Source organism: Variovorax boronicumulans (assembly GCF_030812215.1).
In the GTDB taxonomy this organism is placed as follows: domain Bacteria; phylum Pseudomonadota; class Gammaproteobacteria; order Burkholderiales; family Burkholderiaceae_C; genus Variovorax; species Variovorax boronicumulans_C.
Genome location: NZ_JAUSSG010000008.1, coordinates 227,736 through 284,777, shown reverse-complemented (window position 1 = coordinate 284,777; position 57,042 = coordinate 227,736). Strand labels below are relative to the sequence as shown.

The window sequence follows — 57,042 nt, the reverse complement described above, 5'->3', positions numbered from 1 at the left end:
GGCGGGATCGTGATGGCCCCGACGCCCAGCGCCAGCAGCGACAGGTACGCCTCGCGCGACCGGATGCTCGCCACCAGGAGGCGCGTGCGGGGCGAAGGCCGCTGCGCGACCAGCGCCTGCATCTGCGCGATGAGCCCCAATCCGTCGACACCCGCGTCCTCGAGCCGCCCGAGATACGGCGCCGCATAGGCCGCGCCCAGTTGCGCGGCGAAGTGCGCCTGCTCGGGGGCGTACACGGCCGTCCACGTCACGGGCACGCCTTGCGCGATGAGCCGCGCGCCGGCATCGAGGCCCTGGCGCGTGGCGGGAATCTTGACGACCAGCTGGCCGCGGTCGAAGTGCGAGAGCAGTGCTTTCGCGTCTTCGAGCATGCCGTCGACCTCGCTCGAATACACCTGCGCCTGCACCTGCCGCGCCCCAAAGTCGAGGCAGCGCTTGAGCAGGCCGGGCACCTCGCCGCGGCCGACACCCGCGCGTTTCAGCAGCGTCGGGTTGGTCGTCACACCGTGGACAACCGGGTGCGGCAGGCAGGTTTTCAACTCTGCCAGGTCGGCGCTGTCGAGGTAGAGATGGAAGTCTTCGTTCATGGGTTGCGTGCTGCAAGGAAAACCGATCTTCTCACCGAGCCGGGCGGATTTCACCGCACCAAAGTGAGAGGTCCCGATACTTTCTTATCCGCCCTCATTTCAGCTCATGACGTTGCCGCCATCGACGTTCAGCGTCTGCGCCGTGATGTAGCGTGCCTCGTCGCTGGCGAGGAACACCGCGGCGCCCGCGATGTCGCCCGGCACGCCCATGCGCCCGAGCGGCACCTCGAGCCCCACGCGACGCTTCTTCTCGCCAGGCGGCAGCCCTTCGGCCCTGGCGAACAGGCTGTCGACGTGGTCCCACATCGGCGTGTCGACCACGCCCGGCGCGATGCCGTTGACGCGGATGCCGTGCGGCGCCATCGCGAGCGCGGCGCTCTGCGTGTAGCTGATGACAGCCGCCTTGGTCGCGCAGTAATGCGACACCAGCGCCTCGCCGCGGCGCCCGGCCTGCGAGGCCATGTTGATGACCGACGCGCCCTCTGTGCCGGCCTCCACCATGTGGCGCAGCACGGCCTGCATCACGAAGAACATGCCCTTCACGTTGACCGCGAAGAGCTTGTCGAACGAGGCTTCATCGCTCTCCAGCAGCGGTGCGAGATCGAACACTGCGGCGTTGTTGAAAAGCGTGTGGACGGGGCCGAAGGCGGCAAGCGCCTCTGCCAGCAGGCGCTGGATGTCTTGCGTGCGCGTAACGTCGGCCGCGATGTAGACAAGGCTGCCGGGATGGCGCTGCTGCACCGCGCGCACCGCGTCCGGCGCACCGGCCGCACGGTCGACCACGCTGCAGCGCGCACCCTCGGCGATGCAGGCCTCGGCCACCGCAAGACCGATGCCGCCGCCCGCACCGGTCAGCAGCACATGGCGGTCTTGCAGGCGGCCGCTCATTTCACGTCGCCTTCGACAAAACGCACGACCCGTGCGCTGGCCTTGCGTACCGCCTCGACCAGCCGCGCATCGCCCGCGAGGTCGCCCCACAGGCCCGCGTCGGCGCACAGCGCGGCGACCGGATCGGCCGCATCGCAGATCGCGTGCGCCACCGCCTCGTCCATGCTTTGGTCCTGGTAGGCATAGGGCAGCGCGCCGCGATGCCAGCGCTGCAGGAAGGCGAGGAACAGCGCCGGCAGCATCGCCACGCTGTCGATGCCCTGCCCCGCGGCCAGGCGCTCGCGCACGGTCGGCGCGATGAAGCCCGGGATCTTGGAGAAACCGTCCGCCGCCACGCGCTGGTTGGTGTCGCGGATCGCGGGGTTGCCGAAGCGGTCGAGCACCACGTCGCGGTAGGCCGCGAGGTCGATGGGGCTCGGGCTCAGGCAGGGGATGACGTCGTCGGTCACGTAGTCGTAGGCCATCTTGCGGACGGCGGCATCGTGCGTGCCTTCGTGGATGAATTCGAGGCCGATCAGCGTGCCCGCCCAGGCGATGCAACTGTGCGTCGCGTTGAGGATGCGGATCTTGGCCTCTTCATACGGCTGCACCGACGCGACCAGTTCCACGCCCACGCGCCCCCAGTCGGGCCGGCCGGCGATGAAGTTGTCCTCGATGACCCACTGGATGAAGCTCTCGCCCGTGATCGGCGCGGCGTCGTCGCGGCCGGTGGCGGCCAGCACGCGCGCGCGCAGCTCGGGCGGCGGCCGTGGCGTGATGCGGTCGACCATCGCGTTCGGGCAGCGGGTGTTGGCGCCGGTCCAAGCCAGCAGGTCGGCATCGCCCGTGCGCTCGATGAACTGCAAGAGCCCGCCGTGGAAGCGGTCGCCGTTGTGGCGCAGGTTGTCGCAGTTCAGCAGCGTGACCGGGCCCGAGCCCGCCGCCTTGCGCGCACGCAGGATCGCGCACACCGCGCCGTAGATCGTCTCCCCCGCCTCGCCGCGCCGCGCGCGTTCGATGTCGGCGGCGAGGTCCGCGAACGACAGGTCGAGCCTGTTGTCCTTCGCGTCGAGGTAGTAGCCCGCCTCGGTCACGGTGAACGAGACGATGCGCGTCGACGGCGCCGCGCCGCGCGCGATCACCGCGGCGAGCGAGGGCTCATAAGGCAGCACCTCGCGGATCGCCTCGATCCGCTCGTAGCGGTACTCGCCCGCGGGCGACACCGTCTCCAGCGTGTAGCGCCCGCCCTGCGCCCGCAGGGCAGCGACGACCTCGGCCATGTCGGGCCGGATGTTGGCGCCCGACAGCGACCAGCGGGTGTCGCCCGCCTCGATCAGCCGCTGCAGGTAGACGGCCTGGTGGGCGCGGTGGAACGAACCCAGGCCCAGGTGAAGCACCGTGAACTCAGAGAGAACCGGTGGTGTTTGCGCAATAGACGCTGCTGCGAGAGTCACGGGGAAATGTCCGTCAAAGAAAAATCAGGCGGAGACCGAACGGCCTTCGCGGTTGAAGAGATGCAGGACGCCGGGGTCGAGCTCGACCGCCACGTCGTCGCCCGCCTGCAGGGGCGTGCGGTCGTTCTGCCGTGCGATGAGCGGCACGCCGCCGACATCGACGTGGATCAGCGTGTCGGCACCGAGTGCTTCGATCAGCTCCACGCGCCCCAGCACGTCCGACACCGGCGCGCCCTGCTTCGGATGCACGCGCAGGCCTTCGGGCCGCACGCCGAGGAAGCCGTCGTTCGGCAGGCGTCCGCCGGTGGCCGCCGAGAAACTCGGGATCGCGCTCGCCGCCACCATGTTCATCGACGGCATGCCGATGAACTGCGCGACGAACTGGTTGGCTGGGCGGTCGTACAGCTCCAGGGGCGTGCCGACCTGCTCGATCAGCCCGTCTTTCAGCACCACCACGCGGTCGGCCAGCGTCATGGCCTCGACCTGGTCGTGCGTCACGTAGATCGTGGTCGCGCCGAGCGCGCGGTGCAGCTTGTGGATCTCCACGCGGGTGTTGCCGCGCAGCGCCGCGTCGAGGTTCGACAGCGGCTCGTCGAAGAGGAACACCTTCGGCGCACGCACGATCGCGCGTCCGATGGCCACGCGCTGGCGCTGGCCGCCCGACAAATCTTTCGGCGTGCGGTCCAGGTACTGCGTGAGGTTCAGCGTCTTCGCTGCGTACTCGACCTTGGTCCTGATCTCGTCCTTCGACACGCCCGCGAGCTTCAGCGCGAAGGACATGTTGTCGTACACGCTCATGTGCGGATACAGCGCATAGCTCTGGAACACCATCGCCAGGTCGCGCTTGCCCGAAGGCGTCCAGGTGATGTCCTTGCCGTCGAGCAGCAGGTTGCCGCTGGTGATCGGCTCCAGGCCCGCAATCAGGCGCAGCAGCGTCGACTTGCCGCAGCCCGAAGGCCCGACGAAGACGATGAACTCGCCCTTCTGGATTTCGAGGTCGACGCCCTTGATGATGTTGACGTCACCAAAGCTCTTCTTGATGTTCTTGAGTTCGAGGTATGCCATGAGATGTCTCCCTTTCTTTACTTGACGGCGCCGAAGGTCAGGCCTTGCACCAACTGCTTTTGGCTGAACCAGCCGAACACGACGATGGGCGCAATCGCCATCAGCGAGGCGGCCGACAACTTGGCCCAGAACAGGCCCTCGGGGCTGGAGTACGAGGCGATCAGCGTCGCCAGCGTGCCGGCCTTGGCGGAGGTGAGGTTCAGCGCCCAGAAAGCCTCGTTCCAGCTCAGCACCAGGCACAGCAGACCGGTCGATGCGAGCCCGCCGACCGACAGCGGCATCACGACATGGCGGAACTCGGTCCACAGGCTCGCGCCATCCATGCGCGCGGCTTCCAGGATTTCGTTCGGAATGTCCTTGTAGGCGCTGTAGAGCATCCACACCATGATCGGCAGGTTCGACAGCGTGAACACGATGGTGAGCGCGGTGAGCGAATCCAGCATGCCCGCGGTCTGCGCGAGCACGTAGATCGGCACCAGCGCACCGACGGCCGGCATCATCTTGGTGGAGAGCATCCACATGAGGATGTCGCGCGTCTTCTTCGTGCGGAAGAACGCCATCGAGTACGCGGCGGGTGCCGCGATCAGCAGGCCGAGGATCGTCGAGCCCAGGCTGGTGATGAGCGAGTTGCGCGCATACAGCAGGTAGTCGCTGCGGCGCTGCACTTCGCCGAAGTTGTCGAGCGTGGGCTCGAAGATGAAAAGCGGCGGCACATGGATCGCCTGCAGCTCCGTCTTGAAGGCCGTGAGAAACAGCCAGCCGAGCGGAAAGAACAGGAGCAGCGCCACGGCCCACGCACCGACGGTGCGCAGCAGCTGGGGAAGGAAGTTGCTGGGTTGCATGGTCGTTCCTTCAGTCCAGGTTCTTGCCGATGATGCGAATGAGGAACACCGCCACGATGTTGGCCAGCACCACCGCGAACAGCGCACCGGCGGAGGCCACGCCCACGTCGAAATTCATCAGCGACTGCTTGAAGATCAGGTAGGTCATGTTCGTGCTCTCGTTGCCCGGGCCGCCATTGGTGGTGATGGCGATCTCGGCGAACACGCTGAGCAGGAAGATCATCTCGATCATGATCACCACGGCCATCGGGCGGCCCAGGTGCGGAATGGTGAGATAGAAGAAGCGCTGGAACGAACTCGCGCCGTCCATGCGCGCGGCCTCCATCTGTTCGCGGTCGAGCGACTGCAGCGAGGTGATGAAGATGAGGCATGCGAAGGGCAGCCACTGCCAGGCCACCATGATGATCACCGAGAGCAAGGGCACGTCGGTGAGCCAGTCCACGGGCTGCGCGCCGAAGAAGCGCCACACGTCGGCCAGGATGCCGTAGATGGGGTTCATCATCATGTGCTTCCACAGCAGCGCGTTGACTGCCGGCATGACGAAGAACGGCGAGATCAGCAGCACCCGCACGATGCCGCGACCCGGGAACGGTTCGTTCACCAGCAGCGCGAGCAGCACGCCGAACACCACCGTGATGACGATCACGCTGCCGATCAGCAGCAGCGTGTTCCAGGTGGCGGGCCAGAAGTCCGGATCGGTGACGAAGTAGTGAAAGTTCTCGATGCCCGCGAACGTGCGTTCGCCGGGCTGCATGAGGTTGTAGTTCACGAAGGAGAAATACAACGTCATCAGGAGCGGCACGATCATCCAGAGGAAGAGCGTGAGCACTGCGGGCGCCATGAGGGCCCGGGGCAGGAGTCTTTTCATTGTGTGTTCCTCTCTGGCTGCTGGCCGTTGCCCCCTCTCCCGCGGGCGGGGAGGGTTGGGGCGGGGGCATGCGGCGGCGATCGTGGACGCGCCGCGCCCTCACCCTGGCCCTCTCCCCGGGGGGAGAGGGAAACAGGCACTCTTTTACTTGTACTGGCCCGACTTCTTGATCTCGCGCTCGGCCAGCGTCTGCGAGGTCTTCAGCGCCTGGTCGACCGTGACCTTGCCCGACAGCGCCGCGCTCATCTGCTGGCCCACGCCGGTGCCGATGGCCTGGAACTCGGGAATGGCCGCGTACTGCACGCCGACGTACGGCGACTTGGGCAGCGTGCTGTCGCTCAGGTTGGCACTGTCGATGGCCTTCTTCTCTGCGGCGGCGAACTTGGCCACCTTCTGGAACTCGGGGTTCGCATAGGTCGACTTGCGCGTGCCGGTGGGCACGGTGCCCCAGCCGTGCTCCTTGGCCACGAGGTTGACGTACTCCTTGGAGGTCGCCCACTTCACGAAGGTCTGCGCGGCGGCGCCCTTGGTCGAACTGGCGGGAATCGCCAGGTTCCAGGTCCACAGCCAGTTGGCGCCCTTGGGCGTCACGGCGACGGGTGCCTGTGCGAAGGCCACCTTGTCGGCCACCTTCGACTGCTTCGGATCGCTGATGAACGAGGCCGCGATGGTCGCGTCCACCCACATGCCGCACTTGCCTTCGTTGAACAGCGCCAGGTTCTCGTTGAAGCTGTTGGCCGAGGCGCCCGGCGGGCCGTAGGCCTTCATCAGGTCGACGTAGAAGTTGATCGCGTCCTTCCAGGGCTTGGTGTCGATCTGCGGCTTCCACTGCATGTCGAACCACTGGCCGCCGTTGGTGTTGACCAGCGTCGTGAGGAAGGCCATGTTGTCGCCCCAGCCCGGCTTGCCGCGCAGGCACATGCCGTAGACGCCCGCCTTCGGGTCGTGGATCTTGCCGGCCAGCTCCTTCACCTGGTTCCAGGTGGGCTGCTCGGGCATCTTGAAGCCGACCTTGTCGGCCAGGTCCTTGCGGTACATGAGCATCGAGCTCTCGCCGTAGAAGGGCGCTGCGTAGAGCTTGCCTTCGTACGACAGGCCGGCGCGAATGGCGGGCAGCAGGTCGTCCGCGTCATAGGCGGCGTCGGTGGCGATGGGCTGCAGCCAGCCCTTCTTCGACCAGATCGGCGCTTCGTACAGGCCGATGGTCATCACGTCGAACTGGCCGCCCTTGGTGGCGATGTCGGTGGTCACGCGCTGGCGCAGCGTGCCTTCTTCCAGCGTGACCCACTTGAGCTTGATGTCGGGGTTGGCTTTCTCGAAGAAGGGGGTGAGCTTCTGCATCTCGATCATGTGGCCGTTGTTCACGGTCGCGATCACGAGTTCGGTGGCGGCCTGGGACACGAGCCCCGTGCCGAGAAGTGCGAGGACGAGGCCGGCTTTCAGAAATCGCTTCATGTTGTCTCCTAGAGGTGAGCGACGCCCTCTTGGTGTCGGGTCGCCGTGGGGAGGATTCTGGAGAAACTCAATTGCAGTTTTGGTACTTCGTCGGTTACCTCCAGTACTTTCATGCACTGGTTGGCTAGTGAAATCCCTAGTTAACGCAATACAGCATGGAAAACAGCAGCCCAAAGGCTTCAGGCGCCGCCGCCGAGCAGCTGGCGCCGAAACTGCGCGGCCGCCGGCGAGAGCGCCCGGTCCTCGCGGGTGATGAGGCAGATGGGCGGCACCCGCACCGGCAGTTCCACCGGCACGGTGCGCAGCACACCCAGCCGGGCGTAATGGTCGGCCTGCGAGGCCGGCATCACGGCCGCCATGTCGGAGTTCTCCAGCAGCGCCGTGATGGCGATGGGCGATGCCGTTTCGATGATGTCCAGCCGCGCCTGGATGCCCGCCTCCCGCATCGCCGCCTCGAAGCGCCCACGCTGCGGCGAGCCCGGCGGCTGCAGCACCCACGACCAGCCTGCCATCTCGGCCAGCGTGACCGGGGTGGTGCGCTCGAGCACCGGGTGCGCCGCGCGCACCACCGCCACCTGCGATTCGCCCAGCAGCGGCACGCTCGCGTACTTCGCCTCGTCGTGGCTGTCGGTGAGCCGGCCCAGCACGAGATCGACGTCGCCCTGCTCCAGCTGCGCCTGCATCACGTCGCTGGTCTCGACCACCACCGACACCGCGACCTGCGGATGGCGGCGGTGGTATTCCACCAGCGCCGGTGCCAGCAGCTCGGCCACCGCGCCGGGCACGCTGCCCACGCGCAGCGCGCCGCGGAGGCCCGAGCGCAGCGCCATCATTTCCTCGCGCGCGGTGCCGAAGTCGCTGAGCACGCGGCGGGCGTAGCGGATCAAGATCTCGCCGTAGGGCGTGGGCTCCATGCCGCGCGCGAGGCGCTCGAAGAGCTTTTCGCCGAGCGAATCTTCCAGTTGCTGCAGCAGCTTGGTGGCGGCGGGCTGGCTGATGTTCATGGCTTCGGCCGCGCGCCCGAGGTGGCGGTGGGCGTCGAGCCGGGCCAAAAGCAGCAACTGGCGCGGCCGCACATGGAGCATCAGCGAGGCATCGGTCAGGCCCGGGGTCGCATCGGTCATGCACAAAAGTATATGGACCTTCGGACTTTTACGATTGGATTGCACAGGTGAAGCTCCGTAGGCTCGGGCCAAACAAAACAGGAGACAACCCGATGAGCCTTTCCTTCCTCGCCCGCGCGGCGAGCCTTGCCGCATTGGCGCTGGCCGCAACGGCGGCCGGTGCGCAAGCGACCTACCCGGACAAGCCGCTGCGCATCATGGTCGGCGCCTCGCCCGGCGGCGGCACCGACATCCTCGCGCGTGTGCTGGCCGACAAGTTCGCTCCAGTGCTGAAGCAACCCGTGACGGTGGAGAACCGCCCCGGCGCCTCCAACACCATCGCCGGCGAACTCACCGCGCGCGCGCCGGCCGACGGCGCCACGCTCCTGCTGGCCACCAACACCGCGCAGGCGGTGGCGCCGCACATCCTCAAGCTCAAGTACGACCCGCTGAAGGACCTGACGCCCATCGGCCTTGTAGCGGTGATGCCCAACGTGCTGGTGGTGCCGGCCAACTCGCCCTACAAATCGGTGAAGGACCTCGTGGCAGCGATGGCCGCGAAGCCCGGCGGCTTCAAGTACGCGTCGTCGGGCATCGGCAGCACGCAGCACGTGGGCGGCGAGGCCTTCAACCTGGCCACGGGCATGAAGTCGATCCATGTACCCTACAAGGGCAGCTCGCAGGCGCACATCGACATCATCTCGGGCGAGGTCGACATGATGTTCGACAGCACCTCCTCGGCCATGGGCCAGATCAAGGCCGGCAAGTTCCGCGCGCTGGCGGTGAGCGCGCCGCAGCGCTCGCCCGAGCTGCCCGACGTGCCCACGCTCGCCGAACAGGGCATCAAGGGCGCCGACGTGTCCACCTGGTACGGCCTCTACGTGACGGCCGGCACGCCCCGCCCCGCGGTCGACAAGCTGAACGCCGAACTCGTGCGCACGCTCAAGCTGGCCGACGTGCAGGCGCGCATCAAGGCCCTGGGCGGCGAGCCCGGCACGCTGACCGGCGACCCGTTCGCGGCGATGAACAAGCAGGAGTTCGATCACTACGGCCAGCTCGTGCGCGACGCCAACATCAAGGCCGAATGAGGCCGCCCTCCACCCCACTCACTTCAACCTCCGAACCCATGTCCATGTCTACGCCAACGAAAACCCCGAGCGTGATCTCCGCCAAGCCCCGCATCGTCGTGCTGCTGGGCGACCCCAGCGGCGTCGGCCCCGAAATGGCCGTGAAGCTGCTCGCGCGCCAGCGCAACCTGGACGCCGCGCGCGTGCTGCTCATCGCCGACCCGGTCGTGCTGGCCGAGGGCGAGCGCGTGGCGGGCGTGAAGCTGGCCCCGCTGCAGGTCGACAGCCTGGACGAACTGCGCTTCGAGGACGGCCGGCCCAGCCTGTACCTGCGCGACTGGATGGAGGGCGAGGCCCCGGTGCTCGGCGAGTCGAACGAGCGCTCGGGCCGGGCCTCGTTCGAGGCGCTCGAATACGCGACCGTGGTGGTGCGGCGCGGGCAGGCCGACGCGATTCTTTTCGCGCCGCTCAACAAGCATTCGCTGCGCCTGGGCGGCCTCACGCATGAAGACGAACTGCGCTACATGCAGGAGCGTTTCGCGGTCGCGGGCTTTGTCTGCGAGTTCAACCTCACCGGGCCGCTCTGGACCTCGCGCGTGACCTCGCACATTCCGCTGAAAGACGTGGCGAGCCACATCACGGTCGAGGGCGTGGGCGACGCGGTGAAGATCATTGCGCAGGCGCTGCGCCGCGCGGGCGTGGCACAGCCGCGCATCGCGGTGACGGGACTCAACCCGCACGCGGGCGACGGCGGCTCCATCGGCATGGAAGAGATCGAGATCATCGCGCCGGCCATCGAGAAGCTGCGCGCCGAAGGCTACGACGCACGCGGCCCGTTCTCGCCCGACACGGTGTTCATCGGCGCGCGTCGCGGCGACGTGGATGCGGTGGTGTCGATGTACCACGACCAGGGACAGATCGCGATGAAGCTCATGGGCTTCGAGCAGGGCGTGACCCTGCACGGCGGGCTGCCCGTGCCCGTGGCCACATCGGCCAGCGGCAGCGCCTTCGACATTGCCGGCAAGGGCATCGCGCAGATCGAAGGGCTTCAGCAAGCCTTCGACCTGTGCGTGCGGATGGCCAGCGGCGGTGCGCCCCTGAAGGCGCGCGCCGAGACCGCTACGGCCTGACGAGGTTCCTCAGGAGCTCAGGCGCTTGAGCAGGCCAGCCGTCGAGGCATCGAGCCCCGTGACGTCGCCCGAGGCGAGGCGCGGCTCGATGTCCTTCGCGAGCACCTTGCCCAGCTCCACGCCCCACTGGTCGAAGCTGTTGATGCCCCACAACGCACCGCTGGTGAACACGCGGTGCTCGTACAGCGCAAGGAAGGCGCCGAGCGCTTCGGGCGTGAGCTTCTCGAACACGAAGAAGGTGCTCGGCCGGTTGCCCGGAAAGTTCTTGTGGCCGCCCTCGTCGAGCTTGCCCACCATCAGCGCCTGCGCCTGCGCGAGCGCGTTGGCCAGGAGCTTGGGGTGGTGGCCTTCGAGGTCGTGCGCCGCATCGCGGACCGCCACGAATTCGAGCGGGATCACGTCCGTGCCCTGGTGCAGCATCTGGAAGTAAGCGTGCTGGCCGTTGGTGCCGGGCTCGCCCCAGAGCACCGGCGAGGTGCCGAACGCCACGGGCTTGCCGCTCGCATCGACCTGCTTGCCGTTGCTCTCCATCTCGAGCTGCTGCAGGTACGCCGGCACGCGCTTCAAGGCGCTGTGGTACGGCGCGATGCTGCGGCTCGTGAACTTGTGGAAGTTGCGGTACCAGACGTCGAGCAGGCCCAGCCGCACCGGCAGGTTCTGCGCGAGCGGCGCGGTGCGGAAGTGCTCGTCCATCGCATGCGCGCCCGCGAGCAGCCGGCGAAAGCCGTCCGCGCCGATGGCCAGCGCGATCGGCAGGCCGATGGCCGACCACAGCGAGTAGCGGCCGCCCACCCAGTCCCAGAAACCGAAGGTGGTGTCGATGCCGAACTTCTTCGCCGCTTCGACATTCGTCGTGAGCGCGGCGAAGTGGCCGGCGATGTCGTTGCCGCCCGACTGTTCGTACCAGCGCTTGGCCGAAAGCGCGTTGGTCATCGTCTCGGCCGTGGTGAAGGTCTTGGAGGCGATCAGGAACAGCGTGTGCTCCGGCGCCAGGCCCTTCAGCACGCCGGCGAGCTCGTGGCCATCGACGTTCGAGACGAAGTGAAAGCGCTTGCCCGGTGCCGCAAACTCCGCGAGCGCCAGCACCGCCATCTGCGGGCCGAGGTCGGAGCCGCCGATGCCGATGTTGACCACGTCGGTGATCGTGTGGTCGCCGCGCACCTTCTCGGCATAGGCCAGCATCGCGGCCAGCGTTTCGTGCACCTCGCGCAGCTTGTCGGCCGTCTTGCCGACCTTGGCGTCCGCAGGCGCGCGCAGCAGCGTGTGCAGCACCGCACGGTCTTCGGTGTTGTTGATGTGCTCGCCGGCGAACATCGCGTCGCGGTGCGCCTCGAGGCCGCATTCGCGGGCCAGGGTGAGCAGCAGCTCTTCGGTGCGCGCGTCGATCAGGTTCTTGGACAGGTCGGCGAACACATACGGCGCCTCCTGGCTGAAGCGCTCGAAGCGGCCCGCGTCGTCCACGAAGGCATGGCGCACGTCGAACTGGCGGCCGGCCGTCTCGAAATACGACTGCAGTTGCGCCCAGGCCGGCGCACGGTCGCAGCGTTGGGTCACGTGGGTCACGGCCATGTTTACTTGCCGCTTTCCTGCATCAGCTTCTCGAGCTTCACCGCATCGGCCGCGAAGGCGCGGATGCCCTCGGCGAGCTTCTCGGTGGCCATCGCGTCTTCGTTCAGCGCGAAGCGGAAGCCGGCTTCGTCGTAGCTCACCTTCTTGGCGTCGCCCTTGGCAGCGGCCTTGGCATCGAGCGCGTGTTCCAGCGGCTCGTTGCTCGCAGCCAATTCGGCCAGCAGCTCGGGGCTGATGGTCAGCAGGTCGCAGCCCGCGAGCGCCTGGATCTGCCCCACATTGCGGAAGCTCGCGCCCATGACTTCGGTCTTGATGCCGTGCTGCTTGTAGTAGTTGAAGATTTCGCGCACCGACTTCACGCCCGGATCGTTGGCGCCCGCGCTCGCGGCTTCGTCCCACTTGGCGCCGGCCGACTTCTTGTACCAGTCGTAGATGCGGCCCACGAAGGGCGAGATGAGCTGCACGCCCGCTGCGCCGCAGGCCACGGCCTGCGCGAACGAGAACAGCAGCGTGAGGTTGGTGCGGATGCCCTTCTGCTCGAGCAGCCGCGCGGCTTCGATGCCTTCCCAGGTGGAAGCGACCTTGATCAGCAGGCGCTTTTCGGTGTCGATGCCTTCGGCCTTGTAGAGCGCCACGATGCGCTCGCCGCGGGCCACGGTGGCGGCGGTGTCGAACGAGAGGCGCGCATCGACTTCGGTGGAGACGCGGCCCGGAATGATCTGGAGGATTTCGGTACCGAAGTTGACCAGCAGGCGGTCGATGACCTCGTCGAGCGGCTTGCCAGCGTGCTTCTTCACGGTCTGGTCGAGCAGGGGACGGTATTCGGGTTTCTGAACGGCCTTGAGGATCAGCGACGGGTTGGTGGTCGCGTCCTGCGGCTTGGAAATGCTGAGTTGCTTGAAGTCACCGGTGTCGGCAACGACGGTGGTCCATTGGCGGAGGGCATCGAGTTGGTTCATGAAATCATTATCCAGTGCGGGTTGTGACAAGTCCTGCACGCAGTTGCGCGGCGGCCGATGTTTTCATGCGCACCGTAGCACGGGTTTTCGCGGGGTTCCATCGGCCTTCTGCCCACAGGGTTGTCGGCCGCCCTGCCCTACAGGGGCTGTGGTCCGTGGCTGACGGCATGCGGCCACCGGCCAGGGCTACCCTGAGCGTTGCGAGCGATTTACGCCGAACGTCTTACCTTCAGGAGCCCCCATGTCCCCTCGCCAACGACGCCCCGCTGCAGATCCCGCCAGCCGCCCCTTCGACGACCGCCGCACCAGCCAGGCGATCGGCGCGATGGCCACGGCCTTCGTCGTGGGCGGCGTCGCGACCTGGCTTGCCCTGGGTGCGGCACGCACCGCCCGCGCGCAAGTGGCCGGCCCGGCCGACGGCGCGCCGCTGATGCGCGCGCCGCTGCAGGTGGTGGCGCCGGTCGACCTGCAACGCTACGCCGGCATCTGGCACGAACAGGCCCGCCTGCCCAACCGCTTTCAGAAGACATGCTCGGGCCCCGTGACCGCCGAATACACGCCGCAGCCCGGCGGCACGGTGCAGGTGGTCAACCGCTGCGTGCAGGCCGACGGCAATTTCAACGAGGCCATCGGCTCGGCGCGCGTGGTGCCCGTGGCCGGCCAGCCCGGTGCGGGCCGCCTGGAAGTGCGCTTTGCGCCCGCGTGGCTCGGCTGGTTGCCGATGGTGTGGGGCGACTACTGGATCCTGAAGCTGGACCGCGACTACCAGGTGGCGCTGGTCGGCACGCCCGACCGCGAATACCTCTGGGTGCTGTCGCGCGCGCCGCGCCTGGACGACGCGACGCTGCAGGTCGAGCTGGACTACGCGCGCAGCCTGGGCTTCGACGCCGACAAGGTCGTGCTCACCGGCAGGTAGCGCGAGAGCTGCGCCGGCAGCATGTCCGGCGCGGTGCAGTGGATGGCCTGCCAGCCGAAGGCGCGTGCCGCCTCGACGTTGGCGGCGGAGTCGTCGATGAACACGGTCTCCGCCGGATCGAGCGCATAACGCACCGCCAGCACTTCGAAGATTTCACGATCCGGTTTGATGAACTTCACATCGCCCGAGAACACACCACCGTCGAAGCGCCGCATGAACGCGTGCCGCCGCTCGACCGCGCGCGCATACGGTGCGGGCATGTTCGACAGGTAATAGAGCCGCAGCGGCTGCCCGGCTTCGCGATGGGCGAACAGTTGCTCGAGCATGTCGACGGTGACCTCGATGGCTTCGAGGCGCTCGCCCAGGTTGCCGAGCATCGCGTGAAGCGGTTCCGCCGGCAGCGACAGCCGCGCCGCCATGCGGACGATGGCGTCATCCAGCGTGCGGGTGCCGCAATCGAAGCTGGTCCAGTCGTCGTGATGGAAAAGCGCCCGGCCCAGTGCTGCCGCGGCGGCTTCAGTGGGCGCGTGTTGCGCGAGATGGGCCTGCACCAGCCGTGTGGGCTCCCATGCGAGCAGCACGGCGCCGAGATCGAAAACCACATTCATGGCGCCATTGTTTCATGTGCCGGACACCACGCTCACGCCATGGGCGCGCAGCGACAGGGTGGTCTGCGCGCCCGCCGCCAGGGGTTGCGCAAGGTCGGTCGAGACCACGAAGACCGGCCCCAGCGTGGTGTCGAAACCGTATTCGTAGAAGCTGCCGAGGTAGGCCGCCTTTCGCAAGGTGGCAGGCAATCCATCGGCCGCACCGATTTCCCACGCCTCGGGCCGCACCGCCACCTTCACCGTGCCGGGCGCGACCGCATGGCGCGGCTGCAGGCGCAGCGGGCCGAGCGTGACGCTGCCGTCGGCCGCTGCCACGCCGGGGAACACCATCGCCTCACCCATGAAGCCCGCGACGAACTCGCTCTCGGGCCGGCCATAGAGCTGCTCGGGCGTGCCGCGCTGGGCGATCACGCCGTGGTCCATCACGATGATCTGGTCGCTCACGGCCAGCGCCTCGCTCTGGTCGTGCGTGACGTAGGCGACGGTGAGCTTCAGGCGCTGCTGCAGTGCCCGGATTTCCTCGCGCATCTCGCGGCGCAGGCGCGCATCCAGGTTGGAGAGCGGCTCGTCGAACAGCAGCACCGCGGGTTCGAGCACCAGCGCACGCGCGAGCGCCACACGCTGCTGCTGCCCGCCGGAGAGTTCGCTGGGCAGCCGCTCGTCGAAGCCGACCAGGCCCACGCCCTTGAGCGCTTCACGCGCCCGCGAGGTGGCCTCGTCCTTCTTCACCCCGCTCATGCGCAGGCCATAGCCCACGTTCTCGATCACGTTCATGTGCGGGAACAGCGCGTAGCTCTGGAACATCATGCTCACGTTGCGCTCGGCCGGGCCGAGCGTCGTCACATCGCGCCCCCCCATGAAGATCGAACCGGAGGTCGGCGATTCGAGCCCCGCGATCATGCGCAGCGTGGTCGTCTTGCCGCAGCCCGAGGGGCCGAGGATGGTCGTGAGCGTGCCCACGGGCACCTCGAAGCTGATGCCCTTGACGGCCATCGGCCCGTTCCTGTCGGTGCCGTAGCGCTTGGTGACGTTGCGGAATTCGATGCCGTTCATTCAGTAGTCTCCGTGCTTTGCACTTCGATATTCGCCTTGGGAGCGGCCCGGCGGCTCATGCGGAGAGGCTTTCCATTTTGTGATGCCCTTGGTGCTTTGGCGTGGCCCCACGTCTGCCCAGCTTGCGCTCCCCGACCACGAACTGCACCAGCGCGATCGCCAGCGACATCAGGATCATGAGCACCGTGCAGTACGCCAGCGCAATGCCGTAGTCGCCATTGCCGACGCGGCCGATGATGTACGTGGTGGCGAGCTCGTTCTCGGCCGTGACCAGGAAGATCACCGCACTCACCGTCGTCATTGCGCGCACGAAGCTGTAGACCAGCGCGGCCACGAGCGCGGGCTTGAGCAGCGGCAGCACCACCTTGAAGAGCGTCTGCGAGGTCGAGGCGCGCAGCATCAGCGAGGCTTCGTCGAGCGAACGGTCGAGTTGCTTGAAGGCCGCCGTGCCGGCCCGCACGCCCACCGGCAAATTGCGGAACATGAAGCACAGCACGATGATGAGCCCGGTGCCCGTGAGCTCCAGCGGCGGCACGTTGAAGGCCAGGATGTAGCTCACGCCGAGCACCGTGCCCGGAATCGCAAAGGCCAGCAGCGCACCGAACTCGAAGACGCCCTGCCCCTTGAACTCGTTGCGCGCCAGCAGCCAGGCGATCAACAAGCCCAGCGCCGCGGTGATCGGTGCCGAGATGCCCGCGAGCTTGAGCGTGGTGATGAGCGAGTTCCATGCCGTGCCCGCCCACACCAGCCCGAACTGGCCCCACTCCAGCGCGAACGCGTTCTTGAAATGGTTGAGCGTGAAGCTGTAGTCGCGCCCCCAGGTCTGCACGAAGCCGCCCGCGAAGGCAAAGAGGTAGACCACCGCGGTGAATGCGATCCACGGCAGTGCGATGCAGTAGATGGTGCGGCGCACGCCATCGGGCAGCGCCATCGCGATGCCCGCGTCGCCCTTGCCGCTCACGGTCGTGTAGTTCTGCTTGCCCAGGAGCCCGCGCTGCAGCGCGAACACGCCGAGCGCGAACAGCGTGAGCACCCAGGCGAGCGAGGCGGCGCGGCCCTGGTCGTACTGCGCGCCGACGATGGCGAAGAAGATGTCGGTCGACAGCACCGAGAACTGCCCGCCCACCACCACCGGGTTGCCGAAGTCGGCAATGCTCTCGATGAAGCCGACCAGGAAGGCGTTGGCCAGCCCGGGCTTCAGGAGCGGCAGCGTGATCGTGAAGAAGGTGCGGCGCCGGTCGGCGCGCAGCATCTGCGCGGCCTCTTCCAGGCTGGGCGCAATGCCCTGCACCACGCCGCGCATGATCATGAAGGCGATGGGCGTGAAGGCGAACAGCTGCGCCACCAGCACGCCCGGCATGCCGTAGAACCAGCGCGTCGGCTCGATGCCGAACACGTTCTCCAGCACCTGGTTGACGATGCCCGCGCGGCCGAACAGCAGGATGAGCCCGAGCCCCACCACGAAGGGCGGCGTGATGATCGGCAGCAGCGCCAGCACCCGCAGCGCGCCCTGCCCGCGCTTGCTGCCGCGCTCGGCCATCAGCGCCATCAGCGTGCCGAGGAAGGTGGTGCCGGCCGCCGTGAGCAAGGCCAGCACCAGCGTGTTCCACGCCACGCCGCAGCGCACCCCGCCCGCGAGGCATCCCAGGCCCCAGATGCGCTCGGTGAACACGCGTGCGACGAAGGCGGTGATCGACCACTGCCCGTCCTCGTTGAAGAACGCGCCCGACAGCGCCTTGCTCACCGGGTAGGCGATGAACAGCGCCATCAGCACGCCACAGCCGATGACCGCGGCCGCCACGAACAGGTCGCCCTTGAAGAGGCCGAGCCGCGCAATGCCGAAGGCCGCCAGCATCACGAGGGCGGTGAGCGCCACGAAGCCGCCCGCGCCGATGCCGAACTGGTTGATCGCCAGCTCGCCGAATTGCGTGTTGAGCGCCGCGACGCTCCAGCCGCGCGCGCCGATGGTGAAGCCCGCGACGGCGAGACCGATGGCCCCGCTCGCGCCGCCAGCCAGCAACCAGCGCCCCTGGCCTCGACCCGGCGGCAGCCACGCGCCGACCGCGCACATCACAAGGCCCGCCAGCCCGATGAAGAGCCAGCTTCGCCCCTGCGTCGCGGCCTGCATCAGGCCGTTGGCACCCTCCGCCTGGCCGAAGACCTGCGGAACGGCTTCGTACCAAGTGGCGTCCTGGATCGCGTACCAAGGCAGCAGCAGATAGGCGGCGATGCCCAGCGCGACCCACGCCCAGATCCAGCGCTGCGAGCGCCGGGCCGCCGCCACGGACGCCGGGTTGACCGGCGCGCCGCCGATGGAACGTGCTTCCACTTAACGGGGCAGCGAGTTGACGTCCTTTTCCCAGCGCGCGATCAGGCGCCGGCGTTCGGCGCTCGCGCCGTACTTGGCGTAGTCGTAGTTGATGAACTTGATCTTCTTGAAGTCGGGGATGCGCGGATCGAGCTTGGCGCCCGCGTTGCTCGGCAGCTGGAACTGCTTGTTGGCGGCGCCCAGTTCCTGCGCGGCGGGCGTGAGCGCCCATTCGTAGAACTTCTTGGCGGCATCCAGGTTGCGCGCGCCCTTGATGATGCTCATGGAGCCGATCTCGGCGCCGGTGCCGTCGCTCGGCGTGATGGTCTCGACCGGGAAGCCCTGCATCTTCTCGCCCGGGCCGTCGTGCACGAAGCTGATCGAGATCGCGGTTTCGCCGCGCGCCACCGCCTTGATCGGGCCGGTGCCCGAGCGGGTGTACTGGCCGACGTTCTTGTGGAGCGCCTTGAGATAGTCGAAGGCCTTGTCCTCGCCCATGAGCTGCACCAGCGTGGCGATCATGGTGTAGGCCGTGCCGCTCGATGCGGGGTTGGCCACCTGGATGTCGCCCTTGTACTCGGGCTTGAGCAGGTCGGCCCAGGTCTTGGGCACGGCGAGCTTCTTCTTGGCGAGCAGCTCGGGGTTGTAGCCGAAGCCCAGCGGGCCCGAATAGATGCCCACGGTCTTGTAGCCCGACTGCTTGGCCTGCTGCTGGGCCCAGGGGTGCAACTGGGCGAGCGTGGGCGACTTGTATTCGAGCGTGAGGCCCTGCTCGGCCGCCTGCAGGTGCGGGTCGCCCGTGCCGCCGAACCACACGTCGGTCTTGGGGTTGTCCTTCTCGGCGATCAGCTGGGCCAGCGCCTCGCCCGAGCCCTTCAGGGCCATGTTGATACGCACGCCGGTGGTGCGGGCGTAGACGGTGGAGATCACGTTGCACCATTCGGCCTGGACCGAGCAGATCACGTTCACGGTCTGTGCGGATGCGGCGGCCGACAGGCCCGCGAGCGCGGCTGCGCAAAAAAGCTTCTTCATCTGGTATTTCCCTGCCTCATGCATAAAAAAAGGCCTTGCGGCCTGGCCACAGCGTAGCTTTAGTACAGGTCCCGGGAATCGGTACAAGTACCATCGCGACTGGCGTTCCACCAAGCCCGGACGCCTTCCAGGCACTCAGACAAAGGAAAGTTTTTCATGAGCTTCGATCTCGTTCTGTTCGGCGGTACTGGCGATCTCGCGTGGCGCAAACTCATGCCCGCGCTGTTCCAGGCCTTCCGGCACGGCAGCCTCCCGCAGGACGGACGCATCGTCGGCGTGGCGCGGGACGACCTGTCGGACGACCAGTACCGCGAGCTGATCCAGTCGCGCTTCAGTGCGGTCGAAGGCGCCAAGCGCCCCTCCCCGGAAGAATTCAAGAAGTTCGCGTCGATGCTGCACTACCTGCGCATGGACCTGTCCAAGCCCGACGACTACGCCCGGCTGTCCGACCTGCTCAAGCAGCGCGACGCGTCCACGGTGGTGATGTATGTCGCCACGGCGCCCGCCCTCTTCACCCAGGTGGTCGAGCAGATCGCAGCCGCCGGCCTCAACGGCCCCAGGACCCGCATCGTGCTCGAGAAGCCTCTCGGCCACGACCTCGCCTCGAACCGCGCGATCAATGCGGCGGTGGGCAAGGTGCTGGAAGAAAAGCAGGTCTTTCGCATCGACCATTACCTCGGCAAGCCCTCGGTGCAGAACCTGTTCGCGATGCGCTTCGGCAATGCGCTCTTCGAGCCCATCTGGCGCCGCGAGCACATCGCCAACATCCAGATCACCATCGCCGAAGACCTGGGCGTGGAGAAGCGCGGCGCCTTCTACGACCAGACGGGCGCGCTGCGCGACATGGTGCAGAACCACGCGCTGCAGCTCCTGTGCGCGATCGGCATGGAACCGCCGATCAACTCGCACGCCGACGCCATCCGCGACGAAAAACTCAAGGTGCTGCGCGCCCTCAAGCCCTGGACGCCCGAGAGCCTGAGCCTGCATGCGATCCGCGGCCAGTACACCGCCGGCACCGCCTACGGCGAACGCGTGCAGGGCTACCGCGACGAGCCCGGCGTCGACCCCGACAGCCGCACCGAGACCTTCGTGGCGCTGCGCACCGAAATCGCCAACTGGCGCTGGGCCGGCGTGCCGTTCTACATCCGCACCGGCAAGCGCCTGGCCTCGCGCGATGCGCGCATCGAGGTCAACTTCCGTCCGACGCCGCATGCGATCTACCGAGCGCCCGCGGGCAACGTCAACAAGCTGGTGATCAACCTGCAGCCCAAGGACGGCCTGGAGCTGCACATGCTCGCGCAGGCGCAGGACAACCGGCAGCGCAACGGCCACCAGAGCGCCGCCGCGCAGCTGGCGCCGGTGCAGCTCGACCTGGACTTCGACAAGCGCTTCGGCGCCGAGCGCGTGGGCGCCTACGAGCGCCTGCTGCTCGACGTGATCGACGGGCGCCTGAACCTGTTCGTGCGCAGCGACGAACAGGAAGAGGCATGGCGCTGGGTCGAGCCCCTGATCGACAGCTGGGCATCGGACGGCGGCCCGCGCCCCTATGCGGCCGGCACCTGGGGCCCGAGCGCATCGAGCGCGATGATTGCGCGCGACGGCTTCTCGTGGGGCGAAGAGCAATAACTCAGCGTCTGAAGGCGCGAAGGAACCGTCGCGAGCGCCCCGAGGTCGCGTCGAGGACCGGAGCCGTACTAACGTACGGCGAGGACCGCAGATGCGAGATCGGGGTGCGCAGCAGGTTCATTCGTGCCTTCAGCCGAACTGCACGCAGCGCATGCTGAGCGTGCCGGACTGGAATCCCTCGTAGATCGTCTTCGCGCGCTCGCCCTGCCCGGCGGCGCCCAGGGCGTAGAGGAACGGGTAGTAGTGATCGGGCGTCGCGACTGCGGTCGATGCGCCCTCCAGCTTTTCATAGCCGATCAGCGCGCGGTCATCGCGGCCCGCGAGCGCCGATCTCACCGCATCGTCGAATGACTGCGCCCACGGGCGGCTCGCCTTCGGCCCGTCGACCGTTCCCCGATCGGTGGCACGCAGGTTGTGCACCACGTTGCCGCTGCCCATCACGAGCACGCCCTTGTCGCGCAACGCGCCCAGATCGCGCCCCACCGCGTAATGGAAGGCAGCCGGCTTGTCGTAGTCGATGCTGAGCTGGAAGACAGGAACGTCTGCCTTCGGATAAAGGTGCTTGAGCACCGACCACGTGCCATGGTCGAGCCCCCATTGGTCGGTGGCGATCACCGGCGACTGCTTCACGACGCCGACGGTTTCGCGCGCCAGCGCCGGGTGGCCCGGCGCGGGGTAGTCGACGTCGAACAGCGCCTGAGGGAAGCCGCCGAAGTCGTGGATGGTCTTCGGCTTCGCCTGCACGCCGACGCCGGTGGCGCCGCGGCTCAGCCAGTGCGCCGACACGCTGAGGATGGCCGTCGGCGGCGGCAGCTCCCGGCCCCATGCGGAGAGGCGCCGCGTGAAGGCGTTGTCGGCGATGGCGTTCATCGGCGTGCCGTGGCCGATGAAGATGACGGGCATCCGGCGTGAAGGCGCGCCGGGGGCTGCGTGCGACAGTCCCGCGAGGGAGGCCAGAGCAACCGTCGCGCCAACCGCCGACCCCATGAGAAAGCCGCGGCGCCCGGGTGCACGCGTCATCGGCTCGGGCCGGATGGAGAGGATCGTCTTGCTTGCCATGGTCTTTTAGAAGTCTGCCGCGGCACTTTGCAGCAGCGGCGACATCCAGGCTGTGCGTTTACGCACACGCTCAGGAAGTACCGCCCGGCTCGAAGCTGTAGATGCGCTCGCCCAGCGGAGCCAGGAAGTCACGCAGCAAGGGCTCTGCCATCAGCCCGCGGACGTAGCCCGGCGCGAGACGCGCGTTCTGTGCGTACACATCGAGTACACGCAGGCATTCGCCGCGCAGCATGGTGGCGACATGCGGGTCGTCGCGGCCTTCGCAGGCGGTGGCGATGTCGCGCAGCAAGGCGGTGGCGTCCGATGCGTCGGGCGCCCATTCGTGCCCATAGAGCCGCGCGAGCCGCTGCGCGGCGCTCGATGGCAGATCGGGAAACACCAAGGGAAGCAGGCGTTCGCGCACGCGGGCCAACGCGATCACGGTCGCAGCCGTCGGAGCGGATGGCGCGTGGATCTTCGGGGGCGCCATCAATTCGGCGTTCAGGTTGGCCAGCAAGGCACCGTCGCGCACCAGTTCCAGCAGCAGCCCCATCCACGCGAACTCGCCGAGCGTGGCGTCGAATCCGAAGCCGCGCTGCCGGATGCGTGGCAATGCCAGCATCAGGCTGCCCATCGCCATGGGCTGCTGGTCGGACGGCATGTGGACCAGCATTCCGGCCAGGATCTGCGCGTGCATCTCCGGCAGACGGCCGGTCGGATTGCGGGCGCCGACAGCGCCGACGGCCGGCGATGCACGCAGGAAAGCGGATTGCACCTGCAGGCGGCCCGGTTCGCTCGGCGTCGCCAGCGACCAGAGGGCCAACGCGTCGCCCTCTGCCAGCGAGAGCCCCCATTGCGCCGCAGCCGCCCACCCCATCGGCGTGGAAGCCTGCAGCAGCAACAGCCCGGAAAGGCGCGGATCGGCCTGCATCCGCTCGCGGATCAGCGCCACCGTGCCGTCGGTCGATGCGTCGTCCACCACGATGATCCGGTGCGGGGCCAGGGTCTGTGCCGCTATCGAGGCCAGTGCCTCGACCACGTCGGCATCGTCGTTCCGTGTGACCATCAGCACCGACACTGCAGCCCTCGAGCCGGACGCCACGGCCTGACTGCCGATCAGGCGCTGGCGGGTCGCTGCGAGATAGCGGCGCAGCGCCCCTGCCAGCAGGGCCTGCTGCGGCGGCAGGCGCATCAGCGCCAGGGGTCCGGCCCTTTCGAGCGCGCGCCGCCGCGGGGCATCGGCCACCAAGGTACGCACCCGCTCCACGAGCTCGTCTTTCGTGCAGCCTTCCACCGCATCGCGCAGCGCCGCGGGTATCTCGGAATGGGGGTACAGCTCGGACACCACCGCCTTGCGATTGCGCAGCAGGATGGACAGGCGCGGCACTTCCGCTGTGGCGGTGCGGTCGGCCTTGCGCATGTTCAGGCCGACCTTCGCACGCGGCAGCAGCGCATCGCGCTGCGCGGGTGTCCAGGACGTTCCGATGGGATAGGCCACGCGCAGCCCGCCGGCTTCCAGCGCACGCAGCACCTCGAGGCGCCGGGGCATGGTCTCGCCGAAGAAGATGACGTCGATGTCCTGCGCCTCATCGGCCAGCACCTGGTCCTCGGGCAGCATGGGCGTTGCCTGCGGCTCGAAAGTCAGCGGTACGTAGTCGGACCTGAAGATGCCCAGGGCCTGGTGATGCATCAGGTTCTCGAGGCTGTATTCCCACACCCAGGCCTGCTGGAGCAGGCGGCGATAGCCGGGAATTTCCTCCAGCAGCTCGGGCAGCGCCGGCTCGAAGTTGACGACGATGGCGTTGGGCGGCAGCTCCTGGCCGGAGGGCAGGCCCAGGCCCATCGCGAAGAAGAAGAGATTGATGTCCGCGTTGTCGACGCTCGGCGTGGCCTCGACGGAGGTGGTGCAGCCCAGCCGCTCGCAGGCGATGCGAAAGCTCTCCATCACCTCGGCAACGTTCTCGTTGCCGAGCGAACAGAAGCGCAGGTGCGGCCGGTACGGAAAACCCTCCGGCCATTCGACCGGGCCGCCTGCCGTCACAGGCGTCCTTCCTCCACCGCGTGGCAGGCCACCTGCACCCCCTTGATGCCCAGCAGCTTCGGCCGCTCCGCCGAGCAGCGCGCATTCGCATGCGGGCAGCGCGGATGAAACGCGCACCCCGTCGGCGGATTCAGCGGGTTCGGCACCTCGCCCTGCACCGGCGTGCGCTGGCGCCCCGTGTGCTTCATCTGCGGGATCGCATCGAGCAGCATGCGGGTGTACGGATGCTGCGGCTCGGCGAAGAGCTTCTGCTTGTCCGCCACCTCGACCAGCCGGCCCAGGTACATCACGCCGACCTGGTCGGCCACGTGGCGCACCACCGCGAGGTTGTGCGAGATGAAGAGGTAGGTCAGGCCCTGCTCGCGCTGCAGGTCCTTCATGATGTTGAGCACCTGCGCCTGCACGCTCACGTCGAGTGCGGAGGTGGGCTCGTCGCACACCAGGAACTCGGGCTGCGTGGCGAGCGCGCGCGCGATCGAGATGCGCTGGCGCTGGCCGCCGGAGAACTGGTGCGGGTACTTGCTCATGTCCAGCGGCGAGAGGCCGACCGACTTGAGCAGCTCGCCCACGCGCTCGCGCAGCTCGGCCTTGCCGCTCAAGATGCCGTGCTCGCGCAGCGGCTCGCCGATGATGTCTTCCACGATCCAGCGCGGGTTCAGGCTCGCGTAGGGGTCCTGGAAGATCATCTGGATGCGGCGGCGCAGCTTGCGCCCTTCGGCGGTCTTGAACGCGGCGTGCGCGTCCTGCCCGTCGAACTGCAGGCCGCCGCGCGTGGGCGCATAGAGGCCGACCAGCAGGCGCGCGACGGTGCTCTTGCCGCAGCCCGATTCGCCGACCAGCGCGAGCGTCTTGCCGCGCTCGATGGAGAAACTCACGCCATCCACTGCATGCAGCAGCACGCGCGGCTTGCGTTCGAGCACGCGGTTGAGCCAGGGCGGCGAGACGTCGAAGGTGCGCGCGAGGTCGTGCGCGACCACGAGCGGCTCCCCGGCCGTCGTGTCCTTGCGGGGCTCGATCACGGCGCTCATCGCGTCACCTCCACGATGGGTTCGGCCGCTTCGCGCGTGGCGCGTTCGCCGGCCGCGAGCGCATCGTGGTGCTTCGCCGCGATCTCGGTCTGGCCGAGGTGCGGGTCGGCCGCGTCGTGCAGCCAGCACGCGGCGCGCGTGGCGCCCGCGTGCAGCAACTCGGGCCGCTCGGTGAGGCAGCGCGCAAAGGTGCGCGGGCAGCGCGGGTTGTAGGCGCAGCCGGCCGGAATGGCGTTGAGCCGCGGCATCGCGCCGTCGATCTGGTTGAGCCGCTCGCGGTCGCTGGTCATGTCGGGAATCGACGCCATGAGGCCCGAGGTGTAGGGGTGCGAAGGCTGGTGGATCACTTCGTGCACCGGGCCGATCTCGGCGATGCGGCCCGCATACATCACGGCCACGCGGTCGCAGGTTTCGGCGATCACGCCCATGTCGTGCGTGATGAGCATCACGGCCGCGCCGCGCTCCTTGCAGATGCGCTTGAGCAGTTGAATGATCTGCGCCTGGATCGATACGTCGAGCGCGGTGGTTGGCTCGTCGGCCACGATGAGCTTGGGCTCGGCCGCGAGCGCGAGCGCGATCACCACGCGCTGGCGCATGCCGCCCGAGAACTGGTGCGGAAAGTGATCGATGCGCTGCTCGGCAGCGGGAATGCCGGTGTCCTGCAAGAGGCCGATGGCGCGCTTGCGGGCTTCGGATTCGGTCACGGGCAAATGCGCGCGGATGGTCTCGATGAGTTGGCGGCCCACGGTGTAGAGCGGATTCAGCGAGGTCAGCGGATCCTGGAAGATGGCGCCGATCTTGCGGCCGCGGATGGGGCGCATCGCATCGAAACTCAAGTTGTCGATGCGCTCCCCCTCCAGCAGGATCTGCCCGCCGGCCACGCGGCCCGGCGGTTCGAGCAGGCCGATGATGGCCGCGCCCGTGAGCGATTTGCCCGCGCCCGATTCACCCACCACGCCGAGGATTTCCCCTGGCGCGATATCGAACGAGATGCGGTCGAGCGCGCGCAGCGTGCCGCGGCGGTGCGGAAATTCGACAACGAGGTCCTGGACCTGGAGCAGCGTCATGGTGGCGTTCTCCTTTTCTCTTCAGCGCAAACGCGGATTGAGCGCATCGCGCAGCCAGTCGCCCAGCAGGTTCACGCTCAGGGCGATCAGCACCAGCATCAGGCCCGGGAACACCGTGATCCACCATTCGCCCGAAAACAGGTACTGGTTGCCGATGCTGATGAGCGTGCCCAGCGAGGGCGAAGTCGGCGGCACGCCGACGCCCAGGAACGAGAGCGTGGCCTCGGTGATGATCGCGGTCGCGACCTGGATGGTGGCCAGCACCATCACCGGCCCCATCACATTGGGCAGCACATGGCGCAGCATGATGCGCACCGGCGCCACGCCGGTGACGCGCGCGGCCTGCACGTATTCCTTGTTGCGCTCCACCAGCGTGGAGCCGCGCACCGTGCGCGCGTACTGCACCCAGCCCGTGAGCGAGATCGAAATGATCAGCACGCCGAACGCGAGCGACTCGTGCGCGCCCGGGAAGAGCGCACGGCCCACACCGGCGATCAGCAGCGCGACGAGGATGGGCGGGAACGACAGCATCACGTCGCACACGCGCATGAGGAACGAATCGAGCCAGCCGCCGAGAAAGCCTGCGAGCAGGCCGAACACCACGCCGACGACGACCGAGAGCACGACCGAGACGACGCCCACGATCATCGAGATGCGCGCGCCATAGATCACGGCAGAAAGAATGTCGCGGCCCTGGTCGTCGGTGCCGAGCAGGTACTTGGAAGAACCTTCGGCACTCCATGCGGGCGGAAGGCGGGCGTCGCCGAGTTCGAGGGTGGCGAGGTCGAAGGGGTTGTGCGGCGACACCCATCCGGCGAACGCCGCGCAGAACAGGCAGACCAGCGCGATCAGTGCAGCCGCCATTGCCACGGGCGAGGTGCGGAAGCTATAGCCGACATCGCTGTCGAGCCAGCGGGCAAGGGTTTTTTTCATCGCCGGGCCGCCCCAAGACGAAAAACGGCCCCCTCGGGGGGCAGCGGACCTTGCGCAGCAAGGGGAGCGTGGGGGTTAATTTTCATCGTGAATCAAAAGGAATGGGCCCGCAAGAAGCGGGCCCATGGTCAGGCCGCCGAAGGAGCGGCCAGCGGGATCACGGCTTGATGCTCATCCACTTGAAGTACATGAAGTTGTCGGCCAGTTGCACCAGCTCGACCTTCTTGCTCACGCCCCAGGCCAGCGACTGCTGATGCAGCGGCAGCGTGCCGATGTCGTCCGCATGCAGCTTGAAGGCTTCCTTGATCAGCTCGTTGCGCTTGGCCTTGTCGGACTCGGACTGGATCTTCTTGGTCAGTTCGTCGAGCTTGGGATTGCAGTACGCACCCAGGTTGAACTGGCCCGTGCCCTTGTCGTCGGGGCAGGCGGTGAGCGAGCTCAGCGCGTTGTGCGAGTCGTAGGTGGTCGGGGTCCAACCGAGCATGTAGAAGCTGGTGTCGCGGCGCAGGATCTTGGGGAAGTAGGTGCCCTTGGTCTCGGCGGCCAGGTTGATCTTGACGTTGATGCGCGCGAGGTTGGCGGCCACGCTCTGGCAGATCTGGCCGTCGTTCACATAGCGGTCGTTCGGGCAGTTCATCGTCACCTCGAAGCCGCTCGCGTAGCCGGCTTCGGCCATGAGCTTCTTGGCGGCTTCGACGTCGTAGGGCAGGCGCTTGTCCTGCTCGGCGGTCCAACCGTTGATGCCGGGGCCGACCAGGAGGCCCGTGGGCCGCGAGGCGCCGCGCATCACGGTGCGCTGGATGCCGGCGATGTCGATGGCCTGGTAGAAGGCCTGGCGAACGCGCTTGTCCTTGAACGGGTTCTTGCCCTTGATGTTGGAGTACAGCAGCTCGTCGCGCTTCTGGTCCATGCCCAGGAAGATGGTGCGCAGCTCGGGGCCGGTGATGACGCGGGCGGTGGGCGCGGCGTTGATGCGTGCGATGTCCTGCACCGGCACCGGCTCCATCACGTCGACTTCGCCAGAGACGAGTGCCGCCACGCGGGTGGCGGGGTTGGCGATGGGCGTGAAGACGATCTCTTGCGCGTTGCCGTCGATCTTGCCCCAGTAGGTGCCGTTGCGCGTGAACACGGTGCGCACGTTCGGCTGGCGCTCGCGCACGCGGAACGGGCCGGTGCCGTTGGCCTTGAACGAGGCGGTGTTCTCGATGCCCTTGCGGCGGTCGACCGGCTTGGTGGCCTGGTTTTCCTCGCACCACTTCTTGCTCATGATCATCGTGAGCGAGATCACGTCCGGCAGGATCGGGAACGGGCCGTTGGTTTCGATTTCGACGGCAAGGTCGCCGACCTTGCGCACGGCCTTGATGTCGCTGAGCGTAGCGCGCAAGTCGGAGCCGTCGCCCTGCGCACGCGCGAAGCTGAACACCACGTCGTCGGCGGTGAACGGCGTGCCGTCGTGGAAGACCACGCCCTTGCGCAGCTCGAAGCGCCAGACGTTCGGCGAGGTCTGCTTCCAGCTGGTGGCCAGCAGCGGCGCAAGGCTCAGGTCATTGTTGCGTCCCACGAGGGTTTCATAGACGTTGGCGGTGACGCTCAACTGCAGCGACTCGTTGAGCGAGTGCGGGTCGAGCGACAGCGCGTCGCCCTGGTTCGCGATGCGGATGGTCTGCGCGCTCGCGACCAGGCTGGCGGCGCCCAGGGCGCACAGGACGGCGACCGCGGCCGCTTTCTTCTTGAAACTCATGGGGACACTCCTCGGGTTGAAATCGAACACATCACGACGCCGCGGTGGCGGCTGCTTTCCCTGGCTGCGTGCTGCGGGTAGCAGCAAGCGGCATGCCCTGCTCGATCAGCCCCGCGTGCAATGCGGCGCCGAGCGGCAGGATCTCGTCGTTGAAGTCGTAGCGGCTGTTGTGCAGGAAGGCGCCTTCGCGCACGTCCTGGCCGATGCGCAGGTACGCGCCCGCCTTTTTCTGCAGCATGAAGGAAAAGTCTTCGGCGCCCATGCTGGGCTCCATGCTGCGCTCGACATTCTTGGCGCCCACCAGCGACTCGGCCACGTCGGCCGCGAACATCGCCTCGGGCGCGGTGTTGATGGTCGCCGGATAGATGCGCTCGTACTTGATGGTGGCTGTGGCGCCGAAGCCGCCGGCGATCGCTGTGCACAGCTCGCTGAGGCGCTGCTCGACCTGCGCCTGCACCCGCGCGCTGAAGGTGCGCACCGTGCCGACCAGCGTGGCCTCGCCCGGGATCACGCTCATCGCGCCGAGGTCGCCCGCCTGCACCGCGCAGATGCTGACGACGGCCGCGTCGATGGGCCGCACGCTGCGTGACACGATGGTCTGCGCGGCGGTGATGATGTGCGCGGCAACCACCACCGGGTCGATGGTCTGGTAGGCGTGCGCGCCGTGGCCGCCCTTGCCCTTGATCTCGATCGTGATGCGGTCGGCCGCGGCCATCATCGCGCCGCGGTTGATGCCCACGGTGCCGGCGGGCATCGCGGGCCAGTTGTGCATCGCATAGACGGCGTTGACCGGGAAGCGGTCGAACAGGCCGTCCTCGATCATCACGCGCGCGCCGGCAAAGCCTTCTTCGCCGGGCTGGAAGATCAGCACGGCGGTGCCGTCGAAATCGCGCGTCTCGGCGAGATGGCGCGCGGCGCCGACCAGCATGGCGGTGTGTCCGTCGTGGCCGCAGCCGTGCATCAGGCCGTCGTTGGCGGAGCGCCAGCCGAAGCTGTTGTCCTCGCGCATGGGGAGCGCGTCCATGTCGGCGCGCAGGCCGATCATGCGGCCGCTGGCGGTCGATTTGCCACGAATGACGCCTACTACGCCGGTCTTGCCGATGCCTTCGTGGATTTCGTCGACGCCGCAGGCGCGCAATGCCTCGCGCACGCGGCCGGCGGTGTAGACCTCCTCGAAGCCGAGCTCGGGGTGCGCGTGCAGATCGCGGCGAAAGGCCGTGAGCTCGGGATAGAAGCTCGCGATGTTCGCGAAGGCCCGCCCTGACGCCTTGAGGCGAGGAACTGCCGCTGTCGTCGCTGCTTGTGCTGTCATGTTCATGCTCAATGCCCCCCCGCCTTGCCGACGCGCAGACGCGGATCGACCACGAAATACAGCAGGTCGACCACGAGGTTGATCACCACGAAGATCAGCGCGATGAGGCACAGGTAGGCCGCCATCACCGGGATGTCGGCGAAGGTCACGGCCTGGATGAACAGGAGGCCCATGCCGGGCCACTGGAACACCGACTCGGTGATGATGGCAAAGGCGATCAGGCCGCCCAGCTGCAGGCCGGTGATGGTCATCACCGGCACCAGCGTGTTCTTGAGCGCGTGACCGAAGTGGATCGCACGATTGGAGAGGCCCCGTGCGCGTGCGAACTTGATGTAGTCGGTGCGCAGCACCTCGAGCATCTCGGCGCGCACCAGCCGCATGATCAGCGTGAGCTGGAAGATCGCGAGCGTCACCGCCGGCAGCACGATGTGTTGCCAGCCGTCGACGCTGAAAAGGCCGCTGGTCCACCAGCCGAACTTCACGGTGTCTCCCCGCCCAAAGCTCGGAAACCAGCCCAGCGTGACCGCAAAGACGAGGATCAGCAGGATGCCGATCAGGAAGGTGGGCAGCGATACGCCGAGCAGCGAGACCGTCATGAACACCTGGCTCAGGAAAGTGCCGCGGCGCAGGGCGGTGTAGACGCCCATCGGGATGCCGATGAAGAGCGCCAGCGCGGCGGCGACGAGCGCCAGTTCGAGCGTGGCCGGAAAACGCTCGCCGATCAGGCGCGAGACCTTGGCGCCCTGGCGCAGGCTCAGGCCGAATTCGCCCTGGGCCGCATTGACGAGGAAATGCCAGAACTGCACGAAGAAGGGCTTGTCGAGCCCCAACCCGGCGCGCAATTCACGGATCTGCTCGGGCTTGGCGTCCTGGCCCAGCAGGAACACGACGGGATCGCCGACGTATTGGAACAAGAGGAAGGCAATGAACGCGACCGCGATCATCACGATCACGGCCTGGATCAGGCGGCGCAGTACAAAGGCAATCATTAGCAAACAAAGTGATCGGGCATGCTAGCAGTGCAAGGTGCGTGCCCGCACGGGGGTTCCCCGGGGGTGCACACACATGGTGCTCATTGCCAACACCTCGCGCCTTGTGGCGCCGGAACGAAAAAAGCCACTCGACTTGCGTCGAGTGGCTTTTGAGCTTTTAGCTTCGAAGCTGGCTTACGCCAGCGTCAAATCAGAAAGCGTGACGCAGACCGAAGTCGTAGCCGGTCGAGGTCTTCGGGGTGAAGCCACCGGAGGTCACGAAAGCAGGGCCGCCAACGGTCAGAGCTGCACCGTTCTTGTTGCTCACGCGAGCCACCGTTGCGTACAGAGCCGTGCGCTTCGACAGGTTGTGCACGTAGCCGATTGCCAGCTTGTTGGCCTTCTTGTCGGCAGGAAGCACTTCCCACGGGGTTGCAGCAACCAGGTTCTCGTCGTACTTGACGCTCGAGTACGAAGCGCGGATCAGGCCAGCACCGACCGGCACGGTCACGCCGAGCAGGTAACCGGTCAGGTCGATGTCAGGACGGCCGCCAGCAAAAGGCTGGATTTCGTAATCGATCTTGTTCTTGGCGCGCGACACTTCACCGAAGAGCTTCACGGGACCGAAGTCATACGAAGCGCCGAGGTTCAGAGTGTTGACCTTGGTGGTCGTACCAGCATAGAACTGGTCGCCAACGGTGCTGCTGGCGTAAGCCAGTGCGACGTCCAGAGGACCGTTTGCATAGCCGAAACGGCCACCGACATAACGGCCAGTGCGCGAGTTGTTGTCAGCTGCGGGCGTAGCGGTGCCCGGGCTGTACTTCGTCTTTTCGCTGAACGAATACTGCAGTTGACCGTAGAAACCACCCAGGTTCGGCGGCAGGAAGTAGCCGATGCTGTTGCTGGTGCGAACGTAGTTGCTGCCGCCCACGTTGGTGGCCAGAGCGACGTTCGGGAATTGATCGGTGAAAGCCTTGTTGCTGAAACCGTTGAAAGTGCCGAAGCCGCTGTTGGCCGTCGAGATCAGGTTGGTGCCGACGCCGTTGGTGCCGAACGGATCGAACACGGTGTCGTTCCAGAACGTCGCGGTGTAGTCGCGACCCAGGCGGATTTCACCGAAACCACCCGACAGGCTCACGGTCGAACGACGAGCGAACGTCGCAACACCTTCAGAACCGTCATCGTTCTTGATCGGGGCTTCGAGCCAGAAGCTGGCTGCCAGGCCACCGCCGAGGTCTTCCGTACCACGGAAGCCCAGACGGCTGGAGTTGTAAGCCGAGTTAGCCAGCTGACGGCTGCTTGCCTTGACGCTGCCCTTGTTCACGTAGAACGGGTTCAGGAAGGTGGCGCCGTTCAGGTCACGCGAAGTAGACGAGTAGCCGCTGATCGACGCGTCGACCACACCGAACAGAGTGACGGACGACTGAGCCGAGGCAACACCGGCAACAGCCAGGGCAGCCAGAGCAACTAGAGATTTTTTCATTGCAAGTTTCTCCAAGGTTAAACATAGGGCTCCGGTGCGAAGGGCTCACCGTGACTGGCACTTTTGTGCTCCCACCGGACCCCGGGCCAACCTCCTTTTGGGAAGTTGATGCTATTGCACCAGAGCCGATGCGGCAGGGCAAAACAAATCGCCCGAAATCTAGGATGGCCCGCGTGTTTCGTTGCAGTCCTGCAACAAAGGACTTAGCCCGTCCGCCGCACCACAATGCGGAACAAGAACGTAACTTTTTGCAGCATTTTCGAGGTGCGTTCAAATAGGCGAATGACGCTCTCGCTTGACCCCGTTCTCGCCGCAACAGATGCGGCATTGCGAACCCTTTTTGCCCGCCCTCATGCAACGCGGACCACGCCCGTCCCGGCCCAGGCCCCCGGCGAGATGGACGAGAAAGAGCGCCGCCAGGCCGGCGCGCTCATGCGAGTCAACCATGTCGGGGAAGTCTGTGCACAGGCGCTTTACACGGCCCAGGCCGCAGTGGCGCGGGATCCAGGCCTGCGTTCTCAATTCCTCGAAGCTGCACATGAAGAGACCGATCACCTGGCCTGGACGCGGCAGCGCCTGGACGAGTTGGGCGATCGGCCTTCGCTGTTGAATCCACTCTGGTATGCCGGAGCCTTCGGCCTCGGCCTGGTTGCCGGCCGCCTGGGGGATCCTTGGAGCTTGGGCTTCGTGGCCGAAACCGAGCGTCAAGTCGAGGCTCATCTCGACAGCCATCTGAACCGACTCCCGTTATCCGACAGCGCCTCCCGGGCCGTGGTCGAGCAAATGAAGTCCGACGAGGCGCGTCATGCGGCGCAGGCCGTCAATGCCGGCGCCGCAGAACTCCCGCCGCCGGTCAAGGCCCTGATGCGTTTGGCCTCACGCGTGATGACCACCGTGGCACATCGGATCTAGAACGCTCCCAGCCTCAGGTTTCGATCAGATCGAAGCTGGTGGTGATCTCGGCCGTCTTCGCCAGCATGATGCTGGCCGAGCAATAGGTCTCGTGACTCAGTGCAATTGCGCGCTCCACCGCAGAAGCAGGAATCGCCTTACCGGCCACGGTGAAATGCATGTGGATCTTGGTGAAGACCTTGGGATCCTTCTCCGCACGCTCGCTGGTCAGCTTGACGCTGCAACGCTCGACGCGATGGCGGCCTCTTTTCAATATCAGCACGACGTCATAGGCGGTGCAGCCACCGGTACCAGCCAATACCGTCTCCATCGGCCTAGCGGCGAGGTTCTGGCCGCCGTTCTCCGGCTTGGTCGCGTCGGGCGCGCCATCCATCATCAGGACATGACCGCTGCCGGTCTCGGCAACAAAGCCCATGGCCGAACGCGTTCCGGCGTCGCCGGTCCAGCTCACTGTGCATTCCATGATTTTTCTGATTCCAGTCAGGATGCCCGGCAAAAACGCACGTCGGCATCGGATTTGTGTGGGAAAAGCATCACTCGCTTGTTGCAACGCAACAAACAGTCGATATACTTTATTTCATCGCGCATACGTTTGCGCCCACAGTTGTCTCCTCCACCCTTCCAATTGGTGGATTTAGCCCCGAGCTGCAAAGCTCGGGGCTTTTTTCTTGCTCGATTGAGCTGGGCAACCGGCATCCCCACTCTAGTTTTTGCTTGGAAAGGGCAACTGCTCTGGCTGCCCTGGCTGTTGCCGGTGTTGCCTCGGCTCAGTCGTCCGTCACTCTGTTCGGTGTGGTCGACGCGTCGATCAGCGGCTACTCGTCTACCTCGCGTGACCAAAATAATGGCTTCACTTACGATGCGCAGGGCCGGCTCGCAGGGTACAACCCGTTCTATGTGAACAGGGGCAGCGTCAAGGCAAGCCGCCGCGAACTGGCAAATGGAGCCTACAACTCCAGCCGACTCGGGTTCCGCGGTACGGAAGACCTCGGCGGTGGCCTGGCAGCCAGCTTCTGGCTCGAAGCCCCGATCAAGAACGATGACGGCTCTGAAGGTGTTGCGACGTTCGCTCGTCGTTCGACCGTGAGCCTGTCGGGTGGTTTCGGCGAGATCCGCCTGGGTCGCGACTACACCGCCACGTTCTGGAACGACACCGTATTCGATCCGTTCGGCACCAACGGCGTCGGCACCAACCTGATCTCGACGGCCAGCAATTCCTTCGGCGCATTCAACGGCGTTGCCGCCAGCAACAAGACTTTCACCGATCAATTCCCGAACATCGCTCTTCCCACCAACGTGGGCGGCAGCAATTACGCTCGCTCCAGCAACACCATTGGCTACTTCTTGCCGCCGAACCTGGGTGGTTTCTACGGTCAACTGCAGTACGCATTTGGTGAAAAGACCAAATACAGCCCGGGCACCGCTACGCCCTCTGCTTTGAACAACTCGCGTCAAGGTCGTTATGTCGGTGGCCGCTTCGGTTACGCCAACGGGCCGTTGGACGTTGCGGTTGCTTACGGCAGCAGCACTGTTGGCGACGCCTTCTATGCAGGCCTCACCAGCAAAGTGAACACATTCAACCTCGGCGCTTCGTACGACTTCGGCCCCGTAAAGCTCTTCGGTGAATTCTCGAAGGCCAAGAACAAGCTGGACTCCGAAAACCGACGGGTCACCTTCAGCAACGTCAACTCGAACTCGGTTGACCTGACCGGCTACCTGCTCGGTGTGACCGTGCCAGTCGGAGCCGGACTGATCCGCGCTTCGTACTCGTCGATCAAGGTCGACTACAACGAGCCCTTCGCGCTCAACCGAGCCGATCCGAAAGCCAACAAGCTGGCGATCGGCTACGTGCACAACCTGTCGAAGCGCACCGCCCTGTACGGAACGATCGCTCGCGTGAGCAACAAGAACGGTTCAGCTCTGACCGTTGGCGGCCCGAGCTTCGTGACCGCCGATGGCTTCACCCCGAAGACCTCGACCGGCTACGACTTCGGCCTCCGTCACGCGTTCTGATTCTCAAGTCTTGATTCCCATGCTGGCTCACGCCAGTTCGAATCGGCAAAGCCTCAAGCTGCCCAGCCCACGCTGGGCAGCTTTTTGTCCTTTCTCAACTCACCCGGCCACGCCTGCTTTGCAGCAGTCCCACATTCATTTCTCCGCTCAAGACGGATGCGTAGAAACGTTCGATCATGTTGACGCTCGTCCGCGCATTGCGCGCCAAGGTCAGCATGTCGATGCCTTGCCCATACAAGAGCCGCAACGTGATCGCGGTATGGCGCAAGCAATAGAGCGTCCTCGATTGACCCAGCGGCCCCTTCCCGAGTCGCGTTACATCGAGGACCCAGTGGAAGAAGAAATTGAGCACTGCAAGAGCGTGCTCGCGATTCTTCAGATGAGGCAGGAAAAGATAGTCGTCCGCTCCGCCAAAACCATGTTCTCGGCGCTCGGCGAGCAGGCATTCATAGACACGCACAGCCGGCCGCAAGCTCACGATCGGTTGGCTGTGCCGCTTGCTTTCCGGCAGATTCATCCGCAGGTAGACATGCTTGCCGCGCACGACCTCGATGTGCTTGTGCTTCATGAGCTTGATATCGCTCGGACGAACAAAGGTGTTCACCATCCAGCGAATCAGCCAAGGCAGTTCGTCCGGCATCGCGAGATGCTCGCGTGCGATCCAGAACCGCTCGCCAGCGCCCAACTGGCTGAGCACCGGATGCGAATTCCCGCGCAGGCTTCGCGCCGCCGCAACGATCGCCCGGTACTCCGAAACGCTGAAGCTCCCGCGCGGCTGGCTGCGCACCTTGACCTTGGGAAACAGCGGTGCTTCGCGCAACACGCCGGTGTGCACGCCATGCATCACGACCTTTCGCAACAGCACCAGGTACTGGGCGATGGTGGTGCTGGTAAAGCCCTGTTCACCAAGCCGATCGATCAATCGCTGCGCATCGGACGTAGTGAACGCGTGAACTGGCAAGTTACCCAGCAACGGAATGATATTGGCGCGCAATCTGTTGCCCATTACCTGCCATGTGGCGCGTCCGATTTCTCCTCGCTGAACGCGCGCCGCTTCAGCCTGCATCAGTCCCGTCGAAAGGTCACTGACAAGAACTGATAACAAATTTTGTTCGAAAGTAATTTGATTGGCGGGCGTTTGAATCGCGGGATACGTGCGCGCAAAAAAACCAGAATCATTTGCTGCAGGCACGCTGTTGAAGAGGTTTATGACATTTGTGTCCATGTCATTTCTCGCAAGCAATCCCGATGCCTCTTATCATCGTTGGTAATCAAATGAAAACTCCCCTGGAAAAAACTGTGCGCATCGCACCTGTACCGGCGCAATTGACGCCCGCCGACTATCTCAGAAAAATTCTCAACGCCCGGGTTTACGACGTTGCGGTCGAGTCCGCGCTGGAGAAGGCGCGCGCGCTCAGCGAGCGTCTTGGCAGCACCGTTCTACTGAAGCGCGAAGACCAGCAACCGGTGTTCAGCTTCAAGCTGCGCGGTGCGTACAACAAGATGGCGCATTTGAGTGCTGAGCAATTGGCAAGCGGCGTGATCTGCGCCTCGGCCGGCAATCACGCGCAAGGCGTTGCACTCGGCGCGCGAAAGCTCGGCACCCGCGCGGTGATCGTCATGCCGGTGACGACGCCCAAATTGAAGATCGATGCCGTGCGCGGTTTCGGCGGCGAAATCGTCCTGCACGGCGACAGCTATTCCGATGCGTATCTGCACGCGCTCGAATTGCAGAAGCAGGAGAACCTGACCTTCGTCCACCCCTTCGACGACCCGGACGTCATCGCAGGCCAGGGCACCATCGCGATGGAAATCCTGCGTCAGCACCAAGGCCCGCTCGACGCGGTCTTCGTCGCGATCGGCGGCGGCGGTTTGATCTCCGGCGTGGCCAACTACATCAAGGCCGTGCGTCCCGAGATCAAGGTAATCGGCGTGCAGATGAACGACTCCGACGCGATGATGCAATCGGTCGCAGCCCGCCAGCGCGTGAACCTGCCTGACGTGGGCCTGTTCTCCGACGGCACCGCCGTCAAGCTGGTTGGCGAGGAAACCTTCCGCATCGCCAGCGAACTGGTCGACGAATACATCGCCGTCGATACCGATGCCGTTTGCGCCGCCATCAAGGACGTCTTCGTCGACACGCGCAGCATCGTCGAGCCCGCGGGCGCGTTGGCGGTGGCTGCGATCAAGCAGTACGTGGCCGAGCACGGCCGCCACGGCGAGACCTACGCGGCCATCCTGTGCGGCGCCAACATGAACTTCGACCGGCTGCGCTTCGTGGCCGAGCGCGCCGAGGTCGGAGAAGAGCGCGAGGCGCTGTTCGCCGTCACGATCCCCGAGGAGCGCGGCAGCTTCCGCCGTTTCTGCGAAGTGGTCGGCGAGCTGCCCGCGAGCGATGCCGAGGAATCGGGGTCGGTGGGTGGCGCGCTGCGCAACGTGACCGAGTTCAACTACCGCATCAGCGACGCGGCCAAGGCGCACGTGTTCGTCGGCCTCACGACGTCGACGCGCGGCGAATCGGCCACCATCGCGCGCAGTTTCATCGACCACGGTTTCGACGCACTCGACCTCACGCACGACGAACTCGCCAAGGAGCATCTGCGGCACCTGGTCGGCGGACGCACCGGCCTCGCGCACGACGAGCGCCTGCTTCGTTTCGTGTTCCCCGAGCGCCCGGGCGCACTGCTCAAGTTCCTGAGCCTGATGCGACCGAACTGGAACATCAGCCTCTTCCACTACCGCAACCAGGGCGCCGACTACGGACGCATCCTGGTGGGCCTGCAGGTGCCGGCCGGCGACGCCGCGGCCTTCGATGCGTTTCTCGAAAACCTGGGCTATCCCTACGTCGAGGAAACGGCCAACCCGGCGTACCGCCTGTTCCTGCAGGCCTGACGCACGGCCCTTCGCAAACAACAAAAAACCGGCGCGCAGCCGGTTTTTTTCGTCGTCGCTGCGTCGCGCTATTGCGCGGCGGCTGGCGCCTGTCCTTGCGGCTGTTGCGCCGCCTCGGGCTGCGATTGCGGCGACTGCTGCGGTGGCGGCATCGCCACCGCAGGCATGGTGGACGGCAGCATCGCGGCCGACCTCTGCGCCGGCGCCTGGACTGGCGCGGGCATCGGCGACACACCGGAGATCGGCGGCGGCGGCAAGCCCACGCTGATCGGCGCACGCACCGGCAGCTGAAGCGTGAACGCCGGCGGCCCATCGGCCTGCGCGCCGAGCGTTGCCGCGCGCACGCCCACCGACTGCAGCACGTAGTTGTCGCCGACACGGGAACCGACACGGAACGGCTTGGGCGGCTTGCCGTCGATGGCGATCAACGCAGCACCCTGGTTCGACGGATCGGCCACCACGCCCACCAGCGCGAAGCGGCTGGCCGTCTCGGGAGCCGCGGGCGCAGCGGACTGCGCGGAGACCACGCCGAGCAATCGCCCGACCGCCTCGGCATCCGCCGTGACCGAGGGCCGAGGCATCGCGGCCGCGGCGGCCACCGCATCGGCCGGCGACGAGAGGCGCAAGGCCCAGAACACCGCGGCGCCGGCTGCCAGCGCCCAAAGCCCTGTCGTTGCAAGTGGGGCATGCCAGCGGGCGGCGGAGTAAGGACTTGTCATGGGCGCGGATTATCATGCAGCGCGCTTTCCGAATCATGTCGCCCAACCTATGAACAAATTCCTTCGTGCCGCCTCCCGGACCGCCCAGCGCGGCTTCACGCTGATCGAACTGATGGTGGTGCTGGTCATCATCGGCGTGCTCGCCGCACTGATCGTGCCGAACGTGATCGAGCGTGCCGACGACGCCCGCGTGACGGCCGCCCGCACCGACATCAACAACCTGATGCAGGCGCTCAAGCTCTACCGCCTGGACAACCAGCGCTATCCGACCGCCGAGCAGGGCCTGCAATCGCTGCTGACGCGCCCGACCGTCGGCCCGGCCGCCCCGAACTGGAAGCCCTACGTCGAGAAGCTGCCCAACGACCCCTGGGGCCATCCCTACCAGTACATGAACCCGGGCATCAAGGGCGAAATCGACGTGCTCTCGTTCGGCGCCGATGGCCAGAACGGCGGCGAGGGCAAGAATGCCGACATCGGCAGCTGGCAATAGCAGCAAGGGCACGGCGCGCGGCTTCACGCTGCTCGAGCTGATCATCGTGATCGCGATCATCGCGATCGCCACCGCCAGCGTGAGCTTTGCCATGCGCGACACCAACGCGGCCAAGCTCGACCGCGAAGCCGACCGGCTCGCCGCCCTCCTCGAATCCGCCCGCGCCCAGTCGCGGGCCAGCGGCGTCGCCGTGCGGTGGCGCCCGGTCGAAGGCAGTTTCGTCTTCGATGGCCTTCCGGCCGATGCGATTCCCAGCGGCTGGGTCGCCGAAGGCATCACCGCCCAGGCCGCGCTGGGCAACGGCACGCTGGTTCCCGCGCTGCAACTCGGGCCCGATCCAATCATCGCGGCGCAGCAGATCACGCTCTATTCCGCCGGCCCGCCCGCGCGCGCGCTGCGCATCGCCACCGACGGCCTGCGCCCCTTCACCGTCTTTCCCGTTCCATGAGATTGCGGCGCCGAAAAAGGGCATGGGCCTCCAGCGGTTTCACGCTGATCGAAGTGCTGATCGCGCTGGGCATCGTCGCGCTCGCGCTGGCCGCGGGCTCGCAGGCCACGATGTCGCTCACGCGCAACGCGCTGCGCCAGTCCGACCTGGTGCTGGCCAGCCTGTGCGCCGAAAACGAACTCGCCAAGGCCCGCCTCGCGCGGCAGATGCCGGCCGTGGGCGACTCGGGCTCCATCTGCGTGCAGGCGGGCACCTCGTTCAACGTGACGACCTCGACGGTGCCCACGCTCAATCCGAACTTCCGGCGCGTCGACGTGCAGGTACGCGACGAGGTCAACGCGCCGATCCTGCGCATCTCGACCGTGGTGGGGCGCTTCTGATGATGGCGATGAAGACGAAGACGTCGCGCGGCTTCACGCTGATCGAGCTGCTCGTGGCCATCTCGGTGATGGCGCTGCTCTCGCTCGTGAGCTGGCGCGGGCTGGACAGCATGTCGCGCGCCACCACGCAGAACCAGCAGCGCGCCGACGCCATCCTGACCCTGCAGGCCACGCTCGCCCAATGGGGCGCCGACCTCGATGCCGTGACCTCGATCGCGCAGACCCGCCCCATCGACTGGGACGGCAACGTGCTGCGGCTCACGCGCCGCAGCAGCGATCCAACGGCGCCCGCCATGCTGGTGGTGGCCTGGACCCTGCGGCCGGGCGCCGAAGGCCCGCGCTGGCAACGCTGGCAGTCGCAGGCCTTCACCACGCGCGGCGAATGGCAACAGGCCTGGAACCTCGCGGCCTCCTGGGCGCAGGACGGCGGCGCGCAAGGCGGCGGCTACAACGACGTGGTGCTGATGCCCGCCAGCGGCTGGCAGCTCTATTACTTCCGCGACAACACCTGGACGCCGGCGGGTTCGCTCCCCACGGCACCCAACCCGCCGACCAATCCGGCCAACCCGGGCAACCCCGCGGGCGCGATCGTCAACATGCCCGATGGCGTGCGTCTGGTGATCACCCTGCCACCTGGCGACGGGCTGTCGGGCACGCTCACGCGCGACTGGGTCAAGCCGACCGTGGGGGCGGCGCGTTCATCATGAGAAAGCACGCCCCTGTGCCCATGCGCCGCGCACGCCGGCAGTCCGGCGCCGCGCTGCTCGCCGCAATGCTGACGGTGATGCTCGTTGCCACCTTCTCCGCCGCCGCGCTGTGGCAGCAATGGCGCGCGGCCGAAGTCGAAGGCGCCGAGCGCGCGCGCGTGCAGGCCGCGTGGGTGCTGATCGGTGCGCTCGACTGGTCGCGCCTGATCCTCGCCGAGGACGGCCGCGCCGGCGGCCCCGATCACTTGGGCGAACCGTGGGCGGTGCCGCTCGAAGAAGTCCGACTCACCAGCTTCCTGTCGGCCGAGAAGAACGTGGCGAGCGACAACCTCGAAGGCCTGCCCGATGCTTTTCTGTCGGGCCGCATCGTCGATGCGCAGTCCAAGCTCAACGTGCTGTCGCTGGTCGATGCGGGCAAGCCGGTGCCCGCCAGCGTCGCCACCTTCACCCGGCTCTTCAACCTGCTGGGCCTGCCGGCCTCGGAGCTCAGCCAGATGACGACCGGGCTCGTGAGGACGCTGTCCACCGGCACCGACGAGGCCTCCGGCGGTGGCGATGCGGGCAATGCACCATTGATGCCGCAGGAGGTCTCGCAACTGGTGTGGCTCGGGCTCTCGCCCTCGACCGCCGCGGCCATCGAGCCCTACGTGACGATCCTGCCGGTGCGCACCACGCTCAACCTCAACACCGCGAGCGCCGAGGCCATCAGCGCCAGCCTGGAAAACATGCCGATCGCCAGCGCGCGGCAGTTGGTGGAAAAGCGCACCCGCTCCTTCTTCAAGACCGTCGACGAGGCCAACCAGGGGCTGCCCAGCGAAGGCTCCCGCTTCAACGCAAACCAGCACGGCGTGGGCTCTCAGTACTTCGAGGTCTACGGCCGCCTGCGCCTGGACCGCACCTGGGTCGAAGAGCACTCCCTCCTGCAACGCAATGGTGTCACCGTGACGACGGTCTGGCGCACCCGCGGCGCCGGCGCAACGACCACTCCGGCTAAACCCTGAGTACCGTTGACATATATTGATCAAAAAGCCTTATAACGCCCGTCACAACTGTCAACCATGCTATTCAAATAATAGCGATTGACTGTCAGACGCCCTCCTACAATCACCGGCTTTTCCGACCATCTCCATGACCCCGCTGCTGCTCATTGCCCCTCTGCCTCCGGCCGACGCCGCGGGTGAGTACGACTGGGCCCAGGCCGGCGACGACGGCATTGCATTGCGCGACCAGGGCCGTGCGCTGCTGGCACTGTTGCCCTCGGGCAGCGAAGTCACGCTCGGCATTCCTTCCGCGGCGCTGTCGTGGCACCGCGTCACGCTGCCCAAGGGCAGCATGGGCAGCGCCTCGAAGCTGCGCGCCGTGCTCGACGGCCTGCTCGAAGAACACCTGCTCGACGACCCCGAGGCCCTGCACTTCGCGCTCGAGCCCGACGCGAAAGCCGGTGCCCCCGTGTGGGTGGCGGCGTGCAACCGCATCTGGCTGCGCAGCATCGTGCAGGGGCTCGAAGCGGCCGGACGCCGCGTCGTGCGCATCGTCCCCGAATTCGCACCGCAGGCCGCCGACGGCCCGGCGCTGCTGCAAATCACCGGCGAACCCGAAGCCCCGCAGCTCACCGTCTGCGATGCCGATGGCGTGGTCTCGCTGCCGCTGGCCGGCGCCGGGCTGGCGCTGTCGGGCAGCCTGCCTCTCGACACCGCCGTCATCACCACCGAGCCCGCGGTCGCCGAAGCGGCCGAGCACCTGCTGGAGCGTCGCGTGCCGATCGTGAAGGCGCCGCAGCGTTGGCTCAACGCCGCGCGCACGCCGTGGGAGCTCGCGCAGTTCGATCTCGCCGCAACCGGCCGCGCACGTGCAGGCAAGAAATTCGCCTCCGTGCTGCAGACGCTGCGCTACGCGCCCGAATGGCGCGCCGCGCGCTGGGGCATCGTCGTGCTGCTGCTCACGCAACTGATCGGCCTCAACGCCTGGGCCTGGAAGGAGCGCAGCGCGCTCGAGTCCAAGCGACAGGCCGCCAAGACCATCCTCACGCAGACCTTCCCCTCGGTGAAGATCGTGATCGACCCGCAACTGCAGATGACGCGCGAAGTCGCCGCGCTCCAGCAGGCCGTGGGCGACGTGGCGGCAACCGATTTCGAACCCATGGTCGGCGCGCTCGCCACCAACCTTCCGCCCGGCCGCACGCCTTCGGCCGTCGACTACACCAATGGCCAGCTGCGCCTGCGCGGCCTCGGGCTGCAGCCGTCGGAGGTCTCGCAGATCACCGGTGCGATGGCGCCACGCGGCTACAACGTGCGCACCGAGGGCGACCTGCTGCTCGTGCAGGCCGAGGCCACTCCCCGATGAACTTCAGCGAACAACTCAAGGCCCGCTGGGCCGCCCTCGCGATGCGCGAGCGCCAGATGGTCGGCGGGGCCGTCGCGCTCGTGGTACTTGCCTTGCTTTGGTGGATTGCGCTCGCTCCCGCGCTGCGCACGCTGGCCGCGGCACCGGCCGAACACGCGCAGCTCGATGCGCAACTGCAGCAGATGACCACCTTGCAGAACCGCGCGAAGGCGCTGCAGTCGCAGCCCCGCCTCGCCCGCGACGAAGCGCTGCGCTCGCTCGAGACGTCGGTGCGCGAGGGCCTCGGCGTGAACAACGCGCAGCTGATGACGGCCGGTGGCGACGGCGCCACCGTCACGCTGCGCGCCACGCCCGCCAGCACGGTCGCCCAGTGGCTCGCGCAGGCGCGCGGCAATGCGCATGCGGTGCCGCGCGAAGTGCACCTCACGCGCGCACCCGCCACCCCGCCGGCGCCCGGCAACAAGGACAAGGACGCGCCGCAGCTTCCGCAGGTCCGCTGGGAGGGCACCGTCGTGATGGCGTTGCCCGCCCCTCGATGAACAGCCCGGCATGGTGACGCGCGCTCCGCTTTCCGCACTCTCCGAGCCCAAGCCGCGACGCGGCTGGCGCTGGGCTCTCCTCGGCATCGTGATCGGCGCGGTGCTGGCGGTGGTGCTGTTCGCGCCCGCGCGCTGGCTCGCCTCGGCGCTGTCGAACTGGAGCCAGGGCCGGCTGCTGCTGGTCAACCCGCGCGGGACCGTATGGAACGGCGCGGCCGCCGTGGTGTTCGCGAGCGGCACCGGCGGTGCGCAGGCCGTCTCGCTGCCCGGCCTCCTGCACTGGCGCCTGCGCCCGAGCTTCAGTGGCATCTTTGCTTCGCTCGACCTACCCTGCTGCGCCCCGCGTCCGCTCGAACTCAAGGCCAGCCCGCGCGGCAACGGCGTGCTGCTCGACTGGCAGGACGGCCGCTCGCGCTGGCCCGCCACGATGCTCACCGGCCTCGGCGCACCCTGGAACACGCTCAAGCTCGACGGTGCGCTCGACCTTTCCACCAAGGCCTTCTCGTTGCAGTGGGACGGCCCCGTGCTGCGCATCGCGGGCCAGGCCACGCTCGACGCCACCGATGTTTCCTCCAGCCTGTCGACCCTCAAGCCGATGGGCAGTTACCGGCTCTCGCTCGAAGGCGGCAACAGCCCCACGCTCCTGCTCAGCACGCGCGAAGGCAGCCTGCAACTGAACGGCAGCGGCAGCTGGAACGGCACTGCCTTCCGCTTCAACGGCGAAGCCAGTGCCGCGGCCGGCCGCGAAGACGCTCTTTCCAATTTGTTGAACATCATCGGACGACGCGACAACGCGCGTTCGATCATCACCCTGGGTTGATCATGACGAAGTCCCCTCCCTCGTTCGGCTCGCACGGCACGCCCGGCGCCCGCCTCGGCATCGTCGCACTCGCGGCGCGCCTGCTGATCGCGGCGTCCTTCCTGCAGGTGTTGCCGCCCGCCTTCGCGCAGGGCGACGCGCCGCGCCGCGGCGAGCCGATCACGCTCAATTTCTCCAATGCCGACATCGAGGCCGTGGCCCGCACCATGGCGGTGGTCACCGGGCGCGACGTGGTGGTCGATCCGCGCGTCAAGGGCACGATGAACCTGGTCACCGACCGCGCGATCCAGCCGGCCGCCGCCTTCAACCAGTTCGCCTCAGCGCTGCGCCTGCAGGGCTTTGCGGTGGTGGAGGCCGACGGCCTCTACAAGGTGGTGCCCGAGGCCGATGCCAAGCTGCAGAGCAGCACCGTGAACACCTCGATCGGCGCCACCGCTTCGTCGGGCAGCAACCAGATCGTCACGCAGATCTTCCGGCTCAACTACGAGTCGCCCAACAGCCTGTTGCCGGTGCTGCGCCCGCTGATTCCGCCGAACAACACCATCAACGTGAACCCGGGCAACAACTCGCTCGTGATCACCGACTACGCCGACAACATGCGCCGGCTCGCGCGCATCATCGCGGCGCTCGACGTGCCCAACGCGTCGGACATCGAGATCATCCAGCTCAAGCACTCGGTCGCGAGCGACCTGCTGCCGCTGGTGCAGCGGCTGGTCGACGGCAGCGGTTCGGGCGCGGCCCCCGGGGCTGCACCCGGCGCGGTCGATGCGTCGTTCCGCACCACGCTGCTGGCCGATCCGCGCAGCAATTCGCTCATCTTGCGCGCAGCCAATCCGGCACGCGCGCAACTGGTTCGCACGCTGGTCGAGAAGCTCGACCGTCCGCCCGCGGAAAGCAGCAACGGCTTGGCCGGCAACATCTACGTGGTCTATCTGAAGAATGCCGATGCGGTGCGGCTGGCGGCCACGCTGCGCGCAGCGATGGCGGCGAACCAGCAGGCCACGCCGGGCACGCCCGGCGCCACCGGCGGCGGCAGCAGCCCCGCACCGCAGCAGACCAGCTTCCAGCCCAACAACCAGAGCAGCATGAGCGGCAGCGGGCAAAGCGGTTCGCCGGCCGCCAATGCGCCGCTCAACAACGCCAACCAACCGTCCACCGGCGGCCAGATCCAGGCCGACCCGTCGACCAACTCGCTGATCATCACGGCGCCCGAACCGCAGTACCGCCAGATGCGCGCGGTGATCGACAAGCTCGACGGCCGGCGCGCGCAGGTGATGATCGAGGCGCTGATCGTCGAGGTGAGCGACACGGCGGCCGCGAAGTTCGGCGTGCAGTGGCAAAGCGCGCTGGGCAACAACGCGGTGATCGGCACCAACTCCACCGTCGCCGGCTCCAGCATCCTGGCGCTCACTCAGGCACTGGCCACTAAAAACGTGGCCGGCATCCAGCTCGCGCCGGGCATGAACCTCGGCATCGCGGGCAAGATCGGCGGCCAGTACATCCTGGGCGCGATCGCCAGCTTCTTCGACAGCGACAAGGATGCCAACGTGCTGTCCAAGCCCAACCTGCTGACGCTGGACAACGAGGAGGCCAAGATCGTCATCGGCCAGAACGTGCCCTTCCCCACGGGCTCCTACGCCAGCACCTCGGGCTCGGTAGGCGTCAACCCGTTCACCACGGTCGAGCGCAAGGACGTGGGCCTCACGCTGCGCGTGCGCCCGACCATCAACGAGAACGGCACCGTGAAACTGACGATCTTCCAGGAGACCTCCACGGTCGACCAGCAGAGCATCAACAACACGAACGGCCCGACCACCAGCAAGCGCTCCATCGAATCGAGCGTGCTGGTGGAAGACGGCGGGCTGGTCATGCTCGGCGGCCTGCTGTCGGACAGCTACAACAACACGGTCGAGAAGGTGCCGGTCGCGGGCGACATCCCGGTGCTCGGCAACCTGTTCAAGAGCCAGGCCCGTTCGCGCGAAAAGATCAACCTCATGATGTTCCTGCGTCCGGCGGTCATGCGCGACGGCAATACGACCGAAGCCTTCGCCTACGACCGGTACGACGAGATCCGCGGCTTGCAGCAGCGCACGCAGCCCGATACCTCCAACGTGATGCTGCGCGCCGTGGACGGCGCGAACGTGCTGCCCGAACTTCCGCCGCGCGCAGCCGACACCGGCCGGCAGAGAGAGACCCGCCTCCAGGGCACACAGCTCATTCCGCCGCCGCAACCCGCCGCGGACAACCGCCAGCTGGCGCCGAGCCCGCTGCGCGGCGCGCTGCCAGCCACGGCCGACCCGGTGAGTTCGCGCGAACTGCCCTGATGCTTTTGTCCTCCGTTTCGACGCCCCCCACGCACACGCCCTGCTGACTCTGCCCATGCGCTACCCCCTGCCCTACGCGTTCGCACGCAGCCAGCAACTCCTTCTCGAAGAAACCGACGACGGCCGCTACACGCTGTGGATGTCGGACCACCCCGCGCGCAGCGCGGTCGGCGAAGTGGCGCGCAAGTACAACGTGCAGGCTTTCGAGGTGCTGGCCGACGGCCCGCTCGCGCAACGCATCAGCGCGGCCTATGCGCAGGGCGAATCGAGTGCCGCCGCGGTGGTGAGCGAAGTGCAGAACGACGCCGACCTCTCCCGCATGATGCAGGAGCTGCCGGCGGTCGAGGACTTGCTGGCCAGCGCGGGCGATGCGCCCATCATCCGCATGCTCAACGCGCTGCTCACGCAGGCCGCGCGCGACGGTGCGAGCGACATCCACATCGAGCCCTACGAACGCACTTCGTCCGTGCGCTTTCGCATCGACGGCACGTTGCGCGAGGTGGTACAGCCCAACCGCGCGCTGCACGCCGCGCTGATCTCGCGCCTGAAGATCATGGCCGACCTCGACATCTCCGAGAAGCGGCTGCCGCAGGACGGGCGCATCAGCCTGCGCATCGGCACGCGCGCGGTCGACGTGCGGGTCTCCACGCTGCCGAGCGCGCATGGCGAACGCGCCGTGCTGCGCCTCTTGGACAAGAGCGAATCGAAGCTCACGCTCGAATCGGTGGGCATGCTGGGCGACACGCTGGAGCGCTTCGAGAAGCTCATCACGCAGCCGCACGGCATCATCCTCGTCACCGGCCCGACCGGCTCGGGCAAGACCACCACGCTGTATGCCGCGCTGGCCCGGCTCGATGCGAGCCGCAGCAACATCATGACGGTGGAAGACCCCATCGAGTACGAGCTGCCGGGCGTGGGCCAGACGCAGATCAACGCCAAGATCGAGCTCACCTTCGCCAAGGCCCTGCGCGCGATCCTGCGGCAGGACCCGGACGTGATCATGATCGGGGAAATCCGCGACTTCGAGACCGCGCAGATCGCCATCCAGGCTTCGCTCACCGGTCACCTGGTGCTGGCCACGCTGCACACCAACGATTCGGTCAGTGCCGTCACGCGCCTCACCGACATGGGCGTGGAGCCGTTCCTTTTGAGTTCGTCGCTGCTGGGCGTGCTCGCGCAGCGCCTCGTGCGCAAGGTCTGCACGAGCTGCGCGGGCGCCGGCTGCGATGTCTGCGGGCAAACGGGCTACCAGGGCCGCACCGGCATCTTCGAATTGCTGGTGGCCGATGAAACCGTGCAGGGCCTCATCCACAGCAAGGCGGCCGAGAGCGAACTGCTCAAGGCCGGCGCGCGCGGCGGCCTGCGGCTCATGCGCGAAGACGGCGAGCGGCTGGTGCAGGCCGGCATCACTTCGCGTGCAGAGTTGCTGCGCGTCACGCGCGACTAGCGCCGCCGTCTCGCCATGCCCGCCTATTCCTTCGAAGCCATCGACGCCAGCGGCCAGTCGCGCGAAGGCGTGCTCGAGGCCGACACCGCGCGCAGCGCCCGCAGCCTGCTGCGCGCGCAGGCGCTGATTCCGCTGTCGGTCAAGCCGGTCGGCAGCGACCATATCAATGGCACCGGGCAGCGCAGCGGTCTTTCGCGCTGGCTGGGCGGAGGCAAGCGCGTCTTCAATTCCACAGGCCTGGCCGTGTGGACCCGCCAGCTCGCGGGGCTCGTCTCGTCGGGCCTGCCGCTCGAACGCGCGCTCACCGCGCTCACCGACGAAGCCGAGTCCGAGCCGCAGCGCAACCTCGTTGCCTCGCTGCGCGCCGAGGTCAACGCGGGTTCGCCCTTCGCGCGCGCGCTGTCGGCGCACTCGCGCGAGTTCTCGCCCATCTACACCGCCGTGATCGGCGCCGGCGAGCAGAGCGGCAACCTCGGCCTCGTGCTCGACCGCCTGGCCGACGACCTCGAAGAGCGCCAGGCGCTGCAGCAGAAGCTGGTCGGCGCGGCGCTGTACCCGGCCATCGTCACGCTGGTGGCGATCGTGATCGTGATCTTTCTCGTAAGCTACGTGGTGCCGCAGGTGGCGCAGGTGTTCGCGGGCACCAAGCGCTCGCTGCCTTTTCTCACCACCGTGATGCTCTCGCTGAGCGCGGGTGTGCGCAACTACGGCTGGTGGATGCTGGGCGGCGTCGTGCTCCTTGCCATCGGTGCGCGCGTGGCGCTGGCTCAGGAAGCGTTCCGCCTCAAGTTCGATGCGGTCTGGCTCAAGCTGCCGCTGGTGGGCAAGCTCGCGCGCGGCTACAACGCGGCTCGCTTTGCGAGCACGCTCGCGATGCTGGCGACGGCCGGCGTGCCGATCCTGCGCGCGCTGCAGGCCGCCTCCGAAACGCTGGGCAACCGCGCGATGCGCGCCGACGCGCTCGATGCGCTGGTGCTGGTGCGCGAAGGCGCACCGCTCGCTTCGGCGCTCGCGCAGAAGAAGCGCTTTCCGGGCCTCGTGTCGATGTTCGCGCGCCTGGGCGAGCAGACCGGCACGCTGCCGCTGATGCTGCAGCGTGCGGCCAACCAACTGGGCGCCGAAGTGCAGCGCCGCGCGATGCACCTGGCCACCATCCTCGAGCCGCTGCTCATCGTGGCGATGGGCGGCGTGGTGATGCTGATCGTGCTGGCCGTGATGCTGCCCATCATCCAGCTGAACCAGTTCGTCAAATAACGGGAGTTTCGCCATGGCCAATCGAAGCTACCTGTTCGCAAGCCCCTTCGTTCCGGGCCCGGACGCCACGGAAAACGATCCGAGACAGCTCAAGGGCCTCTCGGAGTGCAAGTACAACATCCCGCTGGTCTACCGGCTGCTGGTGTCGGCCGACGTGCAGCGCTGCCGCTCGCTGATCTGGTCCATGCCCGAACCCACGGCGCTCGCGGGCCGCGCTGGCGCGGGCATCGACCGGCTCGCGCAGTTCCTGGCCCGCATCGACCACCCCGCCATCGCACCGATGCGCGACCAGGCGCTCGACTTCCTGAACCGCCACGCCGACCGCAACGGCTACATCTTTCTGGAATGCGCCGAAGTCCTCGGCATGGACGACACGCCACTCGAGACACAGGCCGCAAGCCTGCTGCACGGCGTGCAAAACATCGACGCCGAGGTCGAGGCGGCCCTGGCCCTTCTGGCCCCGAAGAAAAAGAGCTTCTGGGACCGCATCCTCACACCATCCCAGGAGAGCATCGAGGCACCGCTGCGCGACCTGGGCCTGGGCTACTGGTCGGATACGCTCTACTTCTCGCTCGGCGAAGCCCCCGACGACGCCTCCTGAACCTCCGCCCGCACGCCGCCATGCCAGTCACACTCGAAGACAAACTCGTGGTCGCGATCTCCTCGCGCGCGCTCTTCAACCTCGAGGAAGAAAACAGGATCTTCGAATCCGGCGACAACGAGGGCTACATGAAGCTGCAGCTCGACCGGCTCGACGTGCCGGCCGCACCCGGCATCGCGTACTCGCTGATCCGTAAGCTCTTGCGCTTCAACGACGACGGCGTGCAGCGCGTGGAGGTGGTGATCCTCTCGCGCAACGATCCGGTCTCGGGCATGCGCATCTTCAAGTCGAGCGCGGCGGCCGACATCAAGCTGCAGCGCGGCGTGTTCACGCAAGGCCGGCCGCCCTTCGGCTACCTGCGCCCGCTGCGTGCGCATCTGTTCCTTTCCGTCAATGCAGAGGACGTGCGCGAGGCGCTGGTCGCGGGCTTTCCGGCCGCGCGGGTGCTGGTCGAATCGGTGAAGGCGAGCGATGCCTGGCCGAACGAAGTGCGCATCGCCTTCGACGGCGACGCGGTGCTGTTCTCCGACGAGGCCGAGCGCGTGTTCCAGGCCGAGGGGCTCGACGCCTTCCAGGCCCATGAACTCAGCAAGGCCGAGCTGCCATTGCCCGGCGGGCCGTTCAAGCCGCTGCTGGCCGCGCTGCATCGCCTGCAGATGGCGGGCAACGCGCAGATGCGCATCCGCACCGCGCTGGTCACCGCGCGCAGCGCGCCGGCGCACGAGCGCGCGATCCGCACGCTGATGAACTGGAACATCCGCGTCGACGAGGCGATGTTCCTCGGCGGCCTGCCCAAGGGCGAGTTCCTGCGCGAGTTCGAGCCCGACTTCTTCTTCGACGACCAGACAGGTCACGTCGATGCGGCCTCGCGGCATGTGCCCGCGGGGCATGTGGCCAGCGGGATCAGCAACGAGGGCTAGTCCCCAGGCTTCGCGCACTCCGCGTCGCATCGCCCCCTGCAGGGGGCGATGCCGGCGGCCCGGCAAAACCGGGCCCGCGGCATCTCCGGAACAAATTCCGCCCGTTTTCTTGAGCGTTGATCCGTGCGTCGTCACGCGCACGACTTCGCTCTGTCATCCCGCATTCATTGCGGCGTAACGCGCGCTTCTTAGCCTCGCTGTCTGTTCGGTGCGCAGTGCCCTCGTGGCGCTTTTTTTTTGCCGCACCGGCGTCCATCCCTCCGACAGACAGACACACCGGCTTTCTCCGATGCGCCCGACCACACCTTCGCACGCCGCGCATTTCGCGCGTTGGCTCCTGCCCCTCGCCACCTCGTTAGCGCTTGCCGCTTGCGGCGGTGGTGATGGCGGCGGTGTTTCCTTCCCGCTCGTCAATGTGCCGCCCGCCAACAGCAGTGGCGGTGGCAACCCGCCTGCATCCGGTACCAACCAAGGCAAGAGTGGCCCCAAGGCGCTCGTCGTGGAGATCGACGGCCTCACGCACGCCGCCCTGCGCGATGCCATCGCTCAGAACAAGGTGCCGGCATTGCAGTCGCTGCGCGTGGCACCCGCATGGACCGGCGGCGCCAACGGCACGCCGAGCGAACAGCGCACCACCGATGGCCCGGGCTGGGCCACGCTGCTGACGGGCACCTGGGTGACGCGCCACAGCGTGCGCTGGGACACGGTCGACCAGCGCATCGATGCGAAGCTCGCGCCTTCGATCTTCGCGCTCGCCAAGCAGAACAAGGCGGCCGGCTACAAGACCGCGTCGGTCACCTCGAATGCGCTCTATCCGCAGTTGCTGGCCAACGAGAGCGGCACCGTCGACGGTGCTGTCGATTGCGCAGGCGCCGATGCCTGCGTGACCGAGCGCACCGCGCAGTTCATCGATGCCGGCTACGACCTGACGGTCGCGCAGTACGGCGCACCGGCCGCCGCCGCCGGCAACGGCCTGAAGAGCGACGCCTACCAGCGCGCGATTTCCGACACCTCGGCCGCAGTCGGCCGGTTGCTCGCGCGCATTGCGCAACGCACGGCCAACGATGCGAAGGAAGACTGGCTCGTCATCCTCACCACCGGCCACGGCCTGGACGCCTTCGGCACGGCCTCCGGCCTGCAGGCCATCGACAACAAGACCGTCTTCATCGCCAGCAACAAGACGCTGGCCGCACTGCCCGGAACGGGCACGGCCGCACCGGCGGACACCGCGCTGCTGCAGCTCGCCGCGGCGACAGACATCGCACCGACCGTGCTGCGCCACCTCGGCGCACTGCCGGCGGCGGAGGCCTACAACTTCAACGGGCAGGCTCTGCAGGCAGCCACATCACTGCGCAATCTCACCGCCAAGGCGGGTGCCGACAAGAACAGCATCGAGCTCTCGTGGGCGCTCTCGGGCGCTGCGACCGCGCCGGTGCAGGTGCTGCGCGACGGCAAGCTGGTGGCCACGCTGCCGGCGGGCTCGACCGCCTACGCCGACCCCATCGTGGCCGACGCGGATGGGCTCTACACCTACCAGTACACCGTCGTCGCCGGCGAAGCCAGCATCGCGCTCGCCGCGCAGCTTGCCTACGTGAAGCCCGCGACGCTTGCGCCCACGCTGGTGAACGGCCTCGTCAACTACTACCCGCTGGACACGCTGCCGGCCACGGACCTGAAGAACGCCTCCACCCTCGCGCCCTGGGCGGCCGATGCCAACGGCGGCACGGTGGTCGACGACGGTTTCAAGCTTCCCTACAAGGTCAAGGCGCTGCGTGTCGACAGCACGGTGAAGAACGCGAGCGGCACGGCCGGCTACCGCCTGCTGCAGACCACCGACGTCGCCACCAACCCGGCCGTCACCGCCTACACCATCGGCTTCTGGCTGCGCACCGACGCGACCTGCAGCGTGGGCGCGGGCGACGGCGCCTCGGTGATTGCCAACAAGAACTACGACAGCGGCAGCAACGCCGGCCTGGCGATCGGCCTGTTCAGCAGCTGCGAGCTGCGCTTCAACGTCGGCAAGGGCGGTGGCCGCGCCGACAGCAACGGCTACGGCCTGAGCGCCGGCCAGTGGGCCTACGTGGCGGTGGTGATCGACAAGGCCAACCTGAAGATGACCGCCTACCTGTTCGACGCGGCACGCGCGATGCAGACCGGCAGCGCCACCCTCAACGCCGACATCGTGGCCCAGCTGGGCGGCCTGAAGAACGGCCTCAGCCTCAACGAGGACGGCACCGGCCAGTACTACAAGCGCTGGACCAGCTCGCCGCGCGGCACGCTGGACTTCAACGAGTTCGCCATCTGGAACCGTGCGCTCACCGCCGACGAGCTGACCAGCATCTTCAAGTCGGGCCAGCCGCTGATGTTGCTGCTGCCCTGAATCGCTCCCGATCACCCCCCGAAAACAAACGACTCAAGAGGATCCCCATCATGCGAATTCCCTTCCTTGCCCCGCGCCTCGTGCCCGTGCTGTCCACGCTGATCATGGCCTGTGCCCTGTCCGCCTGCGGCGGCGGCAGCGGCGGTGGCGGCTTCGCCGGCCTGCCCGGTGCCGGCACGCCCCCCACCACTCCGCCCGTGACGACCCCGCCCGAGACCGGCGTCGCCCCCGTGAAGAGCTGCGCGCCCTGAAAGAGAGAGCCCACGCCATGAAGCAGAACGACAAGTCCACGAACTCGCGCCGCAAGTTCCTCACGGGCACCGCCACCACCGGCGCCGCAGCGCTCGCGCTCTCGGCCTTTCCGCCCGCCATTCGCCGCGCGCTCGCCATTCCGGCCAACAACAAGACCGGCACCATCCAGGACGTCGAGCACATCGTGATCCTGATGCAGGAGAACCGCTCGTTCGACCACTACTTCGGCACGCTGATGGGCGTGCGCGGATTCGGCGACCGCTTCACCATTCCGCTGCCCAAGGGCCTGAACGTATGGCAGCAGAGCGATGCCACCGGCAAGCAGATCCTGCCCTACCACCTGGACAGCCGCATCGGCAACGCGCAGCGCGTGAGCGGCACGCCGCACTCGTGGAGCGACGGCCAGAACGCATGGGACGGCGGACGCACCTACCAGTGGCCGCGCTACAAGACCAACGCGTCGATGGGCTACTTCAAGGAGACCGAGCTCGCCTTCCAGTTCGCGCTGGCCAACGCCTTCACGATCTGCGACGACTACCACTGCAGCATGCACACGGGCACCAACTCGAACCGCATGTTCCACTGGACCGGCACCAACGGCCCCAGCGGCCAGCTCGGCAACGGCGTGGCCGGCGTGGCCACCGTCAACAACGAATGGGACGACAGCTACACCCCGCCCTCGACCACCGGCTACGAGTGGAAGACCTTCCCCGAGCGCCTGCAAGCGGCCGGCGTCAGCTGGATCGTGTACGAAAACATGCGCGACAACTTCGGCGACAACCCGCTCGTCGGCTTCAAGCAGTACCGCCAGGCCAGCGAGGCATCGGGCAAGCCAGTGACGAGCACCGGCACGGTGCCGGCCTACGATCCTGCCAGCGACGACGTCGGCAACCCGCTGTACAAGGGCATTGCCAACACCATGCCCGGCGCCAACGTGGATGAGTACCTGAACACCTTCCGCAACGACGTGAAGAACGGCAAGCTGCCGAAGGTGTCGTGGATCATCGCGCCCGCCACCTACTCGGAGCACCCTGGTCCGTCGAGCCCGGTGCAGGGCGGCTGGTACATCCAGGAAGTGCTGGACGCGCTCACCGCCGTGCCCGAGGTCTGGAGCAAGACCGTGCTGCTCATCAACTTCGACGAGAACGACGGCTACTTCGACCACTACCCGTCGCCGGCCGCGCCCTCGATCAACCCCGACGGCTCGATGGCCGGCAAGACCACGCTGCCCGAGGCCGACCTCGCCGTGGAGCGCTTCAACCACCCGAAGCCGCCGGGCACCAGCAGCCAGCCCGCGCCCGATGGCCGCGTGTATGGCCCCGGCGTGCGCGTGCCGATGTACATCGTCTCGCCGTGGAGCCGTGGCGGCTGGGTCAACTCGCAGGCCTTCGACCACACCTCGGTGATCCGCTTCATCGAGACGCGCTTCGGCGTGAAGGAACCCAACATCTCGCCGTTCCGGCGCGCGGTGTGCGGCGATCTCACGAGCGCCTTCAACTTCGCGACGCCCAACACCGAGGCGCTGCCCACGCTCGCGGGCCGCACGACCCGCACCAGCGCCGACAAGACGCGCAGCGACCAGGAAGCCCTGGCGCAGGTACCGCTGCCGCTGGATGCGCAGCTGCCGCGCCAGGCCACCGGCACGCGCCCCTCGCGCGCGCTGCCCTACGAGCTGCACGTGAGCGCACGCGCCGATTCGATCAGCGGCAAGATCCAGCTGCTGTTCAAGAACAGCGGCAAGGCCGCGGCCGTGTTCCACGTCTACGACAAGCTCAACCTCGACCGCCTGCCGCGCCGCTACATGGTGGAGCCGGGCAAGATGCTCGACGACGCCTGGAACCCGATGACCGACAACAGCGGCTTCTATGACCTCTGGGTGCTCGGGCCGAACGGCTTTCACCGCCACTTCAAGGGCGACCTCAATGCGCTGCGCACGAGCGGCGCGAATCCCGAGGTGCGCGTGTGCTACGACATCGCCAACGGCAACGTCTACCTGGAGATGCTCAACGCCGGCAAGAACGCCGCCAAGTTCACCGTGCGCGCGAAGGCCTACCGCAACGACGGCCCGTGGAACGCCACCGTTGCCGGCGGCGGCGCCAACAAGGCCGAGCAGCTCTGGGTGCTGGCGAGCAGCGGCCAGTGGTACGACTTCGCGGTGACCTGCGATGCCGACCCGTCCTACTACCGCCGCTTTGCGGGCCGCGTGGAAAACGGCAAGCACACGGTGAGCGATCCCGCCATGGGCATGGCCGATCTGTGAGCACTGCATCCGACCACAGACCCATGAACTCACGCCGCAAATTCCTCACCGGCACCGCCACAACCGGTGCCGCCGCACTCGCGCTCTCGGCCTTTCCGCCGAGCATCCGCCGCGCCCTCGCCATCCCCGCCAACAACAAGACCGGCACGATCATGGACGTCGAGCACGTCGTGATCCTGATGCAGGAGAACCGCTCGTTCGACCACTATTTCGGCACGCTCATGGGCGTGCGCGGCTTCGGTGACCGCTTCACCATTCCGCTGCCCAAGGGCCTGAACGTGTGGCAGCAGAGCGACGCCTCGGGCAAGCAGATCCTGCCGTACCACTTCGACAGCCGCAAGGGGAACGCCCAGCGCGACGGCGGCACACCGCACGACTGGAACGACAGCCAGAACGCGTGGGACAACGGCCGCATGTACCAGTGGCCGCGCTACAAGACCAACAAGGCAATGGGCTACCACAAGGAGGCCGAGGTTCCCTTCCAGTACGCGCTGGCCAATGCCTTCACGATCTGCGACGCGTACCACTGCGGGATGCACACCGGCACGGATGCGAACCGCTCCTTCCATCTCACCGGCACCAACGGACCGACCGCGCAGAACGTGGCGTTCGTGCGCAACGAATGGGACTGGATCGAGGGCAAGCCCGCCTCGGCCAACACCGGCTACACGTGGAAGACGTATGCCGAACGCCTGGAGGACGCGGGCGTCAAGTGGATCAGCTACCAGAACATGCCCGACGAATGGGGCGACAACATGCTGGGCGCGTTCCAGCAGTTCCGCCAGGCCAATCTCGCCTCGGGCTTTCCGGTGTGCAGCGGCGGCGCGCCGAACCAACCTTACGCGGACACCGGCCAGGCCTTGCCCTACCACGCCTACGACGCGGCCTCGGACAACGCCAAGAACCCGCTCTACAAGGGCGTGGCCAACACGCTGCCGGGCACGCGCCCCGAGGAGTACCTGGACGCCTTCAAGCGGGACATCCGCGAAGGCAAGCTGCCGCAGGTCTCGTGGATGAACGCGCCGTCGATCTACTGCGAGCATCCCGGGCCCTCGAGCCCCGTGCAGGGCGCATGGTTCCTGCAGGAAGTGCTGGACGCGCTCACCGCCGTGCCCGAGGTCTGGAGCAAGACCGTGCTGCTCATCAACTTCGACGAGAACGACGGCTACTTCGACCACGTGCCCTCGCCCTCGGCGCCCTCGCCCAACGGCGACGGCA

General features: G+C 67.0%; 50 protein-coding genes (2 of these 50 running past the window's edge). 24 read left to right on the top strand and 26 right to left on the bottom strand.

All coding sequences use genetic code 11. The features are described from left to right. From J2W23_RS21945 to J2W23_RS21910, 8 genes are all read right to left on the bottom strand, one after another. On the bottom strand, window positions 1–587 hold the 5' portion of the coding sequence (locus J2W23_RS21945) for a transaldolase family protein (RefSeq protein ID WP_307650240.1). Its footprint begins 85 nt before the window's first position; the window shows 587 of its 672 coding nt (coding positions 1–587); its start codon is at window positions 585–587; the stop codon falls past the left edge of the window. Window positions 588–686: 99 nt separating this feature from the next. Then, window positions 687–1,475: an L-iditol 2-dehydrogenase gene (locus J2W23_RS21940; RefSeq protein ID WP_307650239.1), complete on the bottom strand. Its 789-nt coding sequence runs from the start codon at window positions 1,473–1,475 to the stop codon at window positions 687–689. Further along, window positions 1,472–2,851, bottom strand: a complete 1,380-nt coding sequence (dalD, locus tag J2W23_RS21935) for a D-arabinitol 4-dehydrogenase (protein WP_307650333.1) — start codon at window positions 2,849–2,851, stop codon at window positions 1,472–1,474. The genes J2W23_RS21940 and dalD overlap by 4 nt, the downstream gene beginning before the upstream one ends. Window positions 2,852–2,932: 81 nt before the next feature. Continuing rightward, window positions 2,933–3,973, bottom strand: a complete 1,041-nt coding sequence (locus tag J2W23_RS21930) for an ABC transporter ATP-binding protein (RefSeq protein ID WP_307650238.1) — start codon at window positions 3,971–3,973, stop codon at window positions 2,933–2,935. A gap of 17 nt (window positions 3,974–3,990) precedes the next feature. Continuing rightward, entirely contained in the window at window positions 3,991–4,815 is an 825-nt protein-coding gene (locus J2W23_RS21925; RefSeq protein WP_013539656.1) for a carbohydrate ABC transporter permease, read from the bottom strand. Window positions 4,816–4,825: 10 nt separating this feature from the next. Further along, complete coding sequence (locus J2W23_RS21920; RefSeq protein WP_307650237.1) at window positions 4,826–5,683, bottom strand: carbohydrate ABC transporter permease; 858 nt, start codon at window positions 5,681–5,683, stop codon at window positions 4,826–4,828. Window positions 5,684–5,827: 144 nt separating this feature from the next. Further along, window positions 5,828–7,138 carry an ABC transporter substrate-binding protein gene (locus J2W23_RS21915; RefSeq protein WP_176660340.1) on the bottom strand — a complete coding sequence of 437 codons (1,311 nt, stop codon included), beginning with the start codon at window positions 7,136–7,138 and terminating at the stop codon, window positions 5,828–5,830. Between the two features lie 179 nt (window positions 7,139–7,317). Continuing rightward, window positions 7,318–8,262: a LysR family transcriptional regulator gene (locus tag J2W23_RS21910; RefSeq protein ID WP_307650236.1), complete on the bottom strand. Its 945-nt coding sequence runs from the start codon at window positions 8,260–8,262 to the stop codon at window positions 7,318–7,320. Between the two features lie 92 nt (window positions 8,263–8,354). Here J2W23_RS21910 and J2W23_RS21905 point away from each other — a divergent pair, with 92 nt between their 5' ends. After that, window positions 8,355–9,329, top strand: a complete 975-nt coding sequence (locus J2W23_RS21905; RefSeq protein ID WP_307650235.1) for a Bug family tripartite tricarboxylate transporter substrate binding protein — start codon at window positions 8,355–8,357, stop codon at window positions 9,327–9,329. Window positions 9,330–9,373: 44 nt separating this feature from the next. Further along, window positions 9,374–10,438, top strand: a complete 1,065-nt coding sequence (locus J2W23_RS21900) for a 4-hydroxythreonine-4-phosphate dehydrogenase PdxA (RefSeq protein WP_176660338.1) — start codon at window positions 9,374–9,376, stop codon at window positions 10,436–10,438. Window positions 10,439–10,447: 9 nt separating this feature from the next. Here J2W23_RS21900 and pgi read toward each other — a convergent pair whose 3' ends face one another. Both pgi and tal read right to left on the bottom strand, forming a co-directional pair. Then, window positions 10,448–12,007 carry a glucose-6-phosphate isomerase gene (gene pgi / locus J2W23_RS21895; RefSeq protein WP_307650234.1) on the bottom strand — a complete coding sequence of 520 codons (1,560 nt, stop codon included), beginning with the start codon at window positions 12,005–12,007 and terminating at the stop codon, window positions 10,448–10,450. Window positions 12,008–12,009: 2 nt separating this feature from the next. After that, entirely contained in the window at window positions 12,010–12,966 is a 957-nt protein-coding gene (gene tal / locus J2W23_RS21890) for a transaldolase (RefSeq protein WP_176660336.1), read from the bottom strand. Between the two features lie 241 nt (window positions 12,967–13,207). Between tal and J2W23_RS21885 the strand changes: the two genes are divergently transcribed. After that, complete coding sequence (locus J2W23_RS21885; RefSeq protein WP_307650233.1) at window positions 13,208–13,882, top strand: lipocalin family protein; 675 nt, start codon at window positions 13,208–13,210, stop codon at window positions 13,880–13,882. On the opposite strand, the gene J2W23_RS21880 is transcribed toward J2W23_RS21885, so the two are convergent. Genes J2W23_RS21880 through J2W23_RS21865 form a run of 4 tightly spaced genes read right to left on the bottom strand, consistent with a single transcriptional unit; the run spans window position 13,828 to window position 18,883 of the window. Then, complete coding sequence (locus tag J2W23_RS21880; protein WP_307650232.1) at window positions 13,828–14,490, bottom strand: HAD family hydrolase; 663 nt, start codon at window positions 14,488–14,490, stop codon at window positions 13,828–13,830. The two genes, J2W23_RS21885 and J2W23_RS21880, sit on opposite strands and share 55 nt — an antisense overlap. Window positions 14,491–14,502: 12 nt before the next feature. After that, window positions 14,503–15,543, bottom strand: a complete 1,041-nt coding sequence (locus J2W23_RS21875; RefSeq protein WP_307650231.1) for an ABC transporter ATP-binding protein — start codon at window positions 15,541–15,543, stop codon at window positions 14,503–14,505. A gap of 55 nt (window positions 15,544–15,598) precedes the next feature. Further along, complete coding sequence (locus tag J2W23_RS21870; protein ID WP_307650230.1) at window positions 15,599–17,872, bottom strand: ABC transporter permease; 2,274 nt, start codon at window positions 17,870–17,872, stop codon at window positions 15,599–15,601. Next, window positions 17,873–18,883: an ABC transporter substrate-binding protein gene (locus tag J2W23_RS21865; RefSeq protein ID WP_307650229.1), complete on the bottom strand. Its 1,011-nt coding sequence runs from the start codon at window positions 18,881–18,883 to the stop codon at window positions 17,873–17,875. 156 nt (window positions 18,884–19,039) lie between these two features. On the opposite strand from J2W23_RS21865, the gene zwf reads away from it, so the two are divergent. Next, on the top strand, window positions 19,040–20,509 hold the full coding sequence (gene zwf / locus J2W23_RS21860) for a glucose-6-phosphate dehydrogenase (protein WP_176660330.1): 1,470 nt from the start codon (window positions 19,040–19,042) through the stop codon (window positions 20,507–20,509). Window positions 20,510–20,638: 129 nt separating this feature from the next. Here the strand turns inward: zwf and ygiD are convergent, their stop codons facing one another. The 9 genes from ygiD to J2W23_RS21815 form a co-directional block, all read right to left on the bottom strand. After that, on the bottom strand, window positions 20,639–21,568 hold the full coding sequence (gene ygiD / locus J2W23_RS21855) for a 4,5-DOPA dioxygenase extradiol (RefSeq protein WP_307650228.1): 930 nt from the start codon (window positions 21,566–21,568) through the stop codon (window positions 20,639–20,641). Between the two features lie 70 nt (window positions 21,569–21,638). After that, window positions 21,639–23,588 (bottom strand): glycosyltransferase, encoded by a 1,950-nt coding sequence (locus J2W23_RS21850; protein ID WP_307650227.1) that lies wholly within the window; start codon window positions 23,586–23,588, stop codon window positions 21,639–21,641. Continuing rightward, window positions 23,585–24,616 (bottom strand): ABC transporter ATP-binding protein, encoded by a 1,032-nt coding sequence (locus J2W23_RS21845; protein WP_176660328.1) that lies wholly within the window; start codon window positions 24,614–24,616, stop codon window positions 23,585–23,587. The genes J2W23_RS21850 and J2W23_RS21845 overlap by 4 nt, the downstream gene beginning before the upstream one ends. Beyond that, window positions 24,613–25,683, bottom strand: coding sequence for an ABC transporter ATP-binding protein (locus J2W23_RS21840; RefSeq protein WP_307650226.1), 1,071 nt, complete (start codon window positions 25,681–25,683; stop codon window positions 24,613–24,615). The genes J2W23_RS21845 and J2W23_RS21840 overlap by 4 nt, the downstream gene beginning before the upstream one ends. A 21-nt stretch (window positions 25,684–25,704) precedes the next feature. Next, a complete protein-coding gene (locus tag J2W23_RS21835) occupies window positions 25,705–26,616 on the bottom strand; it encodes an ABC transporter permease (RefSeq protein WP_176660326.1) in 912 nt (303 codons plus the stop codon). Window positions 26,617–26,773: 157 nt separating this feature from the next. Continuing rightward, a complete protein-coding gene (locus J2W23_RS21830) occupies window positions 26,774–28,357 on the bottom strand; it encodes an ABC transporter substrate-binding protein (RefSeq protein ID WP_307650225.1) in 1,584 nt (527 codons plus the stop codon). A 31-nt stretch (window positions 28,358–28,388) separates the two neighbouring features. Further along, window positions 28,389–29,669 carry a M20 aminoacylase family protein gene (locus tag J2W23_RS21825; protein ID WP_307650224.1) on the bottom strand — a complete coding sequence of 427 codons (1,281 nt, stop codon included), beginning with the start codon at window positions 29,667–29,669 and terminating at the stop codon, window positions 28,389–28,391. 8 nt (window positions 29,670–29,677) lie between these two features. Next, window positions 29,678–30,658 (bottom strand): ABC transporter permease, encoded by a 981-nt coding sequence (locus J2W23_RS21820; protein WP_176660323.1) that lies wholly within the window; start codon window positions 30,656–30,658, stop codon window positions 29,678–29,680. Window positions 30,659–30,851: 193 nt separating this feature from the next. After that, window positions 30,852–32,123, bottom strand: coding sequence for a porin (locus J2W23_RS21815; RefSeq protein ID WP_307650223.1), 1,272 nt, complete (start codon window positions 32,121–32,123; stop codon window positions 30,852–30,854). Between the two features lie 282 nt (window positions 32,124–32,405). Here J2W23_RS21815 and coq7 point away from each other — a divergent pair, with 282 nt between their 5' ends. Continuing rightward, entirely contained in the window at window positions 32,406–33,035 is a 630-nt protein-coding gene (gene coq7 / locus J2W23_RS21810) for a 2-polyprenyl-3-methyl-6-methoxy-1,4-benzoquinone monooxygenase (protein ID WP_307650222.1), read from the top strand. 13 nt (window positions 33,036–33,048) lie between these two features. Here coq7 and J2W23_RS21805 read toward each other — a convergent pair whose 3' ends face one another. After that, entirely contained in the window at window positions 33,049–33,498 is a 450-nt protein-coding gene (locus J2W23_RS21805) for an OsmC family protein (RefSeq protein WP_307650221.1), read from the bottom strand. 269 nt (window positions 33,499–33,767) lie between these two features. Between J2W23_RS21805 and J2W23_RS21800 the strand changes: the two genes are divergently transcribed. Continuing rightward, entirely contained in the window at window positions 33,768–35,048 is a 1,281-nt protein-coding gene (locus J2W23_RS21800) for a porin (RefSeq protein WP_307650332.1), read from the top strand. A 94-nt stretch (window positions 35,049–35,142) separates the two neighbouring features. On the opposite strand, the gene J2W23_RS21795 is transcribed toward J2W23_RS21800, so the two are convergent. Next, entirely contained in the window at window positions 35,143–36,273 is a 1,131-nt protein-coding gene (locus J2W23_RS21795) for a hypothetical protein (protein ID WP_176660320.1), read from the bottom strand. Window positions 36,274–36,323: 50 nt separating this feature from the next. Between J2W23_RS21795 and ilvA the strand changes: the two genes are divergently transcribed. After that, entirely contained in the window at window positions 36,324–37,940 is a 1,617-nt protein-coding gene (gene ilvA, locus J2W23_RS21790) for a threonine ammonia-lyase, biosynthetic (RefSeq protein ID WP_307650220.1), read from the top strand. Window positions 37,941–38,008: 68 nt separating this feature from the next. Here the strand turns inward: ilvA and J2W23_RS21785 are convergent, their stop codons facing one another. After that, window positions 38,009–38,659: a type II secretion system protein N gene (locus J2W23_RS21785; RefSeq protein ID WP_307650219.1), complete on the bottom strand. Its 651-nt coding sequence runs from the start codon at window positions 38,657–38,659 to the stop codon at window positions 38,009–38,011. 49 nt (window positions 38,660–38,708) lie between these two features. Between J2W23_RS21785 and gspG the strand changes: the two genes are divergently transcribed. From gspG to J2W23_RS21700, 17 genes are all read left to right on the top strand, one after another. Then, window positions 38,709–39,149, top strand: coding sequence for a type II secretion system major pseudopilin GspG (gene gspG, locus J2W23_RS21780; protein WP_013539627.1), 441 nt, complete (start codon window positions 38,709–38,711; stop codon window positions 39,147–39,149). Next, on the top strand, window positions 39,124–39,597 hold the full coding sequence (locus J2W23_RS21775; protein ID WP_307650218.1) for a prepilin-type N-terminal cleavage/methylation domain-containing protein: 474 nt from the start codon (window positions 39,124–39,126) through the stop codon (window positions 39,595–39,597). Before gspG ends, J2W23_RS21775 begins: the two co-directional genes overlap by 26 nt. After that, entirely contained in the window at window positions 39,594–39,977 is a 384-nt protein-coding gene (gene gspI / locus J2W23_RS21770) for a type II secretion system minor pseudopilin GspI (RefSeq protein WP_307650217.1), read from the top strand. The genes J2W23_RS21775 and gspI overlap by 4 nt, the downstream gene beginning before the upstream one ends. Beyond that, a complete protein-coding gene (locus tag J2W23_RS21765; RefSeq protein WP_373423972.1) occupies window positions 39,977–40,684 on the top strand; it encodes a PulJ/GspJ family protein in 708 nt (235 codons plus the stop codon). Before gspI ends, J2W23_RS21765 begins: the two co-directional genes overlap by 1 nt. A gap of 20 nt (window positions 40,685–40,704) precedes the next feature. Beyond that, window positions 40,705–41,685 carry a type II secretion system minor pseudopilin GspK gene (gspK, locus tag J2W23_RS21760; RefSeq protein WP_307650215.1) on the top strand — a complete coding sequence of 327 codons (981 nt, stop codon included), beginning with the start codon at window positions 40,705–40,707 and terminating at the stop codon, window positions 41,683–41,685. 127 nt (window positions 41,686–41,812) lie between these two features. Further along, window positions 41,813–43,027, top strand: a complete 1,215-nt coding sequence (gene gspL / locus J2W23_RS21755; RefSeq protein WP_307650214.1) for a type II secretion system protein GspL — start codon at window positions 41,813–41,815, stop codon at window positions 43,025–43,027. Further along, a complete protein-coding gene (gspM, locus tag J2W23_RS21750) occupies window positions 43,024–43,566 on the top strand; it encodes a type II secretion system protein GspM (protein ID WP_307650213.1) in 543 nt (180 codons plus the stop codon). The genes gspL and gspM overlap by 4 nt, the downstream gene beginning before the upstream one ends. Window positions 43,567–43,576: 10 nt before the next feature. After that, entirely contained in the window at window positions 43,577–44,386 is an 810-nt protein-coding gene (gene gspN / locus J2W23_RS21745) for a type II secretion system protein N (RefSeq protein WP_307650212.1), read from the top strand. A 2-nt stretch (window positions 44,387–44,388) separates the two neighbouring features. After that, complete coding sequence (gene gspD, locus J2W23_RS21740; protein WP_307650211.1) at window positions 44,389–46,710, top strand: type II secretion system secretin GspD; 2,322 nt, start codon at window positions 44,389–44,391, stop codon at window positions 46,708–46,710. Between the two features lie 55 nt (window positions 46,711–46,765). Further along, the gene (locus tag J2W23_RS21735) at window positions 46,766–48,157 is read left to right on the top strand and encodes a GspE/PulE family protein (protein ID WP_307650210.1); all 1,392 of its coding nucleotides are present in this window, start codon (window positions 46,766–46,768) and stop codon (window positions 48,155–48,157) included. A 15-nt stretch (window positions 48,158–48,172) separates the two neighbouring features. Further along, on the top strand, window positions 48,173–49,411 hold the full coding sequence (gspF, locus tag J2W23_RS21730) for a type II secretion system inner membrane protein GspF (RefSeq protein ID WP_176660308.1): 1,239 nt from the start codon (window positions 48,173–48,175) through the stop codon (window positions 49,409–49,411). A gap of 13 nt (window positions 49,412–49,424) precedes the next feature. Further along, window positions 49,425–50,012, top strand: a complete 588-nt coding sequence (locus J2W23_RS21725; RefSeq protein ID WP_307650209.1) for a DUF7822 domain-containing protein — start codon at window positions 49,425–49,427, stop codon at window positions 50,010–50,012. A gap of 20 nt (window positions 50,013–50,032) precedes the next feature. Further along, window positions 50,033–50,932, top strand: a complete 900-nt coding sequence (locus J2W23_RS21720) for a 5'-nucleotidase (protein ID WP_307650208.1) — start codon at window positions 50,033–50,035, stop codon at window positions 50,930–50,932. A gap of 289 nt (window positions 50,933–51,221) precedes the next feature. Next, window positions 51,222–53,312 carry a LamG-like jellyroll fold domain-containing protein gene (locus J2W23_RS21715; protein WP_307650207.1) on the top strand — a complete coding sequence of 697 codons (2,091 nt, stop codon included), beginning with the start codon at window positions 51,222–51,224 and terminating at the stop codon, window positions 53,310–53,312. Window positions 53,313–53,362: 50 nt separating this feature from the next. After that, entirely contained in the window at window positions 53,363–53,563 is a 201-nt protein-coding gene (locus J2W23_RS21710; RefSeq protein WP_307650206.1) for a hypothetical protein, read from the top strand. A 17-nt stretch (window positions 53,564–53,580) separates the two neighbouring features. Further along, window positions 53,581–55,824, top strand: coding sequence for a phosphocholine-specific phospholipase C (locus tag J2W23_RS21705; protein WP_307650205.1), 2,244 nt, complete (start codon window positions 53,581–53,583; stop codon window positions 55,822–55,824). 23 nt (window positions 55,825–55,847) lie between these two features. Next, a protein-coding gene (locus J2W23_RS21700; RefSeq protein WP_307650204.1) for a phosphocholine-specific phospholipase C crosses the window boundary here: on the top strand, window positions 55,848–57,042 show its 5' portion. The gene runs 1,052 nt beyond the window's last position; only the first 1,195 of its 2,247 coding nucleotides appear in the window; the start codon lies at window positions 55,848–55,850; its stop codon lies beyond the right edge, outside the window.

What these genes read in the sequence shown, in the direction of transcription:
- J2W23_RS21940 (WP_307650239.1), bottom strand. Translation starts at nt 1,475, where the DNA reads ATGAGCGGCCGCCTGCAAGACCGCCATGTGCTGCTGACCGGTGCGGGC.
- J2W23_RS21930 (WP_307650238.1), bottom strand. Translation starts at nt 3,973, where the DNA reads ATGGCATACCTCGAACTCAAGAACATCAAGAAGAGCTTTGGTGACGTC.
- J2W23_RS21925 (WP_013539656.1), bottom strand. Translation starts at nt 4,815, where the DNA reads ATGCAACCCAGCAACTTCCTTCCCCAGCTGCTGCGCACCGTCGGTGCG.
- J2W23_RS21920 (WP_307650237.1), bottom strand. Translation starts at nt 5,683, where the DNA reads ATGAAAAGACTCCTGCCCCGGGCCCTCATGGCGCCCGCAGTGCTCACG.
- J2W23_RS21915 (WP_176660340.1), bottom strand. Translation starts at nt 7,138, where the DNA reads ATGAAGCGATTTCTGAAAGCCGGCCTCGTCCTCGCACTTCTCGGCACG.
- J2W23_RS21910 (WP_307650236.1), bottom strand. Translation starts at nt 8,262, where the DNA reads ATGACCGATGCGACCCCGGGCCTGACCGATGCCTCGCTGATGCTCCAT.
- J2W23_RS21905 (WP_307650235.1), top strand. Translation starts at nt 8,355, where the DNA reads ATGAGCCTTTCCTTCCTCGCCCGCGCGGCGAGCCTTGCCGCATTGGCG.
- J2W23_RS21900 (WP_176660338.1), top strand. Translation starts at nt 9,374, where the DNA reads ATGTCTACGCCAACGAAAACCCCGAGCGTGATCTCCGCCAAGCCCCGC.
- pgi (WP_307650234.1), bottom strand. Translation starts at nt 12,007, where the DNA reads ATGGCCGTGACCCACGTGACCCAACGCTGCGACCGTGCGCCGGCCTGG.
- tal (WP_176660336.1), bottom strand. Translation starts at nt 12,966, where the DNA reads ATGAACCAACTCGATGCCCTCCGCCAATGGACCACCGTCGTTGCCGAC.
- J2W23_RS21885 (WP_307650233.1), top strand. Translation starts at nt 13,208, where the DNA reads ATGTCCCCTCGCCAACGACGCCCCGCTGCAGATCCCGCCAGCCGCCCC.
- J2W23_RS21880 (WP_307650232.1), bottom strand. Translation starts at nt 14,490, where the DNA reads ATGAATGTGGTTTTCGATCTCGGCGCCGTGCTGCTCGCATGGGAGCCC.
- J2W23_RS21875 (WP_307650231.1), bottom strand. Translation starts at nt 15,543, where the DNA reads ATGAACGGCATCGAATTCCGCAACGTCACCAAGCGCTACGGCACCGAC.
- J2W23_RS21865 (WP_307650229.1), bottom strand. Translation starts at nt 18,883, where the DNA reads ATGAAGAAGCTTTTTTGCGCAGCCGCGCTCGCGGGCCTGTCGGCCGCC.
- zwf (WP_176660330.1), top strand. Translation starts at nt 19,040, where the DNA reads ATGAGCTTCGATCTCGTTCTGTTCGGCGGTACTGGCGATCTCGCGTGG.
- ygiD (WP_307650228.1), bottom strand. Translation starts at nt 21,568, where the DNA reads ATGGCAAGCAAGACGATCCTCTCCATCCGGCCCGAGCCGATGACGCGT.
- J2W23_RS21845 (WP_176660328.1), bottom strand. Translation starts at nt 24,616, where the DNA reads ATGAGCGCCGTGATCGAGCCCCGCAAGGACACGACGGCCGGGGAGCCG.
- J2W23_RS21840 (WP_307650226.1), bottom strand. Translation starts at nt 25,683, where the DNA reads ATGACGCTGCTCCAGGTCCAGGACCTCGTTGTCGAATTTCCGCACCGC.
- J2W23_RS21835 (WP_176660326.1), bottom strand. Translation starts at nt 26,616, where the DNA reads ATGAAAAAAACCCTTGCCCGCTGGCTCGACAGCGATGTCGGCTATAGC.
- J2W23_RS21830 (WP_307650225.1), bottom strand. Translation starts at nt 28,357, where the DNA reads ATGAGTTTCAAGAAGAAAGCGGCCGCGGTCGCCGTCCTGTGCGCCCTG.
- J2W23_RS21825 (WP_307650224.1), bottom strand. Translation starts at nt 29,669, where the DNA reads ATGACAGCACAAGCAGCGACGACAGCGGCAGTTCCTCGCCTCAAGGCG.
- J2W23_RS21820 (WP_176660323.1), bottom strand. Translation starts at nt 30,658, where the DNA reads ATGATTGCCTTTGTACTGCGCCGCCTGATCCAGGCCGTGATCGTGATG.
- J2W23_RS21815 (WP_307650223.1), bottom strand. Translation starts at nt 32,123, where the DNA reads ATGAAAAAATCTCTAGTTGCTCTGGCTGCCCTGGCTGTTGCCGGTGTT.
- coq7 (WP_307650222.1), top strand. Translation starts at nt 32,406, where the DNA reads ATGACGCTCTCGCTTGACCCCGTTCTCGCCGCAACAGATGCGGCATTG.
- J2W23_RS21805 (WP_307650221.1), bottom strand. Translation starts at nt 33,498, where the DNA reads ATGGAATGCACAGTGAGCTGGACCGGCGACGCCGGAACGCGTTCGGCC.
- J2W23_RS21795 (WP_176660320.1), bottom strand. Translation starts at nt 36,273, where the DNA reads ATGGACACAAATGTCATAAACCTCTTCAACAGCGTGCCTGCAGCAAAT.
- ilvA (WP_307650220.1), top strand. Translation starts at nt 36,324, where the DNA reads ATGAAAACTCCCCTGGAAAAAACTGTGCGCATCGCACCTGTACCGGCG.
- J2W23_RS21785 (WP_307650219.1), bottom strand. Translation starts at nt 38,659, where the DNA reads ATGACAAGTCCTTACTCCGCCGCCCGCTGGCATGCCCCACTTGCAACG.
- gspG (WP_013539627.1), top strand. Translation starts at nt 38,709, where the DNA reads ATGAACAAATTCCTTCGTGCCGCCTCCCGGACCGCCCAGCGCGGCTTC.
- J2W23_RS21775 (WP_307650218.1), top strand. Translation starts at nt 39,124, where the DNA reads ATGCCGACATCGGCAGCTGGCAATAGCAGCAAGGGCACGGCGCGCGGC.
- gspI (WP_307650217.1), top strand. Translation starts at nt 39,594, where the DNA reads ATGAGATTGCGGCGCCGAAAAAGGGCATGGGCCTCCAGCGGTTTCACG.
- J2W23_RS21765 (WP_373423972.1), top strand. Translation starts at nt 39,977, where the DNA reads ATGATGGCGATGAAGACGAAGACGTCGCGCGGCTTCACGCTGATCGAG.
- gspK (WP_307650215.1), top strand. Translation starts at nt 40,705, where the DNA reads ATGCGCCGCGCACGCCGGCAGTCCGGCGCCGCGCTGCTCGCCGCAATG.
- gspL (WP_307650214.1), top strand. Translation starts at nt 41,813, where the DNA reads ATGACCCCGCTGCTGCTCATTGCCCCTCTGCCTCCGGCCGACGCCGCG.
- gspM (WP_307650213.1), top strand. Translation starts at nt 43,024, where the DNA reads ATGAACTTCAGCGAACAACTCAAGGCCCGCTGGGCCGCCCTCGCGATG.
- gspN (WP_307650212.1), top strand. Translation starts at nt 43,577, where the DNA reads ATGGTGACGCGCGCTCCGCTTTCCGCACTCTCCGAGCCCAAGCCGCGA.
- gspD (WP_307650211.1), top strand. Translation starts at nt 44,389, where the DNA reads ATGACGAAGTCCCCTCCCTCGTTCGGCTCGCACGGCACGCCCGGCGCC.
- J2W23_RS21735 (WP_307650210.1), top strand. Translation starts at nt 46,766, where the DNA reads ATGCGCTACCCCCTGCCCTACGCGTTCGCACGCAGCCAGCAACTCCTT.
- gspF (WP_176660308.1), top strand. Translation starts at nt 48,173, where the DNA reads ATGCCCGCCTATTCCTTCGAAGCCATCGACGCCAGCGGCCAGTCGCGC.
- J2W23_RS21725 (WP_307650209.1), top strand. Translation starts at nt 49,425, where the DNA reads ATGGCCAATCGAAGCTACCTGTTCGCAAGCCCCTTCGTTCCGGGCCCG.
- J2W23_RS21720 (WP_307650208.1), top strand. Translation starts at nt 50,033, where the DNA reads ATGCCAGTCACACTCGAAGACAAACTCGTGGTCGCGATCTCCTCGCGC.
- J2W23_RS21715 (WP_307650207.1), top strand. Translation starts at nt 51,222, where the DNA reads ATGCGCCCGACCACACCTTCGCACGCCGCGCATTTCGCGCGTTGGCTC.
- J2W23_RS21710 (WP_307650206.1), top strand. Translation starts at nt 53,363, where the DNA reads ATGCGAATTCCCTTCCTTGCCCCGCGCCTCGTGCCCGTGCTGTCCACG.
- J2W23_RS21705 (WP_307650205.1), top strand. Translation starts at nt 53,581, where the DNA reads ATGAAGCAGAACGACAAGTCCACGAACTCGCGCCGCAAGTTCCTCACG.